Raw genomic sequence first — 46,892 nt, forward strand, 5'->3', positions numbered from 1 at the left:
CGCACTTGTGCGCGCTGCCATCGAGGCCGGCGACACCGCCCAGTTAGGGAAAATCGTCGAGATCGTTCGCGAAACCGGCGCGCTGGAAGCCTCGCGCGCAGCCGCAGCCGCAGAGGCCGAACGCGCAATTCATGCATTGCGCAACCTTCCATCGAATTTGCACGCTTCAGGTTTGCTACAATTAGCGGCTCAGTTGCTTGAGCGACGTGCCTGAAACACCTCCACAGAGTTGGCATCTAGGACGAGTTTTTTTCTTGCAACCAATCGGGGTGTAGCTTAGCCTGGTAGAGCGCTACGTTCGGGACGTAGAGGCCGGAGGTTCGAATCCTCTCACCCCGACCAGTTTTTCTCGACTGGTCCAGTTTTGTCAGCGCCTGTTGCTGTGTAACGATTTACAGCACAGGCGTGTTCAGCGATGATCGTGAAGCACTTTTTCACATCTTTTGCATTCGCTGAATGGCCGCTGCCGAAATTCCCGTTAAAGAAACTACGCAGATCGCCCTTCCCGGCTTGGCGCGCGCTTTGGTGTCCGCCGGCAAGCTTGCAGCGAAATCGGCCGAAGAGATCTATCAGAAGTCGCTGAGCGGCCGCACCAGCTTCATCGCCGAATTGACCGGCACCGGCGCCGTCTCTGCAGCAGACCTCGCCCACACCCTGTCGAGCGCTTTCGGCGCCCCATTGCTCGACCTCGACGCCATCGATCACCAGCGCCTGCCCAAGGACCTGCTCGATCCGAAGCTCTGCCACGCCTACCGCATCGTCGTTCTCAGCAAGCGCAACAACCGTCTGATCGTCGCCACGGCCGACCCGTCGGACCAGCAGGCTGCGGAAAAGATCAAGTTCGCCTCGCAGATGGGCGTCGACTGGGTCATCGCCGAGTACGACAAGCTTTCGCGCATGATCGAAGCCGCCGCAGCCAGTGCGGCGGAAACGATCAACAGCATCGTCGGCACCGAGTTCGAGTTCGACGATGTCACGGCCGACACGTCGGGCGACGCCAACGAGCAGGCCATCGCCGAAGTCGAAGACGCACCCGTGGTGCGCTTCCTGCACAAGATGCTGCTCGACGCAGTGAGCATGCGGGCCTCGGACATTCACTTCGAGCCCTACGAACACCACTACCGGGTCCGTTTCCGCGTAGACGGCGAACTGCGCGAAATCGCCAGCCCGCCCACGGTCATCAAGGACAAGCTCGCCTCGCGCATCAAGGTCATTTCCCGGCTCGACATCTCGGAAAAACGCGTGCCGCAAGACGGCCGCATGAAGCTCAAGATCGGTCCCGATCGCGTGATCGACTTCCGCGTGAGCACGCTGCCCACGCTGTTCGGCGAGAAGATCGTCGTGCGTATCCTGGACCCGAGCAGCGCCCGCATGGGCATCGACGCCCTGGGCTACGACGCCGACGAGAAAGAACGGCTCCTCCACGCCATCGGCCGCCCGTATGGCATGGTGCTGGTGACCGGCCCCACGGGCTCGGGCAAGACCGTGTCGCTGTACACCTGCCTGAACCTGCTCAACCAGCCGGGCGTCAACATCGCGACGGCGGAAGATCCGTCGGAAATCAACCTGCCCGGCGTCAACCAGGTCAACGTCAACGAGAAGGCCGGCCTCACCTTCGCGGCGGCGCTGCGCGCCTTCCTGCGGCAGGATCCCGACATCATCATGGTCGGCGAAATCCGCGACCTCGAAACCGCCGACATCTCGATCAAGGCCGCGCAAACCGGCCACTTGGTGCTCTCGACGCTGCACACCAACGACGCGCCGACCACGCTGACGCGCATGCGCAACATGGGCATCGCGCCCTTCAACATTGCGTCAAGCGTGATCCTGATCACTGCCCAACGCCTTGCGCGCCGGCTGTGCATGCTGTGTCGCGTGCCGATCGACATCCCGCGCGAAGCCCTGCTTGAAGCCGGCTTCAACGAGGAAGACATCAACGGCACCTGGAAGCCGTACCGCCCGGTCGGCTGTGCCGCCTGCAGCGGCGGCTACAAGGGCCGGGTCGGCATCTACCAGGTGATGCCGATTACGGAAGCCATCCAGGAAATCATCCTGCGCGATGGCAGCGCACTGGACATCGCGAACCAATCCGAAGCCGAAGGCGTGCGCTCGCTGCGCCAGTCGGGCCTTCGCAAAGTCATGCAGGGCCTCACTTCGCTCGAAGAAGTCGTGGCCTGCACCAACCTATAACGAACACACTGAACCGGAGATCGAATGGCAACAGTGGCATCCTCCCGCTCCCAGGTCACGCACAAGGAATTCGTCTTCGAATGGGAAGGCAAGGACCGCAACGGCAAGCTGGTGCGCGGCGAGCTTCGCGCCGCCGGGGAGAACCAGGTCCAGGCGGCGCTGCGCCGTCAGGGCGTGCTGGCGTCCAAGATCAAGAAGCGCCGCATGCGCTCGGGCAAGTCGATCAAGCCCAAGGACATTGCGATCTTCACGCGCCAGCTCGCGACCATGATGAAGGCGGGCGTGCCGCTGCTGCAGTCCTTCGACATCGTGGGGCGCGGCAACGCAAATCCGAGTGTGGCCAAACTACTGAACGACATCCGTAGCGATGTCGAGACCGGCACCTCGCTGTCGGCCGCGTTCCGCAAGTTTCCGAAGTACTTCGACAACCTGTATTGCAACCTGGTGGAAGCCGGTGAGGCCGCCGGTATTCTGGAAGACCTGCTCGATCGCCTGGCGACCTACATGGAGAAGACCGAGGCGATCAAGTCGAAGATCAAGTCGGCGCTGATGTACCCGACCTCGGTGGTCGTCGTGGCCTTCGTGGTGGTCGCGATCATCATGATCTTCGTGATCCCTGCGTTCAAGCAGGTGTTCTCCTCCTTCGGTGCCGACCTGCCCGCACCGACGCTGATCGTGATGGCGATCAGCGAGTTTTTTGTTTCCTACTGGTGGCTGATCTTCGGCGTGCTCGGCGGCGGCATCTACTTCTTTTTGCAAGCCTGGAAGCGCAACGAGCGCGTCCAGAAGGTCATGGACCGCCTGCTGCTGCGCCTTCCCATCTTCGGTACGCTGATCGAAAAATCCTGCGTGGCCCGCTGGACCCGCACGCTCGCCACCATGTTCGCAGCCGGCGTTCCGCTGGTCGAGGCGCTCGATTCCGTGGGCGGCGCATCGGGCAACTCGGTGTACGGAGACGCCACCGCCAAGATCCAGCAGGAAGTCTCGACCGGCACCAGCCTGACCACGGCCATGACCAACGTCAACCTGTTCCCCTCGATGGTGATCCAGATGACCGCCATCGGCGAGGAATCGGGCTCCATCGATCACATGCTGGGCAAGGCCGCGGACTTCTACGAGTCCGAAGTCGACGACATGGTCGCCGGCCTTTCCAGCCTGATGGAGCCCATCATCATCGTGTTCCTCGGCGTCATCATCGGTGGCATCGTGGTGTCGATGTACCTGCCCATCTTCAAGCTCGGCCAGGTCGTCTGATGCTGGTGTCGCAGGGGTTCGACACCGCGCTCGCCGGTGTGTTGGGGCTATTGGTCGGCAGCTTCCTGAACGTGGTGATCTACCGCACGCCGATCATGATGTACCGGGGCTGGCTGAGCGATGCGGTCGCCAATCTCATGTCGTCGAAGGACATGCCTTCGCTGTGGTCGCTGGTCTTCGGCCCGAAGTCGGTGCCGCCTGCGGGCCTCGAAGCGGCGGCCGACAAAGCGGCCGAAGCCCTCGAGAAGCTGCCACCCTTCGACCTTTCGCGCCCTGCTTCGCGCTGCGGTGCCTGCGGCCACCGGATCCGCTGGTACCAGAACATCCCCGTGCTGAGCTACCTTCTGCTGCGCGGCCGATGCGCCAGCTGCAAGACGTCGATCAGCCCGCGCTATCCCCTTGTCGAGCTGATCACCGGCGGGCTGTTCGCCCTGTGCGCGCATCGCTTCGGCATCACCCCGGCAGGCGCGCTCTGGGCGGCCTTCGGCGCGGTGCTGATCTGCCAGTTCCTCATCGACTTCGACACGCAGTTCCTGCCCGATTCACTGAACTACCCCCTGCTCTGGCTGGGCCTGATCGGTGCTGCCATGGGCTGGACCGGCGTCGCCCTGAACGCCGCAGTCTGGGGCGCCGTGTTCGGCTACCTGAGCCTGTGGCTTGTGTACCATGCCTACCGCCTGGCCACAGGCAAGGAAGGCATGGGACATGGGGACTTCAAACTGCTCGCCGCACTGGGCGCCTGGCTCGGCGCCGACTACCTCATCGCGATCATCCTCGTGTCGTCGGTGGTGGGCGCCGTGATCGGCCTCGCGCTGCGTTTTGCCGGCAAGCTGGCCCACAAGGACATCCCCATCGCCTTCGGACCGTTCCTGGCCGGTGCCGGCCTGATCTGCCTCGTGGCCGGTCCCGCGGTCGTGAAGCAATGGATTCCTTTCGCCTTCCCCTTCGGCGCCCTGGCCCTCTAGGAACAGCAGCGGCATGGCAGTGAAGCGCATCGGCCTGACCGGCGGCATCGGCAGCGGCAAGAGCACGGTCGCATCGCTGCTGTTGGCCGAAGGGGCGGTGCTCGTCGACACCGATGCCATTGCGCGCAGCATCGCGCAGGCCGGCGGTATCGCGATGCCCGCCCTCGAGTCCGCATTCGGCCCTTCAGTCATTGCCCCCGACGGCAGCCTCGATCGGGCGGCCATGCGCCAACTGGTGTTCGCCGATGCGGGCGCCAAGGCCCGCCTCGAAGCCATCCTGCATCCGCTGATCGGCACCGAGACCCAGCGCCAGGCCGCCGCGGCCGGCGACGATGCCGTTGTCGTGTTCGATGTGCCCCTGCTGGTTGAATCGGGCCGCTGGCGCGCCCTCGTGGACCGCGTGCTGGTGGTCGATGCCCGGGAAGAAACGCAGTTGCAGCGCGTCATGACCCGTTCAGGCTGGGCCCCCGAAGCCGTGCGCGCCGTGATCGCCCAACAAGCCCCGCGCAAGGCACGCCGGGCCGCCGCCGACGCCGTGATTTACAACGAGTCGTTGACGCTCGGGGAACTGGGCACCGAGGTGCGGGGTCTCTGGAAGCTGTGGGCCGCGGCCACCACGCGATAATCGGAGACCAGCCGCCCCGGCGGCTCTATAACGATTACGACAAAAAGGCGCTCGCCACTGCAGTGCCCTCCCCGAGATGCTTTTCAACTCGTATCCCTTCATTTTTGTCTATTTCCCGCTGGTCCTGATCGGGTTCTTCCTGATCGGCAAACGCAACACCCGCGCTGCCGCCGGCTTCCTCGGACTGGCCTCGCTGTTCTTTTACGGCTGGTGGAGCGTGCAGGCCCTGCCGCTGCTGCTCGGCTCGATCTGCGTCAACTACTGGTTCGGCCTGCAGCTGACACCCGCGCCGGGCCGCAACGACCGCAAGCGCAAGACGCTGCTGATCGCCGCGCTGGTGATCAACCTGGGCGTGCTGGCCGTCTTCAAGTACGCCAACTTCTTCCTGGAAAACGTCGACGCCGGGCTGGTCGCGGCAGGTATGACGCCCATCGATCTGGTGCACATCGTGCTGCCGATCGGCATCTCGTTCTACACCTTCACGCAGATCGCCTTCCTGGTCGACTGCTGGCAGGGCAAGGTGCATGAGCGCAGCTTCATCCACTACATGCTGTTCGTCACCTACTTCCCGCACCTGATCGCGGGTCCGGTGTTGCACCACGCGCAGATGATGCCGCAGTTCAACAGCCCGGCGACCTACAGGTTCAACGCCAGCAACGTGGCGCTCGGGCTGGGCATCTTCGTCTTCGGCCTGGCCAAGAAGATGCTGATCGCCGACCCGCTCGGGCAGTACGCCGACATGATGTTCAAGGGCGTGCACGAGGGCGTGCTGCCCTCCCTGTACACCGCGTGGTTCGGTGTGCTGGCCTACACGCTGCAGATCTATTTCGACTTCTCGGGCTACTCCGACATGGCGGTCGGCCTGTCGCTGTGCCTGGGCGTGCAGCTGCCGCTCAATTTCCGCTCGCCCTACAAGTCGACCAACATGATCGAGTTCTGGCGCCGCTGGCACATCTCGCTGTCGACCTTCCTGCGCGACTACCTCTACGTGCCGCTCGGCGGCAACCGCAAGGGCCCGGCACGCCGCTACCTCAACCTCTTCCTGACGATGCTGCTTGGCGGCCTGTGGCACGGTGCCGCCTGGACCTTCGTGATCTGGGGCGCGCTGCATGGCGCCTACCTGATGGTCAATCACTTCTGGAACGCCAAGGTGCGCCGCGGCAACACCAAGACCACCTGGTACGGCCGCGTGATCGGCTGGTTCATCACCTTCCTGTGCGTGATGATCGCCTGGGTCGTGTTCCGCGCCGACAGCATGACGGCTGCCATCGAGATCTACAAGGGCATGCTCGGCCTGCACGGCGCCCCGTGTCGGCCTTCGGCGAGTTCCGCGTTCCGTTCCGCAAGCCCGAATTCTTCCAGACCATCCTCGTGGGCCTCGTGATCTGCCTGGCGCTGCCGCCGACGATCACCCTCGACCGCTGGATTCCGAACGTCGCCGGCCTGGCCGGACGACCCGCCTGCAACGCCTGGCCACATGGGTCACCGGACTGGGCTGCGTCTATCTTTTCGGTCTGTGCGTGTCGAAGTTCGGCAGCTACAGCCCGTTCCTCTATTTCCAGTTCTGACATGGAAGACACGAAATCGGCCAAGGTCTGGCTCCGCATCTTCGCCGCCGGCTACCTGGTGTGCTGCGCCCTGCTGGTCGTCAGCCTCTTCACGCCCATTCCGTACGGCGACCTGACCCGCATCGGTCGCATCTCGGAGCAAGAGTTCGGCTGGCACGTACCGCCTCCGCCGATCCCTGATGCCAACGTCAAGACCTGGCCAATCCAGGAATCCGACATCCTGGTGATCGGCGACAGCTTCTCGGTGCGCTACGTCTGGCAATCGGTGCTCGTGGGCGCCGGCTACAAGCTCACCACCACGCACTGGGACAACACCGGCCCGCTGTGCGAGGACTTCGCGAGCTGGCTCCAAAAGTCCGGCTTCAAGGGCAAGGTCGTCATCGTCGAAAGCATCGAGCGCCTGCTCGAAGACCGCATCGAGAAGTCCGCGGCCTGCAAGACGATGAAGCACGCCTTCAAGCCGACCCCGCCGCCCGGTGAGAATCCGTCCAAACCAGCCCCCGGCTTCCAGCTCAACTGGGACGCCCAGTTGCTCAGCGGCTGGTTCACTTATCACAACACCCGCGCCATCCTGCGCTCCGACAGCTGGACCAACACCCCCGAGCACTGGGGCCCGCTGATCGACGCGCGCAAGGTGCCCGACGGCTGCAAGCAGTTCAGCCACCGCGCGTGCGACAAGCTGCTGGTGACCGCCGAAGACCGCGTCAACGCCCCGTTGTCGGTCGAGTCGGCACGCTTCATGAAGCGCTTCGAGAACAGCGCCGCGCCCTACAAGGTGGTATGGATGGTCGTGCCCAACAAGAGCACGGTCTATTTGCAACAAAACCATGCCGATGCGTTCAGGGCCGAATTCAACCCGCAAAATATCGGGCCGGACCTGTTCGATCTTGCGGAGAAAAACCGCTTCAAGATGACGGATCTATTTCCCGCGAACGAGACCCACGTCTCGACCCAGGGTTACATTCTTTTCGGCCAGCGTATGCTGGAGGCTGTGCGTGAGGTGCTGCCGGCACCAATTGCAAAATCGCAATGAGCTCGAACCTGATCTGAAAAGCCGATACGCGTGATCCTCTACGAGTACCCCTTCAACGAGCGCACCCGCACCTACCTGCGGCTGGAGCACCTCTTCCGCCGGCTCGGTGAACTGGTGCCCTCCGAATCGCCGCTGTCCCATCACTACGCCCTGGTCACGATCTTCGAGATCATGGACGTGGCCGCGCGAGCCGACCTCAAGGCCGACGTCATGCGCGACCTCGACAAGCACAAGAACGTGTTCAACGGCTACCGGGGCAATCCGGCCATCGCCGAAGCCGTGCTCGACCAGGTGGTCGGCCAGCTCGAGCGCAACTTCACCACACTGAACGGCGTGGCGGGCAAGGCCGGCCAGGCGCTGACGGAAAACGAGTGGCTCATGAGCATCCGCAGCCGCGCCGGCATTCCGGGCGGCACCTGCGAGTTCGACCTGCCCGCCTATTTCGCCTGGCAACACCGCCCGGCCGCCAGCCGTCGCGCCGACCTCGAACGCTGGTCGAACACCCTGTCTCCGCTGGCGTCGTCGATCTACCTGCTGCTCAAGCTGCTGCGCGACGCCGACGTGCCCTACAAGGTGATCGCGACCAACGGCCAGTTCCAGCAGAACCTGCCGCAAGGCCGCAGCTTCCAGCTGCTGCGCCTGCGCATCGACCCGAAGCTGGGCCTGATTCCTGAAATCAGCGGCAACCGCCTCATGGTGTCCGTGCGCCTCATGCGGCACGACAAGGACGATCGCCTCCATCCAAGCTCGGACGACGCGCCTTTCGAGCTGACTCTCTGCGCATGACCGAGGTGAACGACAAGGGCGAGCGGATCGTCCGTTGCCCCACGTGCGGCGGCGACAGCGTCTATGCGCCGAGCAACAGCTACCGCCCGTTTTGCAGCGCGCGCTGCAAGGGCATCGACCTGGGCGCCTGGGCCAGCGAAGAGTTCCGGATGCCGACCGAGGCCCCGCCCGACGACGATCCGTTCGGCGACCCGAAGGTCCAGTAACCGCCCCGCCGCGCCGACGACTACTTGCCGCCTGCGTCCTCGTCCAGCAACGCCGGATCCATGTAGGTCGCAAAGCTGCGCGCATAGCGCGGCCGGAGGTGACCGATGTCCTTGTACGCCGGCGAACCATCGTCCGGCATGCTGCGCAGGCACTGGCCGTCAGTGCACAAGCTGGCGAACGGCGCAATCACCTGCGCGCCATTGGCTTCGGCCACCTGCTTCAGCCGCGCATTGAACTGCGCCTGGTCTTCCGGCAACGGGGCCTTGCCTTGCTCGCTGACGCGCATCCCGCCCAAGCGGCTGCCCTCGATCTGCTTGAGCGGATCGAAATCCATGCCGACCGGGTTGCCGAGCACCAGGTAGACCTTCTTGTGCGCCGCGGACAGACGCCTCAGCACCTCGCCCAGCGACTGGAGCGCCAGGTCAACGCCGTCGCCGTTCTGGAACGGGTGCACGACCTTCTTGTCGTCGACGAAATAGTTCACCGCAGGTCCGACGCCGGTGAAATAGCAGCTCCAGCAGGCCCCGAGCACCACCGAGTCGATTTCCGGTTGGAGCGCCAGATCGAGCACGGCCGCGCGCCGCGCGTCGCAGGCCGTGTCGGCACCGCTGAACAGGCCCGGCACCGGCGGGCACGATCCCTGGTCGCAAAGTACACCGTGCGGGCCTTGTCGGGCTGCGTGCGCCCCAGCTCGAGTGCGCGCGGCGCATATTGCTCGACGTGGCTGTCGCCGATCAGCAGCACGTTGTGTTTGCCGTTGCCGGTGCGGTAAACGAACTGGCCACCGAGTGCAGATTCCTCGAAGCCCCCGTAGTAGTTGTCTTCGCGCGTCGCATCGGCCACGGCTTGCAGTGCCTGGCTGTCGTGGCGCGGCTGCGGCATGCCCAGGAACACCAGCACGCCGACCAGCGCCAGCGCCGCGCCGCCGGCGGCCAGCCCGCGCAGCATGCCCTGCGAGAGGTGCAGTTTGACAAAGCGCTCCACGAAACGGTACGTGACCCAGGCCAGGACGACCGAAGCCACCACCATCGCGATGCGCACCTGCAGCGAGGGCTCGCCGCCCGCGACGATGCGCGCATACGAAAGCAGCGGCCAGTGCCACAGGTACAACGGGTAGCTGATGAGGCCGATCCACACCATCACACGGTTCGACAGCAGGTACTTGTTCAGCACGCCGTTCGGACCTGCGGCGATGCAGCTCACCGCGCCGAGCACCGGCAGCAACGCCCACCAGCCGGGAAACGCCTTGGTGCTGCGCGTCATGAAAAGGCCCAGCACGATCAGTCCCAGGCCGACCACCGACTGCACGTGCTTCAGCATCGGCCGCGCATCCGCCGACGTCGACGTCGGCTGGAGGCGCATGACCGCCAGCAGGCCACCGGCCATCAGCTCCCACGCGCGCGACAGCGGCGAATAGAACGCCGCGGCGCGGTACGGCTGTACCGTGAGCACGTTGACCAGGAACGAAATGATGGCCACCGCCAGCGTCACCCGCAGGATCGGCCAGCGCTTGCGCCAGGCCAGCCCCAGCAGCAGCGGCCAGAAAATGTAGAACTGCTCCTCGATACCCAATGACCACAGGTGCAGCAGCGGCTTGGTCTCCGCCGTGGCATCGAAGTACCCCGCTTCACCGAGGAACACCAGGTTGGCGAAGAAAGCGGCCCCGCCGGTGGTCTGCTTGCCGAGCTGCGAGAACTCGCCGGGCAGCAGCACGTACCAGCCGAACGCCAGCGTGGCGAGCAGCACCAGCACCAGCGCGGGAAAGATGCGCCGAATGCGTCGCTCGTAGAAGTCGCGGTAGGTGAAGTCGCCCGCCGCAAGGCTCTGGAGAAGGATGGTCGTGATCAGGAAGCCCGAAATCACGAAGAAGACGTCGACCCCGATGAAGCCGCCGGGCAGCAGGCTCGGGAAGGCGTGGTACGCCAGCACCGAGCCCACCGCGATGGCGCGCAGGCCGTCAATGTCCGGGCGGTACTTGGGATGCATCGTCGGTCCGGCGGGCTCGCTCAGCGCGCCGGCTGTTGCGCGGCGGCTGGTGCGCTGCGCACCGTGCGGTCGAAATAGCTCGCCTCTTCCCGGGTGTAGCGCGGACGCAGGTGGTCAGCGTCCTTGTAAGCGGGGGCGCCGTCGGGCAGCGTGCGCAGGCACTGGTCGTTCTTGCACAGCACCGACATGGCGTCGATCGGTTCCGCCCCGCTCGCCTGCGCGATGGCGCGCAGCCGGTCGTTGAGCTGCTTCTGGTCGGCCGGCAGCGGCGCGGTCGGGGTCGAGGACATGGCCTCCATGTGCGTCAGGCGACTGCCTTCGATCAGCCGCTTGGGCGTGAACTCCGGGCCGCCGGGGTTGTCGAGCAGCAGGTAGACCTTCTTGTGCCGCGCGAGTTCGCGCAGCGTGAACTCCATCGACGCCAGGGAACGCTCGATGCCGTCACCGTTCTGGAACGGATGGCGCTTGTTGTCGGCGTCGCGGAAGTAGTAGTCCAGCGCGCCCTGGCCGATGAAGTAGCAGTTCCAGCAACCGCCGATCACCACCGAGTCGACCTCGGGGCCCATCGCGTAGGCCAGCATGGCATCGCGCCGTTCGGCGCAGCCGATATTCTTGTCTGCATGCACGCCCGGCACGGCCGGGCAGGCACCCTGGGTCACGAACCAGGCCGACTTGTCTGGCATCGACAGCGTGCGGGCCAGCTCCATCACGCGCGGTGCGTACTGCTGCACATGGCTGTCGCCCAGGAACAGCACGCGCTTCGGGCCACTGCCGACCTTGTAGACCAGCTGCTCGCCGATCTGATCGAGCTTGAAGCCCTCGTAGTAGTCGCCGTCCAGCGTGGCGTTGGCCACGACCTGCAGCCGGGCGCTGTTATTGCGCGGCTCCGGCACGCCCAGAAAGATCGCGACACCCGCGGCGGCCGCCAGCACCATGCCCGCGCCCAGTGCCTTGAGCGTTCCCGCGCCGAGCCGGTTGCGTGCGAAGCGCTCGACAAAGCGGTAGGTCGCCCACGCCAGCAGCACGCTCGCCACCATCGCGCCCGCGCGATAGACCGGCGACGGGTGCAGCGGATCGGCTTCCACGATGCGCACGAAAGCCAGCAGCGGCCAGTGCCACAGGTACAGCGGGTAGCTGATGAGGCCGATCCACACCATCACACGGTTCGACAGCAGGTACTTGTTCAGCACGCCGTTCGGCCCCGCGGCGATGCAGCTCACCGCGCCCAGCGTCGGCAGCAGCGCCCACCAGCCCGGGAACGCCTTGTTGCTGCGGATCATCACCAACCCGAGCACGATCAGGCCCACGCCCAGCACCGACTGCACGTGGCTGCGCCACGCATTCGGTGCCGGCGGCTTCAGGCGCATGCACGCCAGGATGCCGCCGACCATCAGCTCCCAGAAGCGGGAGGCCGGCGAATAGAACGACGCCGCGGGCAGCGGATGCACCGTCGTCACGTTGATCAGGAACGACACCGCTGCCACCGCGAGCACCACGCGCACCATCGGCCAGCGCTTGCGCCAGGCCAACCCCAGCAGCAGCGGCCAGAAAATGTAGAACTGCTCCTCGATGCCCAGCGACCACAGGTGCAGCAGCGGCTTGGTTTCGGCCGCCGTATCGAAGTAGCCCGACTCGCTCCAGAACACCAGGTTGGCGACAAAGGCCGAGCCCCCCACGGTCTGCTTGCCGAGTTCCGCGAACTCGTCGGACAGCAGCAGGTACCAGCCCGCGCACAGGGTCGCCAGCAGCACCACGATCAGGGCCGGAAAGATCCGGCGGATGCGGCGCGCGTAGAAGTCGCGGTAGGTGAAGTCACCCGCCGCGAGGCTTTGCAGAATGATGGTCGTGATCAGGAAACCCGAGATCACGAAGAAGATGTCGACCCCGATGAAGCCGCCCATCAGCGCGGTCGGGAACGCGTGGTACACCAGCACGGCGCCCACCGCAATGGCACGCAGGCCGTCAATGTCCGGACGGTACTTGGGGTGCATCAATCGGTCAGTGGGCCGGCGCGATGACTGGCGGCGGCACGAACGGCAGACCGCGCTCCTCCGACAGCCACTGCAGCACGGGGAACGCCCCCGGCAACACCGGCGCCACCTCGAGCGGCAACTGCTGCCAGGCCATGGACTGGCTCTCGCGCATTTCGAATTCGCCGGTCCAGTCCGTCACCTTGCACCAGTGCAGGCGCACCAGCGCGTGCGGGTAGTCGTGCTCCGTGACCTTCCAGACCTCGGCGCCGCCGATGGTGATGCCCAGTTCTTCCTGCAGCTCGCGGCGCAGGGCTTCTTCGACCGTTTCACCGGCCTCGATCTTGCCGCCCGGAAACTCCCAGTAGCCCGCGTAGGCCTTGCCTTCGGGCCGCGTGGTGAGCAGCAGCGCATCGTCGGCCAGCCGGATCAGCACGCCGACGGCCACTTCGGTGTGCTTGCGCGCCGATTTCACAGCCTCGCTCACGCGCCAGCCCGCCCTGCGTAGTCGCGCGCGAACTGGTAGGCCACGCGGCCGCTGCGCGAGCCGCGCTCCAGCGCCCACACGAGCGCCTCAGGCCGCGCTGCGGCGATGGCCGCTTCGTCGACGCCGAACGACGAGAGCCACTGGCCCACGATCGTCAGGTATTCGTTCTGGCTGAAGGGGTAGAAGCTCACCCAGAGGCCGAAGCGCTCCGACAGCGAAATCTTTTCTTCGATCACCTCACCCGGATGGACTTCGCCATCTTCGGTGTGGGTGTACGAGAGGTTGTCCTTCATGTACTCGGGCAGCAGGTGGCGCCGGTTGCTGGTCGCGTAGATCAGCACGTTGGGCGTCGAGGCGGCAATCGATCCGTCGAGGATCGACTTGAGCGCCTTGTAGCCCGGCTCACCTTCGTCGAAGCTCAGGTCGTCGCTGAAGACGATGAACTTCTCGGGACGCTGCGAGACCACCTCGACGATGTCAGGCAGGTCGACCAGCTCGGCCTTGTCGACTTCGATCAGGCGCAGGCCCTGCGGCGCATAGGCCTGCAGGCAGGCGCGGATCAGCGACGACTTGCCCGTGCCGCGTGCGCCGGTCAGCAGCACGTTGTTGGCCGGCTTGCCTTCGACGAACTGGCGCGTGTTGCGCTCGATCTTTTCCTTCTGGACGTCGATTTCCTTCAGCGAATCGAGCGCCATCGTGGCCACGTGCTTCACGGGCTCCAGCACGCCATGGCCGGAGCTGCGGCGACGGTAGCGCCACGCGATGGAAGCGCTCCAGTCGGTCGGCGCAGCCAGCGGTTGCGGCAGGATCGATTCGATGCGGCCGATGAGCTGCTCGGCGCGCTCGATCAGCTTCTGGAACTGCTCGTTCATGACCGGTAGTCGGCGTTGATCGTGACGTATTCGTGGCTGAAGTCGCAGGTCCACACGGTTTCGGTGGCGGTGCCGCGGCCCAGGCCGATGCGCACGGTGATTTCGCTCTGCTTCATCACGCGCTGGCCGTCTTCCTCGCGGTACGACGGGTTGCGCCCGCCCTTCACGGCCACGTGCACGTCATCCAGGAACAGGTCGATGCCGGTCTGGTCAAGGTCGGCAATGCCGGCATAGCCGACGGCCGCCAGAATGCGGCCCAGGTTCGGGTCGCTGGCGAAGAAGGCGGTCTTGACCAGCGGCGAATGCGCCACGGCATACGCCACCTGGCGGCACTCGGCCGTGTCCTTGCCGCCGTCGACCTGGATGGTGATGAACTTGGTCGCGCCTTCGCCGTCGCGCACGATGGCTTGCGCCAGCAGGCGGGCCACGTCGCGCATCGCGGCCACGAGCGCCTGGCCGTCGGCCGAGTCGAGCGAGGTGATGGTCGCGTGCGCGGCCTTCTGCGTGGCGATGACCACGAACGAGTCATTGGTCGAGGTGTCGCCGTCGATGGTCACGCGGTTGAACGAGGCATCGGCCAGCTGCTTGGCCAGCGGCTGGATCAGCGACGGGTCGATCTTCGCGTCGGTTGCCATGAAGCCGAGCATGGTCGCCATGTTCGGGCGGATCATGCCGGCGCCCTTGCTGATGCCGGTGATGGTGACCGTGGCGCCGCCGATCTGCACCCGGCGGCTGAACGCCTTCGGGATCGTGTCGGTGGTCATGATGCCTTCGGCGGCACGGCCCCAGTTGCTTTCCGAGGCGTCGGCCAGCGCGGCCGGCAGGCCGGCTTCGATGCGGTCCACGGGCAGCGGCTCCATGATCACGCCGGTCGAGAACGGCAGGATCTGCTCGGGTGCCAGCTCCAGGTGGCGGGCCAGCGCGATGCAGGTCGAGCGCGTGCGCATCAGGCCGTCTTCGCCGGTGCCGGCGTTGGCATTGCCGGTGTTGATCACCATCGCGCGGATGCCGTAGTTGGCCGCCAGATGGTCGCGGCAGACCTGCACGGGTGCCGCGCAGAAACGGTTCTGCGTGAACACGCCGCCGACCGCCGAGCCTTCGTCGATCAGCACGACGGTCAGGTCCTTGCGGTTGGCCTTGCGCACGCCGGCTTCGGCCACGCCGATGCGGACGCCGGGCACCGCGAACAAGGCGGCAGGATCAGGGGCGGACAGGTTCACGGGCATGGGATTTCTCTCAATAAAAAGTGCGAGGCTTCAGTTCAGCTTGCCGTGGCACTGCTTGTATTTCTTGCCGCTGCCGCAGGGGCACGGGTCGTTGCGGCCGACGCGAGCAAAGGCAGCGGCTTCGGCGCTCAGGGCGCCGGTGCCGACGGCCGCGAGGCGACGCTGGTTCTCTTCGTCGACGCGCACCTCGACCTCGCCCGTCTCGGTGGGCGCGGTGTAGGTGATGTTCGAGACGTTCTCGCCGCGGCTTTCCATTTCTTCGGCCGCCTGCTCGAGCTGTTCGCCCGACTGCACGCGCACCGTCATGAGCTGGCGGGTGACTTCGTTCTTCACCGAGTCGAGCAGCTGGCCGAAGAGCTCGAAGGCCTCGCGCTTGTATTCCTGCTTGGGCTGCTTCTGCGCATAGCCGCGCAGGTGGATGCCCTGGCGCAGGTAGTCGAGCGAAGCCAGGTGTTCGCGCCAGTGGGTGTCGATGCTCTGCAGCAGCACCATGCGTTCGAACTGGGTGAAGTTCTCCTGGCCGATCAGCGTGACCTTGGCGTCGAAGCTCTCGTTGGCGTAGGCCACGATCTTCTCGACCACTTCCTCGTCGGAGATGGCTTCCGACGACTCGACCAGCTGCTTGAGCGGCATGTCGATGCCCCACTCGCTGAACAGGCTCTTCTCGAGGCCGTCGAGGTCCCACTGCTCTTCGACCGATTCGCGCGGCACGTACTGGCGCGCGAGGTCGGTGAAGCAGCCTTCGCGCAGCGCGGCGATCTGCGCCGTGAGGTCGGTCGCGTCGAGGATGTCGTTGCGCTGCTGGTAGATCACCTTGCGCTGGTCGTTCGACACGTCGTCGTACTCGAGCAGCTGCTTGCGGATGTCGAAGTTGCGCGCCTCGACCTTGCGCTGCGCGCTCTCGATGCTGCGCGTGACGATGCCGGCCTCGATGGCTTCGCCGTCGGGCATCTTCAGGCGGTCCATGATCGCCTTCACGCGGTCGCCCGCGAAGATGCGCATCAGCGGATCGTCCAGGCTCAGGTAGAAGCGCGAGGAACCCGGATCGCCCTGGCGGCCCGAACGGCCGCGCAGCTGGTTGTCGATGCGGCGCGACTCGTGGCGTTCGGTCGCAATGATGCGCAGGCCGCCCAGCGACTTCACGAACTCGTGGTCCTTGGTCCATTCGGCGCGCACGTGCGCGATGTCGGCCTGCTTGGTGGCTTCGTCGCGGCCTTCGTCGGCCTCGATCGCCTCGATCATCTTCTCGATGTTGCCGCCCAGCACGATGTCGGTGCCGCGGCCGGCCATGTTGGTCGCGATGGTGATCATCTTCGTGCGACCGGCCTGCGCCACGATGTCGGCTTCGCGGGCGTGCTGCTTGGCGTTCAGCACCTGGTGCGGCAGGCCCGCCTTCTCGAGCAGGGCGTCGATGATTTCCGAGTTCTCGATCGACGAGGTGCCCACCAGCACGGGCTGGCCGCGCTCGTAGCACTCGCGGATGTCCTGGATGGCCGCTTCGTACTTCTCGCGCGTCGTCTTGTAGACGCGGTCGAGCTGGTCGTCGCGCTTGCTGATGCGGTTCGGCGGAATGATCGTGGTCTCGAGACCGTAGATTTCCTGGAACTCGTAGGCCTCGGTGTCGGCCGTGCCGGTCATGCCGGCCAGCTTGCCGTACAGGCGGAAGTAGTTCTGGAAGGTGATCGAAGCGAGCGTCTGGTTCTCGGCCTGGATCTCGACCCCTTCCTTGGCTTCCACGGCCTGGTGCAGGCCATCGCTCCAGCGGCGACCGCTCATGAGGCGGCCGGTGAATTCGTCGACGATGACCACTTCGCCCTGCTGCACCACGTAGTGCTGGTCGCGGTGGTACAGGTGGCGGGCACGCAGCGCGGCATTCAGGTGATGCATCAGCGTGATGTTGGCCGGGTCGTACAGCGACGCGCCCTCGGGAATCAGCTTCAGTTCGCCCAGGATGCGCTCGGCGTTCTCATGGCCGTCTTCGGTCAGGAACACCTGATGGGTTTTTTCGTCGACCGTGAAGTCGCCGGGCACCGTGACGCCCTCGCCCGTGCGCGGATCGGCTTCGCCTTCCTGCTTCTTGAGCAGCGGCACCACCTTGTTGATCGCCAGGTACAGGTCGGTGTGGTCTTCGGCCTGGCCGCTGATGATCAGCGGCGTGCGGGCCTCGTCGATCAGGATGGAGTCGACCTCGTCGACGATCGCGAAGTTCAGGCCACGCTGCACCCGGTCGCCGGGCTCGTAGACCATGTTGTCGCGCAGGTAGTCGAAGCCGTACTCGTTGTTGGTGCCGTACGTGATGTCGCTGCCGTAGGCGGCCTGCTTTTCCTCACGCGGCATCTGCGGCAGGTTGATGCCGACCGACAGGCCCAGGAAGTTGTACAGGCGGCCCATCCAGGTCGCGTCGCGGTTGGCCAGGTAGTCGTTCACCGTGACCACGTGCACGCCCTTGCCGGACAGCGCGTTCAGGTACACGGGCAGCGTGGCGGTCAGCGTCTTGCCTTCGCCGGTGCGCATTTCGGAGATCTTGCCGTTGTGCAGCGCCATGCCGCCGAGCAGCTGGACGTCGAAGTGGCGCATCTTCATGACGCGCTTGGAGCCTTCGCGCACGGTGGCGAAGGCTTCGGGCAGCAGGTCGTCGAGGCTTTCGCCCTTGGCGACGCGGTCCTTGAATTCCTGCGTCTTGGCGCGCAGCGCATCGTCGCTGAGCTTTTCGAACTCGGGTTCGAGCGCATTGATGCGCGTCACCGTCTTGCGATACTGCTTGAGGAGCCGGTCGTTGCGACTGCCGAAGATCTGGGTCAGGAAGTTGGTTGCCATGGGCGTGGAGAGGGGCGGGCACCTGACACGACAGGCACTGCGACCGGATTCCCTAAGATATGGTGAAAGCAGTTGGGCGCACCTTCTTCGAATGCAAGCTTGGCAAGTCTCGAAGTCGGATGGCCCCGTTCCGGAACAAACGCCGACGCAAGCGTCGGCAAACCGGGCATTTTAGCTGTCTTGTTTCTAACCCCTGGATTACCCATGTATCGCCGACTTCCCCCCGCCATTTCACTGCACGAAGCTGCGGCAGGCGCCCCCACCCTGGGGAGCCTGATGGCGCGCGCGCGGGACACGGCCGAGCGGCTGAAGGCCATCGAAGGGTTGATTCCGCCGGCCATGCGCGCGGCCATCCAGCCGGGGCCGGCCGAGGGCGATGTCTGGTGCCTGCTGGTCAAGGGCAGTGCCGCGGCGGCCAAGCTGCGCCAGCTGTCGCCGATGCTGGTCACGCGCCTGAAGAACCGGGGCTGGGACGTCGCGACGATCCGCATCAAGGTGTACACCGGGCGCTGAGCCCCGGGACCGCACACCGCTTCAAGCAACGACGGCGCGATCGGGCCAGCTCGGATCGCTCGATGCGTCGGAGGTCAGCACCAGCACGACGTGCGCATCGGCCGCGATGGTCTCGGCCTCGCGCAGTTGCCGCACCGCGCCCAGGCCCGCCGCCGCCGCCAATTCGGCGCTCACGCCGGCCGCCGTGAGCAGCCGCCGCGCCGCGCGGGCTTCGTCGTCGCCCACCACCACGGCACCGCCGCCGCTGGCCGTGGCGGCCTGCCACTGCAGATATGTGACCGTCGCGCCCGCGCTCGACAACTGCGCCGTGCGACCGGGATAGTTGCCATTGAGCGCCCCGCCCCCGAGCACGCGCGACAGCCGCGGGAACGGCTCGACCAGCCACATCCGCGGCAGGCGCGCGATGCGCCCCGCCGCCAGCAGCTCGCGAAAGCCGGCGTAGATGCCCCAGGCCATGTCGCCGCGCCCGGTCGGCACCACGACGTGGTCGGGCAGGCCGCCGTCCTGCAGGCACTCTTCGGCAATGGCCTTGTAGCCCTCCACGCCCAGCGGCGCGTTGCCGAGCGCCGGCAGGCGGTAGTTGGTCAGCGCGAAATAGCCCGGGTACTGGGAGCGCTCGCGCACGAAACCCCAGCGGCCGGTGTTGTCGGCAAACACATAACGCCGTGCGCCCAGCGCGTCGAGTTGGCGCGCGTAGGTCGCGGGCATCGCCTCGTACGTGGCCACTTCGCAGCCGAGCCCCGCCGCCCACGCGTAGTGCGCCGCCGACACCGCCGTGTTGCCCGACGACGCGAGCACCAGCGTGTGGGCGCCGGCGTCCAGCGCCTGCGCCACGCCCATCGCGGTCAGCCGGTCTTTGGGCGAGCCGGTCGGGTTGCGCGATTCGTCCTTGATGCTCAGGCGTGCCACGCCGAACTGCTGCGCCAGGTCGGGCATGTCGTGCTGTGGCGTGTTTCCCTCGCCGAGCGAAAAGCCCTGCAGGTACGGCATCGGCACCACGTCCGGCCCGCCGGGCCGGTAGCTCGCGCGCAGGCCGACGTGAAAGCCGGCCTGCCGGCAGGCCGGGCAGCCGTCGTTGGCCAGCGAAACCGGGTACAGCGTGTCGCAGCGCAGGCACTGCAAACCCTGCAGGCGCGGATTGCGCTCGGGCGTGAACGAGCGGCCGAGCACCCCGGCCGGCCGGCCCGGCAGGAAGGTCTGCGCGGGGCTCTCCGGCGGTGCGGTGAACTTGAAGTCCAGAACGGGCGATGGGGTCACGGATCGTTGACTCGTTAATAAATGTGACGGAATCTTATTCAAAATCAACCAATTTCCCGATACGGGAATTCATCCCATTGCAGTGGCTTTCAGTTTCTCTTCACTTATTTCCACGTGAACTCGTGGTTCAGCCCGATCACCACGCCGCGCGTGCCCTGCGGCCCGGTGCGCGACGTGCTGATGTCGAGGCTGATCAGCGGTGTCAGGCTGACGCGGCCGCCCACGCGCGAGGTCCACACGTCCCCGGCCCGGAGGCGCTCGGCGATCAGCGACACGGCATCGTTCAGCGCCCACTCCACCGCCAGGCCGCCGCGCGGCGTGCGCGCGCCGGTGCCCAGCGCCCAGTCGGCACCGAGGTTGGCGTGAAATTGCAGACTCTCGGTGGGCCGCCAGGTGAGCGGCACGACCAGCTGTCCACCCATGCGACCGCCGCGCCGCAGATCGGCCACTGCACCCATCGACACGGCGGCGCTGAAAGGCGCATCGGCGGCCGTGCCGGCAAAGGTCCATTTGAGTTGCGGGCCGCCCGTGACCGAGTGCACACCCTGCGCCGAGAGCCGGTCGACGTTCAGTCCCAGCTCGACTGGCCCGACCCGGCAGGCTGGCCCGACATGAAAGCCCGTCGTGACCGGCTCGGCGCCGCTGCGGCCCCACCAGGTTTCGTACTGGCACTGACCCGGATCGAGCGTGCCGGCATCGTCGACATCGAAGTGGCCGGCGGCCTGTGCGCCGAGGCCCGGCAGCGCCGCGCATGCAGCGAGCAGCAGGCGTGCGGTGCGCTTGTTGTTGTTCTTCATCTCGTGCTTCCCTCAGAGAGCCCTGCCTCATTCTAGGAAGCCGGAAAGTCCGCGCCATGACGCGGCGCCGCCTGCAGATCACTCAGAACTCGAACTGCGGCTGCAGCTCGCGGAGGCGCTTGATCGCCACGCCGGCCGCCGCCGTGCGCGTCTCGACGCCCAGCTTCACGTACACGCGCTCCAGGTGTTTCTTGGCCGTGGCCGGGCTGCTGCCGAGGATCTCGCCGATGTCCTTGTTGGTCTTGCCCTTGACCACCCAGTACAGCACCTCGGCCTCGCGCGCCGTGAGCTTCAGGCTCAGGCTCATGGCCTCGATCACGGCGGTGTCGGACACCTCGCGCATGACGATCATCCATTCGTCGCCGGCATCGTCTTCGCCGGTCTGGCGATGCAGCCGCAGGCTCAGGCTGCGCGCGCCCTGCGCGATGGTCAGCGCGGGCGGCTCGATGCCGCGCGCGCGGGCCTCGGGCGCGTGCTGGCGCAGCCAGTCGAGCACGGCCGGCGGCGTCTCGGGCGCCTGCGTTTCGCAGTAGCGCGACAGCAGGTCGCGCGCCAGCGCCGTCTGCCAGATCAGCCGCCCCTCGGGCAGCCGCACCGTGATGCTCGCGTAGCCGAAGGCGTCGAGCGCATTGCGTGCCTGCCCGGCCTGGTGCGCCTCCTGTCGCGCGCGGCGGGCGCCCTGCAGATGCACGTTCATGCGCGCCAGCACCTCCTTCGGCTTGATCGGCTTGGTGACGTAGTCGACCCCGCCCGCCTCGAGCGCGGCCACGAGGTGTTCAGTCTCGGTGAGGCCCGTCATGAACACGATGGGGATGTGCGCGGTGGCCGCATCGGCCTTGAGCCGGCGCGCCACCTCGAAGCCGTCGATGCCCGGCATCATGGCGTCGAGCAGCACGATGTCGGGGCGCGCCTGCGCGGCGCGCTGCAGCGCCTGCTCGCCGTTGGTGGCGATGAGCACGGTGTAGCCCGATTCGTCGAGCGCGTCGTGCAGCACGGCGAGGTTGTCGGGCACGTCGTCGACGATCAGCACCAGGTCGCCGTGGGCGCCCTGCTGCTCACGCAGCGTGCGGGCGAGCGGTGAAGTCAGCATGGTCGGTGGAGACAAGAGAGTCATGCGGCGCCCTCGGCGGCTTCGGCCAGCGCGCGGCCCATGGCTTCGAACTGGAACTGGCGGGCCAGCGCGCGCTGGGCCTCGGTCCATGCAGCGCACTCGGGCTGCGCGGCGTCGATGTCGTCGAGCTGGTTCATGATGCCGCGAAAGTAGCCCAGGCTCACCGCTTCGTCGAGTGCACGCAGACGCGCCAGCGACGGCGGCTGCATCGCGCGCGGCGCGGCCACGGCGGGCGCAGGCCGCGCGGCGGTGTCGGTCCATGTCAAGGCGAGCCGGCGCTCCAGCCAGTCGAGCAGTTCGCTGTGGCGCACGGGCTTGACGAAGAAGTCTTCGGGCGCAATGCCCACGTCGTTGTCGAGCCCCTTGTCGAAAGCATTGGCCGAGACGATGGCCACCGACGCTTCGGCCAGCCCCAGCTTGCGCGCGCGTCGGATGGTTTCCCAGCCGTCGATGCCGGGCATCGCGAGGTCGACGAACATGGCGTCGGGCCGGTAACCCGCGGCGATGAGGTCCAGCGCGTCGTGCCCGCTGGCCGCGCTGCGCAGCTCGAAGCCCAGCGGCGCGAGCACATGGCCCAGCAGCTCGCGGTCGGCCTCCTCGTTGTCGACCACCAGCAGGCGCCGGCGCACGCCCTCGTAGCCTCGCCGTGCACGCGGTGCCGGTGCGACGCGCGCGGTGCCGGCTACCGCCTCATGCACCCGCGGCAGGAACAGCCGCACGCAGAACAGCGAGCCTTCGCCCGGCGTGCTGCGCACCTTCATCTCGCCGCCCATCAGGTCGGTCAGCATCTTCGCGATGGTCAGGCCCAGGCCCGCGCCCGGCGCCGACGACACCGCCGCGTGGCCGCGCGCAAAGGGCTCGAAGATGCGCTCGATGTCGGCGTCCGTCATGCCCGGCCCGGTGTCCTCGATCTCGATGGCGGCGAACTCGCGTGCGTAGGAAAGGCGCAAGGTCACCTGCCCCGCTGCTGTGAACTTGATCGCGTTGCCCAGCAGGTTGATGAGGATCTGGCTCACGCGCTTCTCGTCGGCGCGAACCACGTCGGGCAATGCGCCGGCCGCCTCGAAGCGAAAGCGCAGGCCCTTCTCGGCCGCCTGCAGTTCGAACATGTCGGCCAGCTCGCGCATGGCATCGGCAAAGCGCATCGGCCGCGCGTCCAGCGTGAGCTTGCCGGCCTCGATGTGGGCGATGGCCAGCGTGCCCTCGATGAGCGACAGCAGGTGCTCGCCGCCGCGCTTGATGACGGCCACCGCCTGCTGGCGGTGCGGCGGCACCGAGTGGTCTTCGCCCATGAGCTGCGCGTAGCCCAGGATGCTGTTGAGCGGCGTGCGCAGCTCGTGGCTGATGGCGCTGATGTAGCGGCTCTTAGCCTGGTTCGCGAGGTCTGCCGCGCGCCGCGCCTGGTCGGCCGCGAGCTTGGCGTGCTCGGCGATCTCACGGGCTTCTTCGGCGCTTTGCTTGGCATCCTGCAGCGCGCGGTCGGTCTCGCGGTGCAGCGCAATCTCTCGCACCAGCAGGTGGGTCTGCCGGTTCGATTCCTCTTGCGCCACCTTGCGGCTCTGGTGCGCCAGCACCAGCCACCACGCGACGATGCCCGCGATGACCAGCAGCGCCATGTAGGCCTTGAGAAACCCCGAACGCAATGAGGCCTGCTGCACGGCGGCCAGCGCCCCGGCCACGTCGGCCTGTGCCGCCAGCGCGAGCGCGCCCTCGCTCAGGGCCCGCAGCTCCTGCTGGTAGAGCACGCCGAACACCACGGCCAGCAGCGGCACGATGACCAGCATCAGCAGCAGGAAGTGCCCGAGCCCGGTGTCAAGGTAGCGCCAGCTGCGGCGCGGCAGCAGCCAGCGCAGCACGCCAGACCACTGCGCCGACAGGCTCGCGTGCGGTTTGCACAGATCGCCGCAGCGCGCATCGAGCGTGCAGCACAGCGAGCAGATCGCGCCCTGGTAGGCCGGGCAGTGCGCCATGTCGGGCCCTTCGTACTCGCGATCGCAGATCACGCAGTGCTGCACCTTCAATCGCTGGTAGCTGCCGCCGTCGTCCGACGACGATTCGACCCGCGTCCAGCGCACCTTGCGCCCGCCCGCGGCCGGCGCGAACAGCACCGAGCCGCCGGCGTCGGACGTGCGCGCGAGGTAGTACTTGCCGCCCGTGGCCCACGCCAGCAGCGGTGACGCGACCAGCGCCGTGCCGAGCGCGATCAGCGCCGAGAACGCCTGCGCCAGCGGCCCGAACACACCGAGGTGCGCCGTGATCGACAGCACCGACGCCAGCGCCATCGCACCCACACCCACCGGGTTGATGTCCCACAGGTGCGCGCGCTTGAACTCGATGCCCGGCGGCGACAGCCCCAGCGGCTTGTTGATGACCAGGTCGGCCACCACGGCCATCATCCAGGCGATGGCGATGTTGGCGAACAGCCCGAGCACGTCGCCCAGCGCCTCGAACACGTTCATCTCCATCAGCATGAAGGCGATGAGCGCGTTGAACACCACCCACACCACGCGCCCCGGGTGGCTGTGCGCCACGCGCGAGAAGAAATTGCTCCAGGCCAGCGAGCCCGCGTAGGCGTTCGTCACGTTGATCTTCAGCTGCGAGATCACCACGAACAGCGCCGTCGCTGCCACCGCCCAGCCGTAGTTCGGAAACACGTACTCGTAGGCCGCCAGGTACATCTGGTTCGGATCGACCGCGCGCTCGACCGGCACCATGTGCGTGATCGCCAGGTAGGCCAGCGCAGCCCCGCCCAGCATCTTGACCACCCCAGCACCACCCAGCCCGGCCCGCCCGCCAGCACGCCGGCCCACCAGCGGCGCGCCGTGCCCGCGGTGCGCGCCGGCATGAAGCGCAGATAGTCGGCCTGCTCGCCCATCTGCGTGATGAGCGCGATGCCGACCGTCAACGCAGCACCGAACAGGTGCAAATTGAATCCCTGCGCGCCCGGCTTCGCCCCGCTGTAGTGCGTGATACCCGCGAACGCACCAGGATCGCGCACAAGCACGAACACAAAGGGCACCACCAGCATCAGCAGCCACAGCGGCTGTGTCCACAGCTGCAGCCGGCTGATCACCGACACCCGTGCGTGACCAGCGGAATCACCACCAGCGCGCACACCAGGTAGCCCCACACCGGCGGAATGCCCAGCGCCAGCTCGAGCGCATAGGCCATCACGGCCGCCTCGAGCGCAAAGAAGATGAAGGTGAAGCTCGCGTAGATCAGCGAGGTGAGCGTGGAGCCGATGTAGCCGAAGCCCGCGCCGCGCGTGAGCAAATCCATGTCCAGCCCGTAGCGCGCCGCGTACACGCTGATCGGCAGCCCTGCCAGGAAGATGATGAGCCCCGTCACGAGGATCGCCCAGAAGGCATTGGCGAAGCCGTACTGCACCAGCAGCGTGGCGCCGACCGCCTCCAGCACCAGGAACGACGCCGCCCCGAAGGCCGTGTTGGCCACCCGCCATTCGGACCATTTGCGAAAGCGCTGCGGCGTGTAGCGCAGCGCGTAGTCCTCGAGCGTTTCGCTCGCGACCCAGCTGTTGTAGTCGCGCCGCACCTTCACGATGCGCTGGGGCGCGTCGTCGGGAAGGAGGGGTGCGTCGGCAGGGTTCACACCGTTTCGGTGCAGCTTCCGTGCCACCGGGTACGTCATTTGGCGAACAGGGCACGACTGTTGCAAAGAGATTGCCTTGCCCATAATCACCGACCGCCACCCGACGAAGCCGCCGCCATGGAACTGACCCCGCGCGAAAAAGACAAGCTGCTGATCTTCACGGCCGCCCTGCTGGCCGAACGCCGCAAGGCACGCGGGCTCAAGCTCAACTACCCCGAAGCCATCGCGCTGATCACCGCCGCCGTGATGGAAGGCGCCCGCGACGGCAAGAGCGTCGCCGAGCTGATGAGCGAGGGCCGCAGCGTGCTCACCCGCGCCGACGTGATGGACGGCATCGCCGACATGATTCCCGACATCCAGGTCGAAGCCAGCTTTCCCGACGGCACCAAGCTCGTGACCGTCCACCAGCCGATCGTCTGAAGAACCTCCGCCACAAGAAGAAAGATCCCGCCATGCGCTTCGCAAAGACTTCCGCCCTGCTCGTCACCCTCCTGCTGCCGCTGGCCGCCAGCGCCCACACCGGCGTGGACGGCGGCGTGCACCACGGCTTTGTCACCGGCTTCATGCACCCGCTGACCGGCGCCGATCACCTCGCGGCGATGGTCGCGGTCGGCCTGTGGAGCGCGCTGGTCGCGCGCCGGGCCTGGCCCGACCTGCTGTGGGCGCCGCTGGCCTTCGCAGCCATGCTGCTCGCGGGAGCGCTGGCCGGGCTGGCCGGCGTGCAGCTGCCGGCCGTCGAGCCGATGATCGCCGCCTCGCTGCTGGTGCTGGGCCTGCTGGTCGCCACGCGCGTGCACCTGCCGGCCGGCGTTGCCATGGCCGTCGTGGGCCTGTTCGCCGTTTTCCATGGCGTGGCACACGGCCACGAGCTGGCGGGCGAACACGGCGCCGCCCTCACGCTGGCTGGCATGGTCAGCGCCACGCTGCTGCTGCACACCGCCGGCATCGCGCTGGGCTGGGCGCTGCGCCATGCCAACGCGTGGCTGCCACGCGTGGCCGGCGCTGCCGTCGTCGCCCTCGGCGCCACGCTGCTGGCCCAGGCGATCTGAGGCGGCCATGACGCCCGGCGAACTCCTCATCGACGACGGCGAGCACACGCTCAACCCCGGCCGCCGCGCGCTCACGCTGGTGGTGCGCAACACGGCCGACCGGCCGATCCAGGTCGGATCGCACTATCACTTCGCCGAAACCAACGGCGCCCTCGACTTCGACCGCGCCGCCGCACGCGGCATGCGGCTGAACATCGCCTCGGGCGCCGCGGTGCGCTTCGAGCCGGGCCAGCAGCGCACGGTCGAGCTGGTCGATTTTTCCGGCGATCGCATCGTCTACGGCTTTCGCGGCCTCGTTCAAGGAAGCTCTGAAACATGGCCACCATCGGGCGACGCGCCTATGCAGAAATCTTCGGCCCCACCGTGGGCGACCGGGTTCGTCTCGCGGACACCGACCTGCTGATCGAAGTGGAAGCCGACTACACGCTGCGCGCCGGCGGCTACGGCGAAGAGGTGAAGTTCGGCGGCGGCAAGACGATCCGCGACGGCATGGCGCAGTCGCAGCGCACGCGCGCCCAAGGCGCCGTCGACACGGTGATGACCAACGCCCTCATCCTCGATCACTGGGGCATCGTGAAAGCCGACATCGGCCTGAAGGACGGCCGCATCGCCGCCATCGGCAAGGCCGGCAATCCCGACGTGCAACCGGGCGTGGATATCGTCATCGGCCCGGGCACCGAGATCATCAGCTGCGAAGGCACCATCGTCACCGCGGGCGGCATCGACAGCCACATCCACTTCATCTGCCCGCAGCAGATCGAGGAGGCGCTGGCCTCGGGCGTGACGACCATGCTCGGCGGCGGCACCGGCCCGGCCACCGGCACCTTCGCGACCACCGCGACGCCGGGCCCGTGGCACATCGAGCGCATGCTGCAGGCGGCCGATGCCTTCCCGATGAACCTCGGCTTTCTCGGCAAGGGCAACGCGAGCCTGCCCGATGCGCTGCACGAGCAGATCGAAGCCGGCGTCATCGGCTTGAAGCTGCATGAAGACTGGGGCACCACGCCCGCGGCCATCAGCAACTGCCTCGATGTGGCCGACGCCACCGACACGCAGGTGGCGATCCACAGCGACACGCTGAACGAATCGGGCTTTGTCGAGAACACCATTGCCGCCGTGGGCGGACGCGCCATCTGCGCCTTCCACACCGAGGGCGCGGGCGGCGGCCATGCGCCCGACATCCTGCGCGTGGTGGGCGAGGCGAACTTTCTGCCCTCGTCGACCAACCCGACGATGCCCTACACGGTGAACACGCTCGACGAGCACGTCGACATGCTCATGGTGTGCCACCACCTCGATGCCGGCATCGCCGAAGACCTGGCCTTTGCCGAGTCGCGCATCCGCAAGGAAACCATCGCCGCCGAAGACGTGCTGCACGACCTGGGCGCGATCAGCATGTTCAGCTCCGACAGCCAGGCCATGGGCCGTGTCGGCGAGGTGGTCATCCGCACCTGGCAGACCGCGCACAAGATGAAGCAGCAGCGCGGCGCGCTGCCCGAAGACAGCGAACGCAACGACAACTTCCGTGCGCGGCGCTACGTGGCCAAGTACACGATCAACCCCGCCCTCGCGCACGGCATCGCGCACGAAGTCGGTTCGATCGAAGTCGGCAAGTGGGCCGACCTCGTGGTCTGGAAGCCGGCCTTCTTCGGCGTGAAGCCCTTCACCATCATCAAGGGCGGTACCATCGCCATGGCCGCGATGGGTGACCCCAGCGCGTCGATCCCCACGCCGCAGCCGGTGCACTTCCGCCCGATGTTCGGCGCCTACGGCGGCTCGCTCGCCAAAAGCTCGCTGACCTTCGTCTCGCAGGCCGGACTGGCCGCGGGCATCAAGGAGCGCTACGGCCTGAGCAAGCACCTCAGCGCGGTGAAGAACATCCGCAACGTGCGCAAGCAGGACCTGATCCACAACGGCTACACGCCGAAGATGGAGATCGACGCGCAGACCTACGCGGTGCGCGCCGACGGGCACCTGCTGACCTGCGAGCCGGCGAAGGTGCTGCCGATGGCGCAGCGGTACTTTCTGTTCTGAATGTCAGGCGTGTTGCGACACCACGCGATCGCGAATCCATTGGGCGAAAGTTTCCTCCTCGACCTCGCCCGCAGCGAGGGCGAGCACCTGGAGCACGCACTCCTCGTCCGAGGCAGTGAACTCGAATCCGTTGAGATCGAGAAACACCTCCATCGCCACGAATGCCGTCCGCTTGTTGCCATCCACGAAGGGATGGTTGCGCGCGATGCCAAACGCGTAGCAGGCGGCCAGCGCCGCGGCATCGGGGGATTCGTACAGCGCCCGATGCTGAGGACGGCCCATCGCGGAAGCGAGCATGCCTTCGTCGCGAATTCCCGCGGGCCCGCCGTGTTCGGCGAGCTGTTCCTCGTGCACCAACGCCATGAGTTTGGCGCTGAGCCACATCCAAGGCTGGTTGGCGGCCGTCATTTAGCGAGCTCGCGCAGGACGTTGCGGCGCTTCTTCATGACGCGTCGCGCCGCTTCCATTTGCTGCTCGAATGCTTCGTCGTACGGCGTGATGTTGAAGCCGCCGTTCGAGGCCTTCGTGACGTAAAGCGTGTCGCCCTTGCCCACATTCATGCTCGACAGCAATTCCTTGGGCAGGATGACGCCAACCGAATTGCCGATCTGAGTGACTTTGATAGCGGACATGGTTTCGCTCCGAAGAACAAAAGTTATAACAAACGTTATATTAGCCGGTCAAACTTGGAGTCGCAACCCGCCATGCTCACCGCCAACAAACTCATGCCCCAGGGCCGCGGTCTCGCGCCCGTGCTGCTCAAGCGTGCCGCCACCATCGAACTCGATTGGGACGTGCGCCAGAAAAGCCGTTTCGACGCCACCGACTCGCAGGGCCGGCAGATCGGCATCTTCCTGCCGCGCGGCACCGCGGTGCGCGGCGGCGACGTGCTGGTCGCGGAAGACGGTTCGCTGGTGCGCGTGATCGCGGCGCCGCAGCCGGTGCTGCGCATCACGCACTGCACGGCCCACGGCACGCCCTTCGACCTGACGCGCGCGGCCTACCACCTGGGCAACCGGCATGTTCCGATCGAGCTCAAGCCCGATCACCTGAAGATCGAACCCGACCACGTACTGGCCGACATGCTGCGTTCGATGCACCTGATCGTCGTCGCCGTCGAAGAAGCCTTCGAGCCCGAAGGCGGCGCGTACGGATCGCAAGGACACTCGCACGGCGGCCACAGTCACGACCATGGCCATGACCACGGCAAGAGCGGTCCGAAGCCACTCGTGCTCGCCCCGAACTGCTCGACGACGATCACGGCCACGACCACTCGCACGACCACTCACGGCCACGCATTGAAATGCCCCACCGCCCTTCCGTGCGCAGGACACTGGGTGCTTCCGCAGCGAAATCAAGGAGGAGGGCGAAGCCCGGGGGACATTCGCGGAGGGAAGTACCCGGTGGCCTGCGCACGCGCCCTGAACAGCGGCGCACGTTAAAAACAAATGCCCACCCCGCACAGCCTCCTACAGCTCATCTGGCTGGCCTCCCCCGCCCTGCCGGTCGGCGGCTTCTCGTACTCCGAAGGCATCGAGGCCGCCGTCGAATGGGCCGGCATCCAATCAGAAGCCAGTGCCACCGAGTGGCTCTCCGACCAGTTGCACCTGAGCTTCGCGCGCGGCGACCTTGCACTGATGGCCCAGGCCATCACCGCCTGGCGCGCGAACGACGCACAACGCCTCCGCACCCTCAACGACTGGGTGCTCCACACCCGCGAATCCGCCGAGTTCTTCCTGCAGACCGAGCAGATGGGCCGCTCCTTCGTCGAGTGGCTGAAGCTGCACCATGCCGACACGGCCGAGGTCTTTGCCGGCCTGCCTGCGACCTACCCGTGGCCTTCGCGTTCGCGGCCAGCCGCACCGAAGCGACCGTGCAAGACGGCTGCCTCGCCTTCGCCTTCGGCTGGGCCGAGAACATGGTCGCCGCCGCCGTCAAGGCCGTGCCGCTGGGCCAGAGCGCGGGCCAGCGCATCCTCGCGCGGCTCGCGAACGAAATCCCGCGGCCGTCGACCGCGCGATGACGCTGAGCGACGACGAGCGCCAGGCCTTCGCGCCCCTGCTGGCCGTGTTGTCGGCCCGCCATGAAACACAATATTCCCGCCTCTTCCGAAGCTGACCGAACCGGACCTTTCCGCCCATGACCTCCGCCCTGCACCACATCCCGAACCGCACCAAGAAGCTCCTGCCGCTGCGCGTGGGCATCGGCGGCCCCGTCGGCTCGGGCAAGACCACCTTGCTCGAAATGCTCTGCAAGGCGATGCGCGACAAGTACGACCTCGTCGCCATCACCAACGACATCTACACCAAGGAAGACCAGCGCCTGCTCACCGTGGCCGGCGCGCTGCCGGCCGAGCGCATCATGGGCGTGGAAACCGGCGGCTGCCCGCACACCGCGATCCGCGAAGACGCGTCGATCAACCTCGAGGCCATCGACCGCATGCTCGAAGACTTTCCCGACGCCGACATCGTGTTCGTCGAATCGGGCGGCGACAACCTCGCGGCCACCTTCAGCCCCGAGCTGTCGGACCTCACGATCTACGTGATCGACGTGGCGGCCGGCGAAAAAATCCCGCGCAAGGGCGGTCCCGGCATCACCAAGAGCGACCTGTTCGTCATCAACAAGACCGACCTCGCGCCCTACGTCGGCGCGAACCTCGATGTGATGGAACAGGACACCCAACGCATGCGCCGCCAGCGCCCCTACGTGATGACCAACCTCAAGACGCACACGGGCGTCGCCGAGGTGGTGGCCTTCATCGAGGCCGGGCATGCTCACCGCCGCCTGATCTTTCAATCAAGGCGGCGGCGAACCTGGCGTCGCGCTCAGTGCGCGACCGCCTCCGGCATCTGCCCGAACTTCCCGCTGCCGAAATCCTTCATCGCCTGCACGATCTCGTCGCGCGTGTTCATCACGAACGGGCCGTGGCCGACGATGGGTTCGTCGATCGGCTCTCCGCTCAGCAGCAGCACCACCGCGTCGTTGTTGTTGGCGTCGATCGTGAGCGCATCGCCCGCGCGGTCGAGCAGCACCATCTGCGCGTCACGCACCACCGTCTCGCCGTTCACCTGCACCGTGCCGCGCAGCACCACGATCGCGGCCGCATGGCCTTCGGGCACCGGCAGCGTCACCTGCGCCCCCTGGTTCAGGCGCAGGTCCCACACGTCGATGGGTGTGAAGGTGTGCGCCGGCCCCTTGTTGCCGAGGTAGTCGCCTGCAATCACGCGCACGCTGCCCGCGCCTTCAGGCAGCGGCACCGACGGAATCTGCGCATCGACGATGGCCTGGTAGCCGGGCGTGGCCATCTTGTCCTTGGCGGGCAGGTTGACCCACAGCTGCACCATCTCGAGCTCGCCGCCGTCGCGCGTGAACGCTTCGGAATGGAACTCTTCATGCAGGATGCCCGCACCCGCGGTCATCCATTGCACGTCGCCGGGGCCGATGGTGCCGCCCTGCCCGGTCGAGTCGCGGTGCGACACCTCGCCCTTATAGACGATCGTCACGGTCTCGAAGCCGCGGTGCGGGTGCTGGCCCACGCCGCGCGGCTGCGCGGTCGGCGTGAACTGGGCGGGACCGGCGTAGTCCAGCAGCAAAAAGGGGCTGGCGTGGCGGCCCAGCGTGTCGTAGCTGAACAGCGAGCGCACAGGAAAGCCGTCGCCGACCCAGTGCGGGCGCGGGGCGCTGTAGGTGCCGAGGATCTTCTTCATGGGGTCTTTCCTTTCCATCTGGCGGCTCGCCCGGTGTGGGAAAGCCATGCATCAAGGATGGGGCCGCAACGATGCTTTGAGTAGATGCCAGAATTCGCCCTCATCGTTCCATCTGACGAACGATCAACGGCACGGAGGGCCCCCAAAAGCCATGCGCGACCTGAACGACCTTTACTACTACGCCCAGGTGGTCGACCACGGCGGTTTTGCCCCGGCCGGCCGCGCGCTGAGCGTGCCCAAGTCGAGCCTGAGCCGGCGCATCGCGCTGCTCGAAGAGCGGCTGGGCGTGCGCCTCATCCAGCGTTCCACGCGCCGTTTCAGCGTCACCGACATCGGCCGCCAGTACTACGAGCACTGCGTCGCCATGCTGGTCGAGGCCGACGCCGCGCAGGAGGCCATCGACCGCCTGCAGTCCGACCCGCAGGGGCTGGTGCGGCTGTCCTGCCCGTCGGCGCTGGTGTACTACCAGGTGGCCGAAATGCTCGCCCGCTTCATGACCGAATGCCCGCGGGTGACGGTGCAGCTCGAAAGCACCAACCGCCGCGTCGACGTGATCCGCGAGGGCTTCGACCTCGCACTGCGCGTGCGCTTTCCGCCGCTCGAAGACACCGACCTCGTGATGAAGGTGCTGGGCCACAGCACGCAGCGGCTGGTGGCCCACCCGCGCCTGCTCGAAGGCCTGACGGCGCCGGCCAGCCCCGCCGACATCGGCCTGCTGCCCAGCCTCGACCTCGGCCCGGCCCAGCCGCACCACACCTGGTCGCTCGAAGGCCCCGACGGCGCAAGCGCCGAGGTGCGCCACCAGCCCCGCCTGGTGACCGACGACATGGCCGCGCTGCGGCATGCCGCCCTGCAAGGTGTGGGCGTGGCCAAGATGCCGACGATGATGGTGCGCGAGGACCTGCAGGCCGGCCGCCTCGTCGATGCGCTGCCGCAATGGGCGCCGCGCAGCGGCATCGTGCACGCGGTGTTCCCGTCGCGCCGCGGCCTGCTGCCGTCGGTGCGCAAGCTGGTGGACTTCCTGGCGGTGGAATACGAGGCGCTCGAAGCCCTCGAACTTGCCGGTGTGTCGGCGTCGCCGACCGCGTCGGGGCCGACGCGGACCTCGGTCGACTGACCCGGAAAACTACTCGGCCGTCCGCAGCGCGGGTGCCGTGGCTGCGGCAGTGCGCCGCGCATAGCGCTGCGCCAGCACCGCGCAGACCATGAGCTGCATCTGATGAAACAGCATCAGCGGCAGCACGATCGCACCGACGGCGTGCGAGGCAAACAGCACCTTCGCCATCGGAATCCGCTCGCCAGGCTCTTCTTCGAGCCGCAGAAGACGATGGTGATCTCGTCCTCGATGTTGAAGCCGAAGCGCCGCGCCATGAAGGTCGTGAGGCCCAGCGCGAGTGCCAGCAGCACACCGCACACCAGCAGCAGGCCGAGCAGCGCGCTCACGGGAATCTGCTTCCAGAGCCCTTCGATCACCGCCGCGCTGAACGCCGTGTAGACCACCAGCAGGATCGAGCCCTGGTCCACGAACTTCAGCACCGCGGCGCGCTTCTGGATCCACTTGCCGATCAACGGACGCGACAGGTGCCCGATGACGAACGGCACCAGCAGCTGCAGCAGGATGCGTCCGATCGCATCGAGCGAAGAAGACGACGCCACCGCGCCACCTTCCGGCAAGACCACCAGGCTCACCAGCACCGGCGTGATGAACACGCCCAGCAACGTCGACGCCGACGCACTGCAGATCGCGGCCGGCATGTTGCCGCGCGCCATGGCCGTGAACGCAATCGCCGACTGCACCGTCGCAGGCAGCACGCACAGGAACAGCACGCCCGTGTACAGCTGCGGCGTCACCAGCGGCCCCAGCACGGGCCGCAGCGCGAGCCCCAGCAGCGGGAACAGGATGAACGTGCAGGCGAACACCAGCAGGTGCAGCCGCCAATGCGTGATGCCCGCAAGGATCGCCTCGCGCGACAGCTTGGCGCCGTGCAAAAAGAACAGCAACCCGATCGCGACCGTGGTCAGGCCTTCGAAGAAATGCGCCACGCGGCCGCTGGCGGGCAACAGGCTGGCCAGGGTGACGACCGCGACGAGCGTGAGCGTGAAGTTGTCAGGAAGAAAGCGTGAACGTGCCATGGCCTGCATTGGACCGCTCGCCCATTCAAAAGAGAAATGGATTTATCGGATGGATATATGATTTGAGCGCATGAACGTCACGCTGCGTCAACTCCGTGTCTTCCGCTCGGTGGCCGAGGGCCGCAACTTCAGCCGCGCAGGCGACCAGGTGGGCCTGAGCCAGCCTGCCGTGAGCCGGTCGATCTCGGAACTCGAGGCCCAGCTGGGCCTGAAGCTGCTCGACCGCACCACGCGCGAGGTGGTGCTGACCGAAGCCGGCCACTCGTTCGCGGCCCGGCTCGACCGCGTGCTCGACGAACTCGACCAGACCCTGCAGGACGTGGCCGGCCTGGCCAGCGCGCGCGGCGGCAAGGTGCGCGTGGCGAGCAGCCCCACGCTGTCGGCCAACCTCATGCCCGACTGCATCGCGGCCTGCGCGGTGCAGGCGCCGGGCATCCAGTTTCTGCTGCTCGACCGCATCCAGCAGGACGTGCTGGACAGCGTGCGCAGCGGCGAGGTCGATTTCGGCGTGGTGATCGAGCCCTCCGAAGCCGACGACCTGCACTGCGAATCGATCCTCGCCGACCCCTTCATGGTGGTCACGTTGCCCGGCCATCGGCTGACGGAAAAAAAGGCTTCGGTGAACTGGTCGGCACTCGACGGCCAGCCGCTGGTGCTGCTCGATCACGCCTCGGGCAGCCGGCGCCTCATCGACCTGGCGCTGGAGCGGCACGGCGCGCGCTGCGACGTGAAGCAGCAGCTGGGCCATGCGACCACCGTGTTCCGCATGGTCGAGGCCGGCATCGGCATCAGCGTGATGCCGGGGCTGTCGCTGCCGCCCGAGGGGCTGGCGAGTCTGGTGGTGCGCCCGCTGGTGCCGAATGTGCAGCGCGCGATCATGCTCATACGGCGCCGCAACCGCGAGCTGTCGCCGCTCGCGCAGCGGGTCTGGCGCATGGTGCGCGAGACGGCCGCGCTCAGTGAGGCATCGGCCGCGCCGGCGACGAAGGCGCGCTGAAAAAACGCTCCTGCCGCTGGCGCACGCAGTAGTCGATCAGGTCCTCGACCTCGGTGGCCTTGTCGAACACCGCGTCGGCGCCGAGCTGCGCGCACTTGCGGCGCGTCTCGGGCGTGGCGTGGTTGCTCAGCACCACGATCTTCTGCTTCGGGTCGCGGTTGCGGCAGGCCTCGAGCACGCTGTAGCCGGTGCCGTCGCCCAGGAACAGGTCGACGATGGCCAGGTCCCACAGCGCCGGGTTGTGCGTGAGCCAGCGCGTGCCCTCGGCCTCCGACTCGGCCTGGCCGACCGGATCGATGCGCGCCATCTCGCGCAGCGTGCCCGCCAGGCTCGCACGGAGCGCGGGGTTGTCTTCGACGATGAAGGCGCGGACGGTGGTCATGGCGGGAGGTGCGAAGGGACAAGTGCAGGCTACAAATTGCGCCCGCCACAAGTCGAAGGTGTGACACCTCACCGCGCGTAGGACATCACCCGCCGGCCTCTGCGCTGGTTCAGAGCGTGAGGATGGTGCAGCCCGTGGTCTTGCGTGCCTCGAGGTCGCGGTGCGCCTGCTGCACGTCGGCCAGGGCATAGCGCTGGTCGATGGGGATCTTCACCGCGCCGCTTCGCACCACCGCGAAGAGGTCGTCGGCCATGGCCTGCGTGCTTTCGCGCGTGGCGATGTGCGTGAACAGCGTCGGACGCGTCACGTAGAGCGAGCCCTTCGAGGCCAGCAGGCCGAGGTTGATTGGCGGCACCGGGCCCGAGCCGTTGCCGAAGATCGCCAGCAGGCCGAAGGGGCGCAGGCTGTCGACGGAGCCTTCGAAGGTGTCCTTGCCCACCGAGTCGTACACCACCTTCACGCCCTTGCCGCCGGTGATCTCCTTCACGCGCGCCGCGAAGTTCTCCGTGCTGTAGTTGATGGCGTGCGCTGCGCCGTGCGCCAGCGCGAGCTTGCACTTGGCGTCGCTGCCGGCCGTGCCGATGAGCTGCAGGCCGAGCGCCTTGGCCCACTGGCACGCGATGAGGCCGACACCGCCGGCCGCCGCATGGAACAGCACGAAGTCGCCGGGCTGCAGACCTTCGGCCGGCAGCGTCTTCTTCAGCAGGTACTGCGCGGTGAGGCCCTTGAGCATCATGGCCGCGCCGGTCTCGAAGGAGATGTCGTCGGGCAGCTTGCACACGCACTTGGCGGGCATCACGCGCAGCTCGCAATAGGCGCCGGGCGGCTGGCTCGCGTAGGCGGCACGGTCGCCGGCCTTCAGGTGCGTCACGCCCTCGCCCACCGCCTCGACGACGCCGGATGCTTCCATGCCGAGTTGCAGCGGCATCTGGAACGGGTACAGACCGGTGCGCTGGTAGGTGTCGATGAAGTTCAGGCCCACGGCCTTGTGGCGGATGCGGATCTCGCCGGGGCCGGGCTCGCCCACCTCGACCTCGACGACCTTCAGTTCCTCGGGACCGCCATGGCGGTCGATACGGACGGCTTTGCTCAACATCGTTGCTGTCTCCACGCAGGGGAAAAAAGAATGGGACGGGCATCGTGCCACGTTTGCTCTTTTCGCGACGGGCCACGGGGCACTGCGCGGGCCCGGTAGAGTCGGCGGCCATGTCGTCCGCATCGCACCACCGCCTCACGCCCCTCACCGCCCTTCTGCTTACCGTTCCGCCGCTGCTGTGGGCCGGCAATGCGGTGGTCGGCCGTCTGGTGCGCGCGCTGGTGTCGCCGCTGACGCTGAACTTCGTGCGCTGGTTGATCGCGTTCGTGCTGCTGCTGCCGCTGGCGGCGTGGGTGCTGCGACGGAGCAGCCCGCTGTGGGCGCACTGGAAGCGCTACGCGCTGTTGGGCCTGCTGGGCATCGGCCTGTACAACGCGTTCCAGTACCTGGCGCTGCAGACTTCCACGCCGATCAACGTCACGCTGGTGGGCTCGAGCCTGCCGCTGTGGATGCTGGCCGTCGGCACGCTGTGCTTCGGCGCGCGCGCCAGCCGGCGCACGGTGGGCGGCGCGCTGCTGTCGATGCTCGGGGTGCTGTTGGTCCTGAGCCGCGGCGAGTGGCAACAGCTGCTGGCGCTGCGACTGGTGCCGGGCGACCTGTACATGATCGTGGGCACCATCGTCTGGGCCTTCTACAGCTGGCTGCTGGCGCGCACGAACGAGCCTGCCAATGTGCGCGCAGACTGGGCCGCCTTCCTGATGGCGCAGCTGGTGTTCGGCCTCGCATGGTCGGGCGCACTGGCCGCCGGCGAATGGACGCTGACCGACGCCCACATCGACCTGGGCTGGCCGCTCATTGCGGCGATGCTGTTCATCGGCATCGGCCCCGCCGTGCTGGCCTACCGCTGCTGGGGCACCGGCGTGCAACGCGCGGGGCCGCAGGCGGCGAGCATCTTCATGAACCTCACGCCGCTGTTCGCGGCCGTGCTGTCAGCGGCCTTCTTGGGCGAGGCACCGCACTGGTACCACGGCGCCGCCTTCGTGCTGATCGTCGGCGGGATCGTGGTGTCGTCGCGGCGCTGAACGCGCGCCGCTGCGGTCAGTACGTGCCCGGGTAGGCGCCGCCGTCGGCGAGCACGTTTTGCCCTGTCATGTAGCCGGCCTGCATGCTGCACAGGAACGCGCAGATCGCGCCGAACTCCGCCGGGTTGCCGAAGCGCTTGGCCGGAATGTTCTTCTTGCGCGCTTCCCATACCGTGTCGAAATCCTGGCCCGACTTCTGCGCCGCGCCGGCCATCGTGCCCTTGAGGCGGTCGGTCTCGAAGGAGCCCGGCAGCAGGTTGTTGATGGTCACGCCCTGCGCCGCCACCGACGTGCGCGCCACGCCCGCCACGAAGCCCGTGAGGCGCTGCGCGCCGTTCGACAAACCCAGGATGTCGATCGGCGACTTCACCGAGCTCGACGTGATGTTGACGATGCGACCGAAGCCGCGCTTGGCCATGCCGTCCACCGTGGCCTTGATGAGTTCGATCGGCGTGAGCATGTTGGCGTCGACCGCCTTGATCCACGCCTCGCGGTCCCAGTTGCGGAAGTCGCCGGGCGGCGGGCCGCCGGCGTTGGTGACGACGATGTCGAAGTCGTGGCCCAGCGCGAACACGGCCGCGCGGCCGGTTTCGGTCGTGATGTCGGCTGCCACGTGCTTGACGAACGGACCCGACGGGCCGGCCGCTGCCACCAACTGCTTGGCTGCAGCGTCGAGCGCCTCGGCGCCGCGCGCCACGATCACCACGTTGACGCCTTCGCGCACCAGCGCCTCGGCGCAGCCGTAGCCCAACCCCTTGCTCGCGCCGCACACCAGTGCGGTCTTGCCTGCAATGCCCAGATCCATGTGTTTGCTCCAGTCGATCGATCGATTGATCGTGCAGGGCGGCTAGCGCCCCTTGCGTGTGAAAACGAAGATGCCCGCGATGACGAGCACCGTGCCGGCCGCGATCCACGCGGTGAACGGCTCACCCAATATGACCACCCCCATGAGGATGGTGGACAGGGGCCCGATCATGCCGGTTTGCGCCGCAATGGCGGGGCCGATGCGCTCGATGGCCATCATCACCATGAGGACAGGCACAGCCGTGCACAGCGTGGCGTTGAGCACCGACAGCCAGATCACCTCGGGCGCCACCGCCATCGCCGCACTCATCGGCCGCGTGAGCACGAACTGCAGGATGCACAGCAGGCAGGCCACGGTGGTGGCCAAACCCACGAGCCGCAGCGAGCCCAGGCGCTTGACGAACTCGCCGCTGTACACAAGGTAGCCCGCGTAGCTCACTGCGCTCAGGAACACGAGGAACGCGCCCCATGCGGCCGCACCGCCGCCGCTTGCCGTCGCCACCGGTCCAGAGCTCGTGGCCGAACACCAGCAGCACGCCGGCGTAGCTCACGACCATGCCGAACACCTGCGGGCGCGTCGGGCGGCGCCGGTACAGCAGCCAGCCGAAGAACAGCACCAGCGTGGGGTTGAGGTACAGGATCAGCCGCTCGAAGCTGGCCGAGATGTAGGCCAGCCCGGCAAAGTCGAGAAAGCTCGCGAGGTAGTAGCCCGAGAAGCCGAGCCCCAGGATGCCGAGCCAGTCGCGCGTCGTGAGCGCGGGCTTGCCGCGGCCGGCCCACCACGCCATGAGCGCGAACAGCGGCAGCGCGAAGAGCATGCGCAGCATGATGAGCGTGATGGCGTCGACGCCATAGCGGTACGCCAGCTTGACGATGATGGCCTTGCCGCTGAAGGCGATGGCGCCCAGCGTGGCAAGGACGAGGCCGGTGACGTAGCCCTTGCGGGCGGCCTCGTGGGGGTGCGGGGGAGTGCCGGCCGATGCGGCTGCTTTGTTCATCCCCCGATCATCCCTTGATCCTCAGTAGCCTGCAGCGAGGCCGTCGCGGCGCGGATCGCTCGCGGCCACGTAGCCTTCGACCGACGGCTCGCCCGCGCGCCAGATGAACTGGCCGGCGCCGAAGTCCTGGTAGGAGTCGTTGATCACGTCCAGGTGATGGCCCAGGTCGCGCAGGCCCTGCACGGTGTCGGCCTTCATCGCGGCCTCGACGTTGATCTCGAGCCCCGCGTTGAAGCGCCAGCGCGGTGCGTCGCACGCAGCCTGCGGGTTCTGGCCGTAGTCGAGCATGCGCACCAGCGTCTGCATGTGGCCTTGGGGCTGCATGTTGCCGCCCATCACGCCGAAGCTCATCACCGGCTGGCCGTCCTTGGTGAGGAAGGCCGGAATGATCGTGTGGAACGGGCGCTTGCCTGGTGCCACCACGTTCGGGCTCTCGGCCTTGAGGCTGAAGCCGTGGCCGCGGTTCTGCAGGCTGATGCCGAAGTCGGGCTCCACGCAGCCCGAGCCGAAGCCCATGTAGTTGCTCTGGATGAAGCTCACCATCATGCCGCTCTCGTCCGCCGCGGTGAGGTAGATGGTGCCGCCCTTGACTGGGTTGCCGGCCTTGAAGTCCTGCGCCTTGTTCACGTCGATGAGTTTGGCACGCGAAGCCAGGTACGCGTCATCGAGCATTTGCGCGGGGGTCACCGTCATCGACGATGGCTCCGACACGTAGCGGTACACGTCGGCGAAGGCCAGCTTCATGGCTTCGATCTGCAGGTGCTGCGACTGTACCGAGTCGACCGTCAGCGAAGCGATGTCGAACTTCTCGAGGATGCCCAGCGCGATCAGCGCCGCGATGCCTTGGCCGTTCGGCGGAATCTCGTGCAGCGTGTGGCCGCGGTAGTCGCGCGAGATGGGCTTGACCCACTCGGGCTGGTAGGCCGCCATGTCGGCCACGGTGAGCGCACCGCCCTGCGCCTGCGAGAACCTGGCGATCGCTTCGGCGATCTCGCCGTTGTAGTAGGCCTCGCCCTTGGTGCGGGCGATGGCCTTGAGCGCGCGGGCCGCCGCGGTGAAGCGGAACAGTTCGCCGATCTCGGGCGCGCGGCCCCACGGCAGGAAGGCCTGGGCAAAGCCCGGCTGCGACTGCAGCAGCGGCGTGGCCGCGGCCCACTTGCCCTGCACTACCGGCGGCACGAGGTAACCGCGCTCGGCGATGTCGATGGCGGGCGCCATCAGGTCGGCAAAGGGCAGCTTGCCGAAACGGTCGCTCATCGCGACCCAGCCGCGCACCGCGCCCGGCACGGTGACCGAGTCGATGCCGCGCATCGGCGGCGTGGCGGCGTCGGCGCCGTACTTGGCCTTGAAGTACTCCGGCGTCCAGGCCTTCGGCGCGGGGCCCGAGGCGTTGAGGCCGTGCAGTTCCTTGCCGTCCCACAGGATGCAGAAGGCGTCGCTGCCCAGGCCGTTGCTCACGGGCTCGACAAGCGTCATCACCGCGGCCGTGGCAATGGCCGCATCGACCGCGTTGCCGCCCTGCTGAAGCATGCGCAAGCCGGCCTGCGCCGCCAGCGGGTGCGACGTGGCGACCACGTTGCGTGCGAACACCGGCAGGCGGGTCGAGAGGTAGGGGTTGTTGAAGTCGAAGTTCATGTCGGCGTGCTCTCGTTAGTCGTTGGTGATCTTGCGATCGACGACGATCTTTTTTCCATTTGGCGGCGTCAACGGCCACCATCTTTGCGAACTGCTCGGGCGTGCCCGCGTTCGCCGGCTCGATGCCCAGGCGGGCGAGCTTGTCTTTCAGCTCAGGGTCGGCCAGCGCTTCGTTGGCGGCCTTGTTCACGCGCGCCACGATGTCGGCCGGCAGCCCCTTCGGACCATAGAAGCCGAACCAGGTGTTCGACTCGAAGCCCGGCAGCGTGTCGGCAATGGGCGGCAGCTCGGGCGCGAGCGGGCTGCGCTTGAGCGAGGTGACGCCCAGTGCGCGCAGCCGGCCGTCGCGCACGTGCGGCATGCCGGTGGGGAGCGAATCGAACAGCACGTCGACCTTGCCGCTGATGAGGTCGGGCACCGCGAGCGCCGTGCCGCGGTAGGGAATGTGCGTGACGAACACGTCGGCCTGCGCCTTGAAGAGCTCCGCCGTGAGCTGCACGATGGTGCCGTTGCCGCTCGATGCGTAGTTGAGCTTGCCGGGGTTCTTCTTGGCGTGGTCGATCCACTCGCGCACCGTCCTGGCGGGCGTGTTGACAGGCACCAGCATGATGCTCGGCGCATCGCCGACGTGGGCAATGGGCGCGAAGTCGCGCACCGTGTCGTAGGGCAGCCGGGCCGTGATGGCCGGGCCGATGGCGTGCGTGCTCGTGGTCGCGAGCAGCAGCGTGTAGCCGTCGGGCGGCGCCTTGGCCGCGAGGTCGGAGCCGATGGCGCCGCCCGCGCCGGGCTTGTTGTCGATGATCAGCTGGGCGCCGAGCTTCTCGCTCATCTTCTGGCCCAGCGTTCGGGCGAAGAGGTCGGTGGCGCCGGCCGCCGGGAACGGCACGATCAACCGGATCGGACGGTTCGGATAGGGCTGCTGGGCCAGGGCAGGCACCGCGGCCAGCACCAGCGCGGCCGCGGCGAGCGCGATACGGGTGGTTCGTTTCATGGAATTCATTGTGTCCGAGGTGGTGTGTCGAGGGCGCGCCTTGTCCGACGTGGCCGCAGGATTGGACTCGCAGGGCATTGAAAGGAAATGGATTTATCGGATAGATATATAAATTGAGTGCATCAATCGTGCCACGGCCATCACGCGGCGTGAGGCATGCCCACGACCATCAGAAATAGCGATGGCGCCGCATCAGCAAACGGTATTTCCTCCATCGCGCCCTGCCGCCCGATAGTCGCGCCAGTCCACTCGACACCGAAGTGGCGCACAGGAGAACTCCCCTTGAACTTCCTTCCATCGAGGGCGCCGATGCCGGTGCCCTCTGCTTCAGCTCGCGCGTTCTTTTCATGAAGCGGCACCCACTCGGCCTGGCCCTGGTGACCCTGGCCGGCACGGCGTCGGCACAGTCCTCTGTGACGCTGTTCGGCGTCGTGGACGCGGGTGTCAGCCATTTCGAGGCCGTTAGCGAGTACCGCCCGGCGTTCGATCCGCGGCGCCCTGCCGCCGCGCTGCTTGCGGCGGGCGTGCCGAAGGTGACGCAGAGCCAGACCACGCTGTCGCGCGGCGGCTACCGCGGCAGCAGCCTGGGCTTTCGCGGCACGGAAGACCTGGGCGGCGGCCTGGCGGCGAGCTTCTGGCTGGAGTCGAACATCAGCAACGACGACGGCAAGACAGGCCTGGCCTCTTTCGCCAAGCGTTCCACCGTGAGCCTGTCGGGCGGCTTCGGCGAGCTGCGGCTGGGCCGCGACTACACGCCGATCTTCCGCAACGACTCGCTGGCCGACCGTTCGCCGTTCAGGGCGCCGGCCTGTCGGTGATTGCGCGCGTGAACAGCGCCTCGTCCGCATTGCTCGGGGCGCACCGGCCGGCGTGGCCGCCGGCGACAACTACGCGCGCGCCAGCAACAGCATCGGCTACTTCCTGCCGCCGAACCTCGGCGGCTTCTGGACAGGTCCAGTACGCCTTGCCCGAGAACATCCGCTACAGCCCCGAGCTCACGCCGACGAACGCGCGCGGGCGCTACATGGGCGGGCGCTTCGGCTATGCCAAGGGCGCTCAACGTGGCGCTGGCGCTCGGTGAAGACAACAAGGATCGCCTGCCCTCGGGTTCCGCGGCCAAGCCGCCCGTCGACGCCGGCGGCGAAGACCGGCTGAAGACCGTCAGCCTGAGCGCCACCTACGACCTCGGCCCCGTCAAGCTGCTGGGCGAGCTGTCGCAACTGCGGCACCGGCGCGCGCAGGCACAGCCCTGGGCACCGGAGCGCACCGACCGGTACGACGGCTACCTCGTGGGCGCCACGGTGCCCGTGGGCCGGGGCTCATCCGCGCCTCCTTCGGCCGCGTGAAGTACCGCGCCGGCGGCACCGGCCTGCCAGGCGACGCGGCACAGGGCGCGAGTGCCAGCCAGTGGGCGCTGGGTTACGTGCACCACCTGTCCCGCCGCACGGCGCGTACGCCACCTTCGCGCGCGTTCGCATCCGCGACGGCCAGAACGACAAGGCCATCGGCTCCGTGACGAGCGGCAGCGACGCACTATCCGGGCTACGTGGCCGCCAGCGGCTGGCGCCCGCGCAGTGCCATGGGCTACGACTTCGGCATCCGGCACATCTTCTGACCCCGTTCTCACTCCTCTACGCATTCACTCATGTTGATCCACTCACCCACCTTCGCCCTTCGCTCACTGGCCGTGGCCGCCCTCCTCGCCTTCGGCGCGGGCGCACACGCGCAGCCCGCTGCATCGTCGCCCGCTTCGGCGATCACGCCGCTCGTCGATGCGATGTACCCGCGGCTCGACGCGATCTACAAGGACCTGCACGCCCACCCCGAGCTTGCCTTCAAGGAAACGCGCACCGCCGCGAAGCTGGCCGCCGAGATGCGCGCGATCGGTTTCGAGGTGACCGAGAAGGTCGGCGGCACGGGCGTCGTCGCGCTCTACCGCAACGGTCCGGGGCCGGTCGTGATGGTGCGCACCGACATGGACGGCCTGCCGATGGAAGAAAAGACCGGTCTGCCCTACGCCAGCCAGGCCCGCACCGACTGGGGCGGGCGCGACAGCTTCGTGGCCCACAGCTGCGGCCACGACATCCACATGGCCAGCTGGCTCGGCGCCGCGCGCGCGCTGGTCGCACTCAAGGGGCAATGGAAAGGCACGCTGATGTTCATCGGCCAGCCCGCCGAAGAAACCGTGTCGGGCGCCAAGGCGATGCTCGCGGACGGCCTGTTCACGCGCTTTCGAAGCCCGACGCCGCGTTCGCGCTGCACACGGCGCCCACGCCGCACGGCGCCATCGGCTATGGCGTCGGCATCAGCAGTTCAACTCCGATTCGCTGGAGATCGTCTTCAAGGAAGCGGCGGCGGCGGCGGCTCGCGGCCGCACACCACCCTCGACCCGATCGTGATGGCCGCGCGCTTCGTGACCGACGTGCAGGCCGTGGTGAGCCGCGAGAAAGACCCGGCCGAATTCGGCGTCGTGACCATCGGCGCCATCCAGGGCGGCAGCGCCGGCAACATCATTCCCGACACTGTCACGCTGCGCGGCACCATCCGCTCGTACAAGCCGCAGGTGCGCGACAAGCTGCTGGCCGGCGTGCGCCGCATGTATGGCCGCTGCCGCGACGAGCGGCGCGCCCGAACCCGTGGTGAAGCTGGTGCAAGGCGGAGAAGCCCTGGTCAACGACGAAGCCGTGGTGACCCGCGCGGCTGCCGCGCTCAAGCAGGCGTTGGGCGCGGCCCATGTCGTGCAGTCCACGGTGCCGTCAACGGGCAGCGAAGACTTCTCGGCCTTCGTCAACGCCGGCGTGCCGTCGATGTACTTCACGATCGGCGTGCTCGATGCGCGCGACATCGCGGCCTCCGCCCAACCCGGCGGCAAGCCGCTGGCCCGCAACCATTCGCCCTTCTTCGCACCGGTGCCCGAGCCGTCGATCAAGACCGGTGTGCACGCGATGACCGTGGCGGTGCTCAGCGCATTGGGCAAGTAGCGCCGCAGGCATTCCTAAAGAAAAACGGCGAGGGCGCCGTTTTCGTTCAGGCAAAGGCCGTCGATCAGTCTTCGACGAAGGCCTCTTCGCGCTTGGACTTCACCGCGGGCAGCAGCACGATGACCAGCAGCAGCGCTGCGGCGATCAGCAGGCCGGCCGAGATCGGGCGCGTGACGAACAACGCTCCAGTCGCCCCGCGACAGCAGCAGCGAACGGCGCAGGTTCTCTTCCATCATCGGCCCCAGGATGAAGCCCAGCAGCAGCGGCGCAGGTTCGCAGCCGAGCTTGAAGAAGGTGTAGCCGACGAAGCCGAACACACCCACCATCCAGATGTCCCAGGTGTTGTTGTTGGTCGAGTACACGCCGATGGCGCAGAACAGCACGATCGCCGGGAACAGGAACTTGTAGGGCACCGACAGCAGCTTGATCCACAGGCCGATCAGCGGCAGGTTCAGGATCACCAGCATCGCGTTGCCGATCCACATCGAGGCGATCAGGCCCCAGAACAGCTCGGGGTTGCTGGTCATGACCTGCGGACCCGGCTGGATGTTGTGGATCGTCATGGCACCGACCATCAGCGCCATCACGGCGTTGGGCGGAATGCCCAGCGTCAGCAGCGGAATGAAGGAGGTCTGCGCGCCGGCGTTGTTGGCGGCTTCAGGCGCGGCCACGCCGCGGATGTTGCCCTTGCCGAAGGGCACTTCGCCCGGATGCAGCTTGGTCTTCTTCTCGATGGTGTAGGCCGCAAAGGCCGACAGCAGCGCACCGCCACCGGGCAGGATGCCCAGCGACGAACCCAGCGCGGTACCGCGCAGCACGGCGGGCAGCATGCGCTTGAAGTCTTCCTTGGTCGGGAACAGGCCCGACACCTTGGCGGTGAAGACTTCGCGCTCTTCGTCGGGACGCGACAGGTTGGCAATGATTTCGCCGTAGCCGAACACGCCCATGGCGATGGCCACGAAGCCGATGCCGTCGGTGAGTTCAGGCACGTCGAAGCTGAAGCGCGCGACACCCGAGTTCACGTCGGTGCCGACCAGGCCCAGCAGCAGGCCCAGCACGATCATCGCGATCGCCTTGAGCAGCGAACCCGATGCCAGCACCACGGCGCCGATCAGGCCCAGGATCATCAGCGAGAAGTATTCGGCCGGGCCGAACTTGAAGGCCAGTTCGGTCAGCGGCGGTGCGAAGGCGGCCAGGATGAGCGTGCCGACGCAACCAGCGAAGAACGAGCCCAGGCCCGCAGCGGCGAGCGCCGGACCTGCACGGCCCTTGCGCGCCATCTGGTAGCCGTCGATCACGGTCACCACCGACGACGATTCGCCCGGCAGGTTCACCAGAATCGCGGTGGTCGAGCCACCGTACTGCGCGCCGTAGTAAATACCGGCCAGCATGATCAGCGCCGACACGGGCGGCAGTGCGTAGGTGGCGGGCAGCAGCATCGCGATGGTTGCGACCGGGCCGATGCCCGGCAACACGCCGATCAGCGTGCCCAGAATGCAACCGGCCAGGCAGTACAGCAGGTTGGTGAAGGTGAAGGCAACGCCAAAACCCAGCGAGAGGTGTTCAAACAGTTCCATGGTGTGAGCAGCTTTCTTCTCAACCGGTGATGAAGGTCGGCCAGACCTGGATCTGGAGCTTCAACGCCCAGATGAACGCGACGTAGCTGCCGACGGCCAGCACGGTGGCCAGGATCAGCACGGTGGGCAGCTTGAACTCATGGCCCGCCAGGCTCGAGATGATCACGAGCGCGTAGATGGCGATGATCATGCCCATGGCCCGGCACGCCGAGG

38 protein-coding genes, 1 tRNA gene and 9 pseudogenes (1 of these 48 only partly in view) are annotated in these 46,892 nt (G+C 67.2%); 25 read left to right on the forward strand and 23 right to left on the reverse strand.

What is annotated here, in order from left to right; genetic code table 11:
- From GFK26_RS33710 to GFK26_RS33755, 10 genes are all read left to right on the forward strand, one after another.
- A protein-coding gene (locus tag GFK26_RS33710) for a polyprenyl synthetase family protein (RefSeq protein WP_153286198.1) crosses the window boundary here: on the forward strand, positions 1-214 show its 3' portion. The gene continues 779 nt to the left of window position 1, outside the view; 214 of the gene's 993 nt are visible here — the last part of the coding sequence; the start codon falls outside the window, past its left edge; its stop codon occupies positions 212-214.
- 51 nt (positions 215-265) lie between these two features.
- Positions 266-342 (forward strand) — tRNA-Pro (locus GFK26_RS33715).
- Positions 343-456: 114 nt separating this feature from the next.
- A complete protein-coding gene (gene pilB, locus GFK26_RS33720) occupies positions 457-2,190 on the forward strand; it encodes a type IV-A pilus assembly ATPase PilB (protein WP_101488972.1) in 1,734 nt (577 codons plus the stop codon).
- A 24-nt stretch (positions 2,191-2,214) separates the two neighbouring features.
- Positions 2,215-3,444 (forward strand): type II secretion system F family protein, encoded by a 1,230-nt coding sequence (locus tag GFK26_RS33725; protein WP_153285790.1) that lies wholly within the window; start codon positions 2,215-2,217, stop codon positions 3,442-3,444.
- Positions 3,444-4,409, forward strand: coding sequence for a prepilin peptidase (locus tag GFK26_RS33730; protein WP_153285791.1), 966 nt, complete (start codon positions 3,444-3,446; stop codon positions 4,407-4,409). Before GFK26_RS33725 ends, GFK26_RS33730 begins: the two co-directional genes overlap by 1 nt.
- Positions 4,410-4,422: 13 nt before the next feature.
- On the forward strand, positions 4,423-5,034 hold the full coding sequence (gene coaE, locus GFK26_RS33735; RefSeq protein ID WP_194273996.1) for a dephospho-CoA kinase: 612 nt from the start codon (positions 4,423-4,425) through the stop codon (positions 5,032-5,034).
- Positions 5,035-5,110: 76 nt separating this feature from the next.
- The gene (locus GFK26_RS33740) at positions 5,111-6,418 is read left to right on the forward strand and encodes an MBOAT family O-acyltransferase (RefSeq protein ID WP_228121847.1); all 1,308 of its coding nucleotides are present in this window, start codon (positions 5,111-5,113) and stop codon (positions 6,416-6,418) included.
- A gap of 185 nt (positions 6,419-6,603) precedes the next feature.
- Positions 6,604-7,635 carry a hypothetical protein gene (locus tag GFK26_RS33745; protein ID WP_153280311.1) on the forward strand — a complete coding sequence of 344 codons (1,032 nt, stop codon included), beginning with the start codon at positions 6,604-6,606 and terminating at the stop codon, positions 7,633-7,635.
- Between the two features lie 30 nt (positions 7,636-7,665).
- A complete protein-coding gene (zapD, locus tag GFK26_RS33750; protein WP_153280312.1) occupies positions 7,666-8,421 on the forward strand; it encodes a cell division protein ZapD in 756 nt (251 codons plus the stop codon).
- Entirely contained in the window at positions 8,418-8,627 is a 210-nt protein-coding gene (locus tag GFK26_RS33755; RefSeq protein WP_153280313.1) for a DNA gyrase inhibitor YacG, read from the forward strand. The genes zapD and GFK26_RS33755 overlap by 4 nt, the downstream gene beginning before the upstream one ends.
- Before the next feature lie 20 nt (positions 8,628-8,647).
- Here GFK26_RS33755 and GFK26_RS34740 read toward each other — a convergent pair.
- The 6 genes and pseudogenes from GFK26_RS34740 to secA form a co-directional block, all read right to left on the reverse strand.
- Positions 8,648-10,614: pseudogene (locus GFK26_RS34740) on the reverse strand (acyltransferase family protein).
- 20 nt (positions 10,615-10,634) lie between these two features.
- The gene (locus GFK26_RS33765) at positions 10,635-12,605 is read right to left on the reverse strand and encodes an acyltransferase family protein (RefSeq protein WP_153285792.1); all 1,971 of its coding nucleotides are present in this window, start codon (positions 12,603-12,605) and stop codon (positions 10,635-10,637) included.
- A gap of 7 nt (positions 12,606-12,612) precedes the next feature.
- Complete coding sequence (locus GFK26_RS33770) at positions 12,613-13,071, reverse strand: NUDIX domain-containing protein (protein WP_228121848.1); 459 nt, start codon at positions 13,069-13,071, stop codon at positions 12,613-12,615.
- Positions 13,068-13,943, reverse strand: coding sequence for an ATP-binding protein (locus GFK26_RS33775; protein ID WP_153285793.1), 876 nt, complete (start codon positions 13,941-13,943; stop codon positions 13,068-13,070). Before GFK26_RS33775 ends, GFK26_RS33770 begins: the two co-directional genes overlap by 4 nt.
- Entirely contained in the window at positions 13,940-15,169 is a 1,230-nt protein-coding gene (argJ, locus tag GFK26_RS33780; RefSeq protein ID WP_153280315.1) for a bifunctional glutamate N-acetyltransferase/amino-acid acetyltransferase ArgJ, read from the reverse strand. The genes GFK26_RS33775 and argJ overlap by 4 nt, the downstream gene beginning before the upstream one ends.
- 30 nt (positions 15,170-15,199) lie before the next feature.
- Positions 15,200-17,986, reverse strand: coding sequence for a preprotein translocase subunit SecA (secA, locus tag GFK26_RS33785; RefSeq protein WP_153285794.1), 2,787 nt, complete (start codon positions 17,984-17,986; stop codon positions 15,200-15,202).
- 204 nt (positions 17,987-18,190) lie between these two features.
- Between secA and GFK26_RS33790 the strand changes: the two genes are divergently transcribed.
- Entirely contained in the window at positions 18,191-18,499 is a 309-nt protein-coding gene (locus GFK26_RS33790; RefSeq protein WP_056578205.1) for a DciA family protein, read from the forward strand.
- Between the two features lie 21 nt (positions 18,500-18,520).
- Here the strand turns inward: GFK26_RS33790 and GFK26_RS33795 are convergent, their stop codons facing one another.
- The 5 genes from GFK26_RS33795 to GFK26_RS34745 form a co-directional block, all read right to left on the reverse strand.
- Entirely contained in the window at positions 18,521-19,756 is a 1,236-nt protein-coding gene (locus tag GFK26_RS33795; protein WP_153285795.1) for a pyridoxal-phosphate dependent enzyme, read from the reverse strand.
- Positions 19,757-19,860: 104 nt separating this feature from the next.
- On the reverse strand, positions 19,861-20,553 hold the full coding sequence (locus GFK26_RS33800) for a hypothetical protein (protein WP_228121849.1): 693 nt from the start codon (positions 20,551-20,553) through the stop codon (positions 19,861-19,863).
- A gap of 82 nt (positions 20,554-20,635) precedes the next feature.
- Positions 20,636-21,643 carry a response regulator transcription factor gene (locus GFK26_RS33805; protein ID WP_153285796.1) on the reverse strand — a complete coding sequence of 336 codons (1,008 nt, stop codon included), beginning with the start codon at positions 21,641-21,643 and terminating at the stop codon, positions 20,636-20,638.
- Positions 21,644-21,663: 20 nt separating this feature from the next.
- On the reverse strand, positions 21,664-24,474 hold the full coding sequence (locus GFK26_RS33810) for an ATP-binding protein (protein WP_416222531.1): 2,811 nt from the start codon (positions 24,472-24,474) through the stop codon (positions 21,664-21,666).
- 259 nt (positions 24,475-24,733) lie between these two features.
- Complete coding sequence (locus tag GFK26_RS34745) at positions 24,734-25,273, reverse strand: purine-cytosine permease family protein (RefSeq protein ID WP_416222532.1); 540 nt, start codon at positions 25,271-25,273, stop codon at positions 24,734-24,736.
- A gap of 117 nt (positions 25,274-25,390) precedes the next feature.
- On the opposite strand from GFK26_RS34745, the gene GFK26_RS33815 reads away from it, so the two are divergent.
- The 4 genes from GFK26_RS33815 to ureC are packed head-to-tail and all read left to right on the forward strand — an operon-like array spanning position 25,391 to position 28,356.
- Complete coding sequence (locus tag GFK26_RS33815) at positions 25,391-25,693, forward strand: urease subunit gamma (RefSeq protein ID WP_101488960.1); 303 nt, start codon at positions 25,391-25,393, stop codon at positions 25,691-25,693.
- A 32-nt stretch (positions 25,694-25,725) separates the two neighbouring features.
- Positions 25,726-26,322, forward strand: a complete 597-nt coding sequence (locus GFK26_RS33820) for a HupE/UreJ family protein (protein ID WP_153280316.1) — start codon at positions 25,726-25,728, stop codon at positions 26,320-26,322.
- Between the two features lie 7 nt (positions 26,323-26,329).
- A complete protein-coding gene (locus GFK26_RS33825) occupies positions 26,330-26,725 on the forward strand; it encodes an urease subunit beta (RefSeq protein WP_228121850.1) in 396 nt (131 codons plus the stop codon).
- Positions 26,638-28,356 (forward strand): urease subunit alpha, encoded by a 1,719-nt coding sequence (gene ureC, locus GFK26_RS33830; protein ID WP_153280317.1) that lies wholly within the window; start codon positions 26,638-26,640, stop codon positions 28,354-28,356. The genes GFK26_RS33825 and ureC overlap by 88 nt, the downstream gene beginning before the upstream one ends.
- Before the next feature lie 3 nt (positions 28,357-28,359).
- Here ureC and GFK26_RS33835 read toward each other — a convergent pair whose 3' ends face one another.
- Both GFK26_RS33835 and GFK26_RS33840 read right to left on the reverse strand, forming a co-directional pair.
- The gene (locus GFK26_RS33835; RefSeq protein WP_153280318.1) at positions 28,360-28,764 is read right to left on the reverse strand and encodes a type II toxin-antitoxin system death-on-curing family toxin; all 405 of its coding nucleotides are present in this window, start codon (positions 28,762-28,764) and stop codon (positions 28,360-28,362) included.
- A complete protein-coding gene (locus GFK26_RS33840) occupies positions 28,761-28,988 on the reverse strand; it encodes an AbrB/MazE/SpoVT family DNA-binding domain-containing protein (RefSeq protein WP_153280319.1) in 228 nt (75 codons plus the stop codon). The genes GFK26_RS33835 and GFK26_RS33840 overlap by 4 nt, the downstream gene beginning before the upstream one ends.
- 72 nt (positions 28,989-29,060) lie before the next feature.
- Here GFK26_RS33840 and ureE point away from each other — a divergent pair, with 72 nt between their 5' ends.
- From ureE to ureG, 3 genes and pseudogenes are all read left to right on the forward strand, one after another.
- The gene (ureE, locus tag GFK26_RS33845; protein ID WP_228121851.1) at positions 29,061-29,798 is read left to right on the forward strand and encodes an urease accessory protein UreE; all 738 of its coding nucleotides are present in this window, start codon (positions 29,061-29,063) and stop codon (positions 29,796-29,798) included.
- Positions 29,799-29,804: 6 nt separating this feature from the next.
- Positions 29,805-30,474: pseudogene (locus tag GFK26_RS33850) on the forward strand (urease accessory protein UreF).
- A gap of 21 nt (positions 30,475-30,495) precedes the next feature.
- Positions 30,496-31,144 (forward strand): annotated as a pseudogene (ureG, locus tag GFK26_RS33855) (urease accessory protein UreG).
- A 37-nt stretch (positions 31,145-31,181) separates the two neighbouring features.
- Here the strand turns inward: ureG and GFK26_RS33860 are convergent.
- Positions 31,182-32,063: a pirin family protein gene (locus tag GFK26_RS33860; protein WP_153285797.1), complete on the reverse strand. Its 882-nt coding sequence runs from the start codon at positions 32,061-32,063 to the stop codon at positions 31,182-31,184.
- 151 nt (positions 32,064-32,214) lie between these two features.
- Here GFK26_RS33860 and GFK26_RS33865 point away from each other — a divergent pair, with 151 nt between their 5' ends.
- Positions 32,215-33,180, forward strand: a complete 966-nt coding sequence (locus GFK26_RS33865) for a LysR family transcriptional regulator (protein ID WP_153280323.1) — start codon at positions 32,215-32,217, stop codon at positions 33,178-33,180.
- Between the two features lie 9 nt (positions 33,181-33,189).
- Here GFK26_RS33865 and GFK26_RS33870 read toward each other — a convergent pair.
- Positions 33,190-34,196 (reverse strand): annotated as a pseudogene (locus GFK26_RS33870) (bile acid:sodium symporter family protein).
- Between the two features lie 70 nt (positions 34,197-34,266).
- Here GFK26_RS33870 and GFK26_RS33875 point away from each other — a divergent pair.
- On the forward strand, positions 34,267-35,193 hold the full coding sequence (locus GFK26_RS33875) for a LysR family transcriptional regulator (RefSeq protein ID WP_153280326.1): 927 nt from the start codon (positions 34,267-34,269) through the stop codon (positions 35,191-35,193).
- On the opposite strand, the gene GFK26_RS33880 is transcribed toward GFK26_RS33875, so the two are convergent.
- Together GFK26_RS33880 and GFK26_RS33885 are read right to left on the reverse strand one after the other, a co-directional pair.
- Positions 35,153-35,575, reverse strand: a complete 423-nt coding sequence (locus GFK26_RS33880; protein WP_153280327.1) for a response regulator — start codon at positions 35,573-35,575, stop codon at positions 35,153-35,155. The two genes, GFK26_RS33875 and GFK26_RS33880, sit on opposite strands and share 41 nt — an antisense overlap.
- A gap of 109 nt (positions 35,576-35,684) precedes the next feature.
- Positions 35,685-36,671: a quinone oxidoreductase family protein gene (locus GFK26_RS33885; RefSeq protein WP_153280328.1), complete on the reverse strand. Its 987-nt coding sequence runs from the start codon at positions 36,669-36,671 to the stop codon at positions 35,685-35,687.
- A gap of 110 nt (positions 36,672-36,781) precedes the next feature.
- Here GFK26_RS33885 and GFK26_RS33890 point away from each other — a divergent pair, with 110 nt between their 5' ends.
- Positions 36,782-37,693: a DMT family transporter gene (locus tag GFK26_RS33890; RefSeq protein WP_153285798.1), complete on the forward strand. Its 912-nt coding sequence runs from the start codon at positions 36,782-36,784 to the stop codon at positions 37,691-37,693.
- 16 nt (positions 37,694-37,709) lie between these two features.
- On the opposite strand, the gene GFK26_RS33895 is transcribed toward GFK26_RS33890, so the two are convergent.
- The 4 genes and pseudogenes from GFK26_RS33895 to GFK26_RS33910 all read right to left on the reverse strand — a co-directional run bounded on the left by GFK26_RS33895 (position 37,710) and on the right by GFK26_RS33910 (position 42,121).
- Positions 37,710-38,498 carry an SDR family oxidoreductase gene (locus GFK26_RS33895; RefSeq protein WP_153285799.1) on the reverse strand — a complete coding sequence of 263 codons (789 nt, stop codon included), beginning with the start codon at positions 38,496-38,498 and terminating at the stop codon, positions 37,710-37,712.
- 42 nt (positions 38,499-38,540) lie between these two features.
- A pseudogene (locus GFK26_RS33900) lies at positions 38,541-39,495 on the reverse strand (DMT family transporter).
- A gap of 21 nt (positions 39,496-39,516) precedes the next feature.
- Positions 39,517-41,130, reverse strand: a complete 1,614-nt coding sequence (locus tag GFK26_RS33905; protein WP_153280331.1) for a gamma-glutamyltransferase family protein — start codon at positions 41,128-41,130, stop codon at positions 39,517-39,519.
- Between the two features lie 15 nt (positions 41,131-41,145).
- Positions 41,146-42,121: pseudogene (locus tag GFK26_RS33910) on the reverse strand (Bug family tripartite tricarboxylate transporter substrate binding protein).
- 347 nt (positions 42,122-42,468) lie between these two features.
- On the opposite strand from GFK26_RS33910, the gene GFK26_RS34425 reads away from it, so the two are divergent.
- The 4 genes and pseudogenes from GFK26_RS34425 (at position 42,469) to GFK26_RS34755 (ending at position 45,102) form a co-directional block, all read left to right on the forward strand.
- Positions 42,469-42,939, forward strand: coding sequence for a porin (locus tag GFK26_RS34425; protein WP_228121852.1), 471 nt, complete (start codon positions 42,469-42,471; stop codon positions 42,937-42,939).
- Between the two features lie 225 nt (positions 42,940-43,164).
- Positions 43,165-43,467: a porin gene (locus tag GFK26_RS34430; protein WP_228121853.1), complete on the forward strand. Its 303-nt coding sequence runs from the start codon at positions 43,165-43,167 to the stop codon at positions 43,465-43,467.
- A gap of 431 nt (positions 43,468-43,898) precedes the next feature.
- Positions 43,899-44,657 (forward strand): annotated as a pseudogene (locus GFK26_RS34750) (amidohydrolase); the annotation flags it as partial.
- A gap of 64 nt (positions 44,658-44,721) precedes the next feature.
- Complete coding sequence (locus tag GFK26_RS34755; RefSeq protein WP_416222581.1) at positions 44,722-45,102, forward strand: M20/M25/M40 family metallo-hydrolase; 381 nt, start codon at positions 44,722-44,724, stop codon at positions 45,100-45,102.
- A gap of 64 nt (positions 45,103-45,166) precedes the next feature.
- Here the strand turns inward: GFK26_RS34755 and GFK26_RS33925 are convergent.
- Positions 45,167-46,679: pseudogene (locus GFK26_RS33925) on the reverse strand (tripartite tricarboxylate transporter permease).
- Between the two features lie 19 nt (positions 46,680-46,698).
- A pseudogene (locus GFK26_RS33930) lies at positions 46,699-46,878 on the reverse strand (tripartite tricarboxylate transporter TctB family protein); the annotation flags it as partial.
- Positions 46,879-46,892 lie beyond the last annotated feature (14 nt).

It is taken from the genome of Variovorax paradoxus (assembly GCF_009498455.1).
Classification (GTDB): Bacteria; Pseudomonadota; Gammaproteobacteria; order Burkholderiales; family Burkholderiaceae_C; genus Variovorax; species Variovorax paradoxus_H.

What these genes read in the sequence shown, in the direction of transcription:
- pilB (WP_101488972.1), top strand. Translation starts at nt 457, where the DNA reads ATGGCCGCTGCCGAAATTCCCGTTAAAGAAACTACGCAGATCGCCCTT.
- GFK26_RS33725 (WP_153285790.1), top strand. Translation starts at nt 2,215, where the DNA reads ATGGCAACAGTGGCATCCTCCCGCTCCCAGGTCACGCACAAGGAATTC.
- GFK26_RS33730 (WP_153285791.1), top strand. Translation starts at nt 3,444, where the DNA reads ATGCTGGTGTCGCAGGGGTTCGACACCGCGCTCGCCGGTGTGTTGGGG.
- coaE (WP_194273996.1), top strand. Translation starts at nt 4,423, where the DNA reads ATGGCAGTGAAGCGCATCGGCCTGACCGGCGGCATCGGCAGCGGCAAG.
- GFK26_RS33740 (WP_228121847.1), top strand. Translation starts at nt 5,111, where the DNA reads ATGCTTTTCAACTCGTATCCCTTCATTTTTGTCTATTTCCCGCTGGTC.
- GFK26_RS33745 (WP_153280311.1), top strand. Translation starts at nt 6,604, where the DNA reads ATGGAAGACACGAAATCGGCCAAGGTCTGGCTCCGCATCTTCGCCGCC.
- GFK26_RS33755 (WP_153280313.1), top strand. Translation starts at nt 8,418, where the DNA reads ATGACCGAGGTGAACGACAAGGGCGAGCGGATCGTCCGTTGCCCCACG.
- GFK26_RS33765 (WP_153285792.1), bottom strand. Translation starts at nt 12,605, where the DNA reads ATGCACCCCAAGTACCGTCCGGACATTGACGGCCTGCGTGCCATTGCG.
- GFK26_RS33775 (WP_153285793.1), bottom strand. Translation starts at nt 13,943, where the DNA reads ATGAACGAGCAGTTCCAGAAGCTGATCGAGCGCGCCGAGCAGCTCATC.
- argJ (WP_153280315.1), bottom strand. Translation starts at nt 15,169, where the DNA reads ATGCCCGTGAACCTGTCCGCCCCTGATCCTGCCGCCTTGTTCGCGGTG.
- secA (WP_153285794.1), bottom strand. Translation starts at nt 17,986, where the DNA reads ATGGCAACCAACTTCCTGACCCAGATCTTCGGCAGTCGCAACGACCGG.
- GFK26_RS33790 (WP_056578205.1), top strand. Translation starts at nt 18,191, where the DNA reads ATGTATCGCCGACTTCCCCCCGCCATTTCACTGCACGAAGCTGCGGCA.
- GFK26_RS33800 (WP_228121849.1), bottom strand. Translation starts at nt 20,553, where the DNA reads ATGAAGAACAACAACAAGCGCACCGCACGCCTGCTGCTCGCTGCATGC.
- GFK26_RS33805 (WP_153285796.1), bottom strand. Translation starts at nt 21,643, where the DNA reads ATGCTGACTTCACCGCTCGCCCGCACGCTGCGTGAGCAGCAGGGCGCC.
- GFK26_RS33815 (WP_101488960.1), top strand. Translation starts at nt 25,391, where the DNA reads ATGGAACTGACCCCGCGCGAAAAAGACAAGCTGCTGATCTTCACGGCC.
- GFK26_RS33820 (WP_153280316.1), top strand. Translation starts at nt 25,726, where the DNA reads ATGCGCTTCGCAAAGACTTCCGCCCTGCTCGTCACCCTCCTGCTGCCG.
- GFK26_RS33825 (WP_228121850.1), top strand. Translation starts at nt 26,330, where the DNA reads ATGACGCCCGGCGAACTCCTCATCGACGACGGCGAGCACACGCTCAAC.
- ureC (WP_153280317.1), top strand. Translation starts at nt 26,638, where the DNA reads ATGGCCACCATCGGGCGACGCGCCTATGCAGAAATCTTCGGCCCCACC.
- GFK26_RS33835 (WP_153280318.1), bottom strand. Translation starts at nt 28,764, where the DNA reads ATGACGGCCGCCAACCAGCCTTGGATGTGGCTCAGCGCCAAACTCATG.
- GFK26_RS33840 (WP_153280319.1), bottom strand. Translation starts at nt 28,988, where the DNA reads ATGTCCGCTATCAAAGTCACTCAGATCGGCAATTCGGTTGGCGTCATC.
- ureE (WP_228121851.1), top strand. Translation starts at nt 29,061, where the DNA reads ATGCTCACCGCCAACAAACTCATGCCCCAGGGCCGCGGTCTCGCGCCC.
- GFK26_RS33860 (WP_153285797.1), bottom strand. Translation starts at nt 32,063, where the DNA reads ATGAAGAAGATCCTCGGCACCTACAGCGCCCCGCGCCCGCACTGGGTC.
- GFK26_RS33865 (WP_153280323.1), top strand. Translation starts at nt 32,215, where the DNA reads ATGCGCGACCTGAACGACCTTTACTACTACGCCCAGGTGGTCGACCAC.
- GFK26_RS33875 (WP_153280326.1), top strand. Translation starts at nt 34,267, where the DNA reads ATGAACGTCACGCTGCGTCAACTCCGTGTCTTCCGCTCGGTGGCCGAG.
- GFK26_RS33880 (WP_153280327.1), bottom strand. Translation starts at nt 35,575, where the DNA reads ATGACCACCGTCCGCGCCTTCATCGTCGAAGACAACCCCGCGCTCCGT.
- GFK26_RS33885 (WP_153280328.1), bottom strand. Translation starts at nt 36,671, where the DNA reads ATGTTGAGCAAAGCCGTCCGTATCGACCGCCATGGCGGTCCCGAGGAA.
- GFK26_RS33890 (WP_153285798.1), top strand. Translation starts at nt 36,782, where the DNA reads ATGTCGTCCGCATCGCACCACCGCCTCACGCCCCTCACCGCCCTTCTG.
- GFK26_RS33895 (WP_153285799.1), bottom strand. Translation starts at nt 38,498, where the DNA reads ATGGATCTGGGCATTGCAGGCAAGACCGCACTGGTGTGCGGCGCGAGC.
- GFK26_RS33905 (WP_153280331.1), bottom strand. Translation starts at nt 41,130, where the DNA reads ATGAACTTCGACTTCAACAACCCCTACCTCTCGACCCGCCTGCCGGTG.
- GFK26_RS34425 (WP_228121852.1), top strand. Translation starts at nt 42,469, where the DNA reads ATGAAGCGGCACCCACTCGGCCTGGCCCTGGTGACCCTGGCCGGCACG.
- GFK26_RS34430 (WP_228121853.1), top strand. Translation starts at nt 43,165, where the DNA reads ATGCCAAGGGCGCTCAACGTGGCGCTGGCGCTCGGTGAAGACAACAAG.
- GFK26_RS34755 (WP_416222581.1), top strand. Translation starts at nt 44,722, where the DNA reads ATGGCCGCTGCCGCGACGAGCGGCGCGCCCGAACCCGTGGTGAAGCTG.